This window comes from Paenibacillus sp. FSL H8-0261 (genome assembly GCF_045040645.1).
Lineage (GTDB): Bacteria > Bacillota > Bacilli > Paenibacillales > Paenibacillaceae > Paenibacillus_AQ.
In genome coordinates this window covers 2133841-2191511 of record NZ_CP150297.1, presented here as the reverse complement: position 1 = coordinate 2191511, position 57671 = coordinate 2133841, and the positions used below count along the sequence as shown (strand labels likewise).

Here is a 57671-nt window from a genome sequence, read left to right as displayed (position 1 = left end):
ATTCTTAATAGTATCTTTATTGAGGGAATCAATATCTTGCATGGAGCCCCCAATATAGAGTCCACCCTTTCCAGCCTTAAACATATTTACAGCATCTGTTTTACTGGTAGCAGCGAAATCTTGATTAATGTATCCGCCATCACGAGCTTTTTTGAAGAAGTCCATCGTGTCGAAATATTCATCGAATGTAAATTCAGGCGCTAATTTTCCATCCTTCTCTCCCCAGGTGTTCGGTGTTCCGAACCAAGAAGAGACAGTTTTGAAAGCTCCATAGGTCAACTCATTACGGTCAATAATACCTGTAGTATCTTTCTGTCCATTACCGTCTGGATCTTGTTCCGTGAAGGCCTTAGCCATTTCGAATAATTCATCTACATTTGCTGGTGCAGCAAGTCCTAATTTATCAGCCCAGTCTTTTCTGTAAATGATACCTTGACGTGCTAGAGGGCGGCCGATATATAAGGTGTACAGCTTGCCGTCCACTTTCGTGTTATTCAGAATTTCTGGTTTCAATTTACTCAAATTAGGAAACTCGCTTAATAGCGGACCTATTTCCCAGAATTGTCCGTCTTTTATCGCTTCTTTCATCTGAATGAAGGTTGTCTGATTCTTCAAGTACGTCACTTGCGGCAGTGAGCCGGTTGCAAAAGATGAATTAAGTTTTTCTTCATAAGTATCAGCCGGGAAAAATTGATAGGTCAGCTTCGTGTTGGTCAATTTTTCAAGTTCAAGCTTAATCGTATCAGGCGGGGTCTCTGGAATATTTAACGGAAGCATAATCTTAATTTCTGTTGGTCCTGCTTTCACTTCTTCTTTAGGTGCTTCTGTCTCAACCGGCTTAGCAGTGCTCTCACCACTTGCAGTTTCAGAACTTGCTTGATTGTTGTTGTTACCACCACATCCAGCTAACAATGTGCTGAACGCTAACAGTGCCGTCAACAACATGGTGAAGGATTTCTTCTTCATACCATTTTGACCTCCATAATTTGTATTGGTTACGAGTTCCACGTTACATCGTCGGCAAGGTTACGAAAACAATCATTTCCCCATAAAGGCCCGTTCTTAAAGGGATCTGAGCAAATGATTATGGTGATAACACAAAAAAATCCACCGCGTCATCCGCAGTGGATCAAACTAACCTATTTACTTTTCTATCCCAAGCTCAGCCTCACCATATTCCTTAATAATCTGATCTCCTCCGCTAGCTCTCCATTTCTCAACTTCCTTCTGGAATCCCTCAGCGGTTATATTGCCTAGTATGTAATTGTACGTAGCATCCACAATAATGGTAGACAGTTCCACATTTTTCTCATCATAGGTGGATGAGCTTAAAGACACGGTCGGATCGTCGACCAGAAAAGATTCATTATCTTTACTTAGCTGATCCGCAAGTGAGGTCAATTGCTCCTTCTGAGCCACCTCCATAATGTTCTTATTACTAATATCTGCAATCATCAAAGAATATAACGGATTTACTTCTTGCACCCGCAGTTCTGAGGTTTCCTCGGGAAGAATGATTTTTCCACCCTCAAGCTTATAATGGCGCCCTTCAAACCCATACATCATTATATTCGCTACATCTTTATCCATAGTTCGATCAAAGAATTCGAGTACCTCGCGGAGTTCATCCTCCGTAGCAATGGCTTTTTTGGAGAAGAGATAGAGTCCATTATAATTGGGTATCGACCACACCTTATATCCTACTGGCCCTTCGATCCGATTGATTAACGTAAGTTCTGCCTTTGGATTCAAATTCTGAGCTTCAATAGACAGCCGCTTTACATCTGTCATACTGCCAATAAATACACCAGCAATACCATTAATGAACTTATCACGTTGTACTTCTTTGCTCGTTAAGGCGAAATCCTGATTAATAATTTTCTCATCATATAATTTCTTCATGAAATTCATGGTGTTCATATACTCAGCGGTCACAAATTCAGGAACGAATTGATGATTCTCTAGTTTCCAATTATTCGGGGTGCCAAAATACGAACTTAATGTCTTGAATACCCCATACACAAGATCATTTCGATCGACTAATCCGAAGGTATCCTGTTTGCCATTCTGATCTGGATCGTTGTATGTAAATTGCCTCATAACCTCATACAGTTCATCCAGTGTTTGTGGATTATTTAAATGGAGATTGTCGAGCCAATCCTTACGAATAATGACCCCCTGTCTGGAAGAGGGGCGTTCCGTATATAGGCCATAGATCTTACTATCTACAGAAGTCTGCTTAAGAATAGCGGGGTTCAGTTGTTTAAGATTGGAGAACTCCTGAAGATAGGGGCCGATCTCCCAAAAGGCATCCGAACGAATAGCATTTTTCACCAGATTGTAGTCTGAGAATTTTACAAATGTGACCTTTCCGAGGGAATTGGTCGTAAGCGCCGTGTTCATCTTATCCGTGTATACCCCCTCTGGAACCCACCTTATATCGAGCTTCACACCTGTCAGTTTTTCGATCTCTGCCATAATCTCTTTCGAAGGCTGTTGTGGAAAATGAAGGGGTGCCAAAATTGAGATGCTAGGGGAAGATACTACTGGGCCGGCTTCGGCAGATTCCTTATCGTTGCAAGCGCTTAAAAAAGAGAAGACGAGCATGGTAAATAAGCAGAAATACAGCGTTGCCCTTTTACCCATAGATACTTTAGACATTTCTGTGGCCTCCTAGGTATTGTAAGGATTATCACTCTATATCTTGAAAATTTTACAATTTATAAGCATAATTAGAGCTAATGATTATCACAGAACGAGATGATTATTGTTATTTCATACCAAGTTACATACACTTAGATCAAGTGTCTACTTCTACATAAGTAAAGGTGCTGAGTCCCGTGAGACCATTAAGCTTTCTAAGTAAGCTAACGATGTTTGCCTTTGTTATTAGCACGCTGCCTGTGTTGTTCATCGGTTCTTTTTCATATTTCACATCTTCAAAAGAAATTCAAAAAAACGTTAACAACAGCAAAATGGAATTAATCTTACAAATCACCTCAAATGTAGAACATAAGTTAACAACTGTCAATCAAACATTAAACCAAGTGATCAATTCTAGTGTATTAAAAAAAGCACTAAACAACCCTTTAAATGAAACCGATTTCATTTTATACAATGATTTAAGAAACGAAATTCGCAATATGCAGTCCTTCGATACGAAGCTGGAAGATGTCATCTTATTAAATCAGCAGCAAAATTGGATGATCAAAAATTCTGGTGTTTATCGCTTAAATGAGTACAAGGACCATGCACAGCTCACCAACCTGATGAATATTGCCGAAGATACCTCGTGGATCCTGAACCCGTCCTCCATATTTTACAGTGAGGAAAGCATTAACGTCACAGGCTGTAACTACAGCATTAGTCTTATCAAGAAACTCCCAACCAATAAGCTGCAAAAATATGGGCTTGCCTTAGCTAATATTCCTGTCTGCAGTCTTCAGGATTTCATTAACTCGGATGTACAGCCACTCGATGATATTATCGTTCTGGATAAGACAGGTCGATTCCTGCTCCATCCGGACCGCAACTTGATCGGGAAACCAATGAAAGAAGGCGGATTTACAGAAGATTCTTTCATTACTAATCCATCTAAACTTTCAGGTCAGTTTAAGACCAGGATCCACAAGAAGGATTACTCCGTCACTTACATGCGCTCTCAGATGAATGGCTGGGTCTATCTTTCGGTTACATCCATGGAAAGTTTAACGAAAGAATCCAAAAAAATTAGCCTGTTTACGATATTCGTGTGTAGCTTTATGCTTCTATTGTCTATTCTCTTGGCATGGATCGGTTCAAGACGGATGTACACTCCCATTGAAAGACTACTCAATCAAATGGGCCAACGCAAACCGGACATTAAATCCAGACACACGAATGAATTTCAGATTATTGGAGAACAAGTTCATTCTTTATTCCAATCCAAATCACAGCTGGAAAAAGAAGTCCGTCAGCATATCCAACAAGTGCGTACCTTCTTCCTAATCAATGCTTTCCATGGCAACGTTAAGAAGCGCGATCTGCACGAAGAGCTGGAACAATTCGGCTACCATAAGCAGCTCGAAGAATGGAAGACGATGGCTGTGATTACGTTGTCGATTGATTTTGCCGATGATTCCAGCTATGAGAAAAAAGATCTTAATCTCTTATTATTCGCTGCCCACAATATAATCGAAGAGTTAGTCTGCCCTGAACAACGACTGGCACCAGTAATTATGGATCATGCAGTAGTCGTCTTATTGGGGAGTCCAGACAGTGATACCGAGTCTTTTCACAAGACATTATATTCATTAACGGAGAAGCTGCAGCAGGAAATAAACAACTACCTAAAGCTTCAGGTGAGCATTGGTCTGAGCCTTCCCTTCAACACCTTCGATAAATTATCCACGGCTTACAGAGAGGGACTCGAAGCACTGAAGCATCGGATCAAACTTGGTAAAGGTGTCATTATCCAGTATGAAAATATTAACTCTGGCAAGCACTATCTGAATTTGAACTACCCTACTCATAAAGAAAATGACTTACTGGACGCTATCAAATTAGCTGAAACAGATAAAGCAAAAGAACTCATTCATTTGCTCTTCAAATCTATCTTTGCTCATGAGCTTTCACCACAGGAATACCAGATCCCGTTGACGCGCTTACTCAATAATTTACTCATTATGATGCAGGAATCCGGTATTAGCTTAAATCAAATTTATCATGCTAATGGTTCCATATTTGAGGAGCTGCATGACCTCCATACTGTAACGGAGATTGAAGATTGGTTCTGGAGCATGGTCATTTATCCGATGATCAAGATTTTTAACAGCAGACAAAATGCGCAATACCACAACATCTCTGAGAAGATCATCGATTTGATACAACATGATTACGATACAGACCTTACTTTAGAAGAATGTGCTTCACGTCTGCATTATAATGCCAACTATATCAGCAGCGTCTTCCGTAAGGAGACTCAGTACTATTTCAGCGAATATTTAACGATGTACCGATTTAAAATGGCGAAAAAATGGCTGAAGGAAACTGATATGCCCATTAAAGATATTGCAGCCAAATTAAGATATAACAACTCTCAGAACTTCATTCGCTCTTTCCGTAAGCAGGAGGGCATGACACCCGGACAATACCGGGATCACAACGCTGGCACAAAACTTAAATCCACCTTTGACGAATCAATGTAAAAAGAGAGAACTGTTGTTCAGGTGGAATCAAAAAAAAGAGTCTCTCTTTTTTTCTAAAATATGTTAACGTGTGCATATAACCTTTTAAGGAGGAATTGGAACATAATGTTGAGCTTCCGTGTACATTCCAACCATGCAGAACAAACCGAGCTCTCTCTGGAAACCTCACTACTCACCCTTTATCCTCTTGCAACGCCTGGGAGACCGCCCAACACAAGCTGAGCTTCACGCCTACTCCTCAGAATCACAGATGACTTCTCTATCACCTCCAACTTTTATATGGACTACAGCAAATGATGCCAGCGTTCCTGTGGAGAATAAGGACGGCATGGTTTAAGGCTTGCTTAAGAACATCCTCATTGCCAGCAATGGCTTTCCCTTTCTGAGAAATGGCTAAGTAAACACCACTACATTCAAGGAGAAGATCCTATGACACCCACATTATTTATCGCGGGAGATTCCACTGCGGCTATCAAAGGCGCTGGAGAAAAACCTATGACTGGCTGGGGAGAATACCTGCAAGGTTATTTTGGGATTTCTGTTCGAATCGAGAATCGCGCCATTAATGGTCGCAGTACCAAATCCTTTATAACTGACGGCCGTTTGGAGGACATCCTTAAAGACTTCAAGGCCGGTGACTACCTCTTCATTCAATTTGGACATAACGATGAGAAAAAAGAAGATCCTTTGCGTTACACTGATCCCGACACTGAATATCGCCGCAACCTAATTCAATATATTGAAGCTGCTCGGCAGTTAGGCGGGACTCCGGTTCTACTAACCTCTGTAAGTCGCCGCCGCTTCAACTCCGATGGAGAGCTTGACCCGCTTGCTGTAGGCGCTTATCCCGAGGCTATGAAGCAGGTAGCTGAAGAAACGCACACACCGATGCTTGATATTTTCGCAGCTTCGCAAGTGCTCTATCGTTCGTTAGGTGTTGAAGAATCCAAAGAGTTATTCATGCATTTGCGTGAAAAAACACATCCGAATTACCCAAATGGAGTTATGGATGATACTCATTTCTCTGATCAAGGTGCTCAGCACATCGCCAGACTTGTGGTTCAGGCTATTGAACAATCTACTGCCTTACCATTAACAGACTTACAACAACTACTACAAGGAGTGATCACAGATGTCTCTAATTAAAGAAGTTATTACAGAGTACTATCGTATCCCTTTGCCGGAAATCATGGAGGACGCTAAACACGGACTGCACACTCACTTTGAAGTTCCCATTGTCAAAATTAGAACCGATGACGGTCGTGAAGGGGTAGGTTATACCTATACTGGCGGATTTGGCGGCAAAGCAATCTGCTCACTAATTGCGAATGAATTAACTCAGATTTTAATCGGTAAGGATGCTAGCTGTGTGGAAAGTATCTGGGAGCAGATGAACTGGGGAATACATTATGTTGCTCGCGGGGGTCTGGCTAGCTTCGCCATTGCAGCATGTGACATCGCTTTATGGGATTTACGTGCGAAGAAAGCAGATGAACCGCTTTACAAACTTCTGGGTGGCGCAAGCAATGAGGTCAAATGTTATGGCGGAGCGATTGATTTGAATTTCCCATTAGAAAAGCTCCTCCTCAACAATCAAAAATACCTAGATATGGGCCTCCAGGCTGTCAAAATTAAACTAGGCCAAAAAACATTAGCTGAAGATGTGGAACGAGTGGCTGCGGTGCGCCAATTAATCGGTCCAGATGTGGCCTTTATGGTCGATGCGAATATGAGCTGGAGTGTAGAAAAAGCGATTAAAGCCGCTCGTGAATTTTTGAAATACGATATCCTCTTCTTAGAAGAACCAACGATTCCGGAAGATTATGCCGGCTATGCGCGTATTGCAGAAGAATCAGGCATTGCTGTTGCAGGCGGAGAAAACCTTCGGACCTTAACTGAATTCCATCACATGCTGCAATATGGCCATGTGGATTTTCCTCAACCGGATGCTTCCAATATAGGCGGGATTACGGGCTGGTTAAAGGTGGCTCACTTAACACAAGCCTATAACCTTTCCGTCTCCACGCATGGAATGCAGGAATTACATGTTAGTTTGTTAGCCGCTATGCCCAACGCAGGATATCTGGAAATGCATAGTTTCCCTATCGATCAATACACCACTCGCCCGCTAGTGATTAACAAGGACAATGGCATGGCAATTGCGCCTGAAGTAACAGGCACTGGTGTTACCTTTGACTGGGACAAATTAGCACCTCACAAACAACAATACTAATAGGAGCGATCGATCATATGAGTATTCCCCTGCACCTAGGTGTTCGAGCACATGATTTCACACAAGTTCCATTGAAGGATTTAATTGAGAAGCTTCAGTTCTATAATTTCGCTCATATTCAGTTTGCACTTAAGAAATCTTTTCCTGACAGCACTCCGAGTCTGACTGCTATAAGCCCTGGAACAGCTAGTTATTACGGAAATGCCTTTAGACAGGCTGGTATTCAGATTGCGGTGCTTGGCTGTTACGTTAATATTGTAGACACCGATCCATACAAACGGGCACAAGCGTTAGCCGAGTTCAATACCCATCTTCGCTTGGCCAGAGATTTCGGTGCCAGTCTAGTAGGTACGGAAACCGGAAGTATGGGACTTGGGTATACCACAGATAATTTTACAGAAGAAGCTTTTCAACAGGTCGTTACTTCGGTAAAGCTAATGGTCGCAGAGGCCGAACGTTTTGGTGTGACGGTAGGAATCGAAGCAGGACTCCATCATCCGCTGTACACCGCATCCTTAACTCGCCGACTGCTGGATGAGATCCCTTCTAATAATCTTCAGGTCATATTAGATTGCGCTAATCTCATGTCACCTACAAATTACTTGCATCAGGAAGCTATTATTATGGAAGCTTTGAAGCTCTTAGGAAATCGAATTGCCATCATTCATTTAAAAGATTTTATCGTGCAAGATGGAGCCATCAAAATTGTTCCTGTAGGTCAGGGCTGGCTTGAGTTTGAGCCGATTCTCCGTTATATGAAATACGAGCGTCCGCATATTCAGGGCATTTTAGAGAGTACTCCTGAATCGCATCTAAGAGAAAGCATCGCTTTTTTACAGCAGATATATGAAGAAGTGTAAATATAAGATCACATACAAAAAAATCCACTGTACACCTCATTACCGTGTGCAGTGGATTTTTATATTCTGTTTAACATCCGTTTGACCTCCATGAAATAATGGGCTGTTATGATCAAGACATCAAGAGTACCTGGGAGGGGTTCTATGCGTCTTGCTTTATTTACAGACACATTTCTTCCGCAAACGAATGGTGTCTCACTTACGCTTCAGCGCTTAACCACTCATTTGAACCGGCGAGGTATCGAGCATCTGCTATTTTCGCCGAAATCTGCTCCTGAAGACAGTTATGCCGATCCCATACGTCCCATTACCAGTATCCCCTTTTTCTTATACCCGGAATGTAGACTCGCGCTGCCGAATATGTCCTCCATCCAGTCAGAGCTAAAAGCTTTTCGACCCGATCTGCTTCATTTGGCTACTCCATTCAATATTGGTCTATGCGGCCTTCGCTATGCGCGAAAGCTTGGCCTGCCTCATGTCGCCTCCTACCATACCCATTTTGATCGCTATCTTGAATATTATCGAATGAAAAAAATTGTTCCTCTTTATTGGAAGTACATGAAGTGGTTTCATCGGTCCTGCGATGCTACCTTCGCGCCCTCCAATGAAACACTCGATTCCCTACAAGCTCAAGGTTTTCAACGTTTGAAGCTTTGGTCTAGAGGCATCGACTGCAATCTCTACACTCCGAAAAAACGCAGCCATCAGGTCCGTGATCGTTACGGAATTACCGCACCGATATTACTTCTGTACGTGGGAAGGATTGCTCCTGAAAAAGATATCAACACCCTTGCTCTCGCCATGCAGCAATTGCCCGAGTCTATGCAAGCTCAGGTACATTGGTTAGTTGTTGGAGACGGTCCCTTATTATCAGAGATGCGGGCGCAGGCGCCGCAAAATGTCACGTTTACGGGCTACAAACACGGTGAAGAGCTTGCCCAATTGTATGCCTCAGCTGATCTATTCGTCTTCCCTTCCAGTACGGAAACCTTCGGTAATGTTGTCCTTGAAGCCATGGCCTCTGGACTGCCTGTCCTCGCCGTAAATGAGGGCGGGGTGAAGGATCTGGTTACACCCGGTCGCACAGGAATGATCGCCCCACCTCGTTCCCCGGATGCTTTTATTCGTGAGATTTGCGCATGTATAGAGCAACCCCAAAAGCTGACTGCTATGGGGTATGAGGGGCGACAGCTGGCACTCGGCCGCTCGTGGGAGTCCATTTTTGATGGACTCATTCGCGATTATGAAGAGATCCTTGAGAATAGACGCTTCGATCTTATACCGGCTTTACTACCATTAATATAATAATGACGATAGTGAGCACATGAACAGCTGCTTCTAACGGAGCGATCTTGTTCATAGCGGCGGTGTAGCCTACAGGGATTTCGTCGCCTTCACTCGCCATCACGAGCTGGGTCAGCTTTTTCAATCGAGGCTCAACAAATCCAATAATAATGACTTCTATCACGATAAAAAATAATAACGAAAGATTGATCCACAACACCGACAAGCCCATTTTATCAATGATCATTAACAAAATGCCTGTAACGATCAGGGTAATCCCACCCGTTTTAGGGAATCTGTTGATTGTCTTCATCATGCCAAATACAAAACGAAGCTGGCTGCCTGTCTTGGCAGAGCTTGTCAGTATTGGCAGCACAAAAGCTGGTCCAATTCCCACTATGGCCGCTATAACATGTATGACTACCACAATCTTAGAGATAATATCCGTCAATTCCATGATTACAATCCTCCCTATCATTCGTTGTTTAGATTCATATGACGATGATAGTGGAAATAGTCTTGCAGAATCCTTTAAATCTTAGATAATCTCAAAAAGCGCCTAGCCGGATATTACCGACGTAGGCGCTTTTTTAACTATTGCTTAATTATTTTACCGAGACTTTCATAACTGTACTTTCACTAACGCCTTGATCATTCATCAGTTCTACACGGTATTCATAAACACCCGGAGATCGATTCGTGATCGAAGAAGAAGCCGTTTGGGCATTCGGAGTATTTGCTGTTAAAGTCTGTGTATCGATCAGCACTCCATTCTCATACAAGCGATACATTTTGCCGTTCATCCCCCACCATAGATTCATGGTCACTTTATACTCTCCATCACCATCCCAGTTGTCATTAGATAACACTGGCTTACCTGGTGCAGCATCCTTCACGATAACCACATGAGCAGCAGACACCGTTGTGCCAAAAGAATTGGTCAGCTCAGCCGTATAGGTGTAGGTACCGTTTTCTTTTCCAGTAACACTAGTCACTGCGGTCTGTGCGGTTGGGGAGTCGTCACGTAAGGTTTGCGTGTCTATTAAGGTACCGTTCTCATATAGCTTGTAGATCGTACCATTATTGCCCCACCACATGTTCATTGTGATTTGGTAATCACCATCCAAGAGTCCTGTATCCTGCCCATTGTTATTGGATAGAACCGGTTGCCCCGGAATTCCTGTAGCCTTCTGAGGCCCGTTTACGACTATAATTACTTGTTCTGTCGTCGAGAGTCCAGCGTTATTCACAGCTGTTGCGATAAACGTATGCGATCCCGCAAGTCCTTTGAGTGGAATCTCATCTCCATAGACAACTTTTTTTCCATCAAAGGTGATATCCAGACTACGAATACCAGACTCAGGATCTTCTGCTACGACCTGTGCCTTCAAGATATCCGATTCACTCATTTGAGTAGAAGGTAAACCCGTTATTGCAGGTGGTGTAGTGTCCTCTGTTTCCACAGGCGAGCCTACATATTGAATTTTTGGTGCAGCTGGTTGTTCCATGCCTTCGCCAAGAAAAAATCCAGGATGCGGAGGTTGATTATAACCCACGTTCTGCCAAGCCACTCCCAGTCGGTAGATCGGATCATGCATCAAAGTGCGAATACGATAATCTGTCATATCCGTTGTTGTATAGATTCGTAATTCAGAACTGTCCGTTGCTCGCCAGATCACTTCTTCACGCCAATCCCCGAACAGATCCGCCTGCACGCTCGGATTCGCCTTGGTGCCATTATTAGAAGAGGCTCCAGTTGCCGTCAACAAATTAGCTGTTGTCTGGTTGGTGTAATCCCACTTATCCACTCGATTAGAATCCAGCAATTCACGTAAAAGATCACCGTCCCACCAAATGCCAAAATTCGTAGAAGAAGGCAGCTTATTCATGATTAGCTCTCCCTGTGCACTATATACGCCTGTAACAGGAATCTGCACCTCATTGGTAATCGTTGCAGCCCATACCTCTTCACCGGTATAACGCGGGTCAATATCTGCTGACATTCCGCGTCCAGTATCAATTCCCGTGAACACACCCCATAAGGTTTCCCCTGTAGCTGCATCGCGCATTTCAATACCATATTTCGAATCCGTATGCTCATGAACATCAAAGACTTCCAGTCCAGGTCTGGTAGGGTCAAGGTCTCCGAAATGGATTGCATCCCCATGACCAAGCTTTGTATTGTACAGTGGTAATCCATCATCATCGATCGCCATCGCGCCGAAGGTTATTTCGTCCTTGCCGTCACCATCTACATCTCCTACTGAAAGGTTATGGTTTCCTTGACCGGCATACTCTCCATATCCTTCATCGTTGGAATCGAAACGCCATACTTTTTCGAGCTTGCCACCACGATAATTGTAAGCTGCAAGCACGGTTCTAGTGTAATAACCACGGCTAAAAATCACGCTTGGCTGTTCACCATCTAAGTAAGCTACGGCGGCTAAAAAGCGGTCCACCCGATTACCATAGGCATCGCCCCAAGCGCCCACATCACCACGCGGCGGATCATAACTAACCGTATCCACTGCCCGGCCTGTTGCCCCTTCGAACACTGTTAAATACTCATTGCCGAGGAGCACATAACCCGAGCTATTGCGATAGTCTGCACTTGCATCACCGATCACGGTACCTTGACCATCAACCGTACCATCTGCTGTCTTCAGCATAATCTCAGCACGCCCGTCACTGTCCAAATCGTAAACCATGAATGGTGAATAATGCGCGCCCGCACGAATATTAGGCCCTAAATTAATCCGCCATAAACGTGTGCCATCTAGCTTATAAGCATCCATATAGACTAGTCCTGTATAACCTGCCTGAGAGTTATCTTTACTGTTCGAAGGCGACCATAACATAATGATTTCGTAGACCCCATCACCATCCACATCCCCTACACTTGCATCCCCTGCACTATACGTATAAGGCTGACCGTCTTTGGTGTAATCATCTGCTGGTTTTTGCAAGGGGATAGATAGGTATTGCTTCTGCCATACGCTGAATTCTTCCGAAGCCGCTTTTTCGACTCCATTGATTACTGATGTAATTCTATATTTGGCGTCAGCTGTACCGGAAGTGTCAAGATAGTTCGTGCTTTGAGTAATTAACGAATCATTTAGCTTCTCTTCCCCACGATACAGATTGAATCCAATCGATTCTGGATCCAGACCTAACATCCGCCAGCCGATATAAACACCCGCATCTGTCTTAACCGCTATAGGCGCACGATCCAGCGCCTCCATCTTCCGGTATAGCGTTGTCACCGCTGAGGTTTCCAGCGAAGCGGAAAGATCAGAGATACCGCCTGCATTTACCGAGGCAACTTTGTAATAGTAAGGAATTGTACTTAAAATGGTCGTGTCTGTGTATGAAGCTTCGAATGATTTGCCGATTAGAATGAACTCACCATCCGCGGATTTCGCACGATAAATGTTGAACATCCTTGCATCTGATACCTCATTCCACGTAAAGGTCACATCATTTTTGTTCGTAGATTGTACTGCTAGACCACTAGGTACGGCTGCTTTTGCTACAGCTGGATCAATCATAGACACCTTTAAGGCATTAGATGTTACGGATTCCAGTCCCGTGCTGTCCACCGAAGTTACCGTATAGATGTATTCCATACCGATATCCGCAGTGGTATCTGTGTAAAGCGGCTCTGTTGTATCGCCCAGCAGCTCTGAACTATTCGCAACCGTTGCCTGACGATACACTCGGTATTTCAGCGCACCATCCATACCATCCCAAGAAAGATTAGCTGTGATAGGCTCATTGTTTAAGTCCAGACTACCCAGTTTCAGATTCGTTGGGGCTAATAATAGCGGTGTGATTTCCAGTCCATTGAGATGAGCCGTTGTGCCACTAAAAACAAGATTCATCTGACCGTCTTTGACAGCGATCTGGTTATACAGCTTCTCAGCAATATTTTCCTTACCTGAAGAGACTGTTCCATAATCTTTGCCTTCAATCGCTACATTCGTCTTGGTAGAACCAATCCAATCTCCGGTATAGGTCTTAACGGAATAATAACCATTCGGTAAATCAACTTTAAATTCATACGAGCCTCCAAAATAGATCACGAAATCTCTACGAAGGGCATCAGTTGCACTACCGCGATCTCGATCACTCATACCTTCACTTGAGGACAAGCCATAACCACGTTCTGTTGTATAAAGTACATTACGATTCACTTCCGTATAACCGGCGGCAACGGGTGAGCCAACAGGTCCAAAATCATAACGATATTGAGCGGACTTCGTAGTCAGCTTAACTTCATCTGAAGGCTCAGACTCTCCTAACCCATTTACTGCAGTCACTCGAACGGAGTAGCTGTTACCTTCCGCCATTCCGCTTAATGTTAAAGTTGGAACAGTGGCAGTTCCCGCCAATGCGTAAGCAGTTTCAGCTTCGGACGCTAGCTTACGATAGATTTTATAAATATCAGCACCCTCTACTTTATCCCATTTCAGTACTGCACCTGCATTACTGATACTTCCCGCTACAAGACCTTGTGGCTTGGCAGGCACTGTTTCTGGCTGCTTAATGTCCTGTACAAAGCTGGAGAGCGGAATGTTTAATTGCTCTATTCCTTTGGCCAACAGACGAGCCATTTGAATCGCTCCGTACTCTTGAAAGTGAGTATCGTCTGCTGACCCATTCGGGAAAGCACCATATATCCCTGCATCGAGGTGAAGGAATACAGAGCGTGTAGCTGCAAAACCAATCGAATTGTAATAAGCGACACTTAGCGCGCTAAGATCAACCATTTCCACATGCAGCTCATTGGCTACCTCTTTCATCGCCTGCACATATTCAGGGAAACTCACATTAAATTTTTCCGTGGCAGCATTATAATCTCTGCGGCCCATCGGGGTCACCAGAATCGGAGTCGCTCCTCTTTGTCTGGCACCCTCGACATACGTTTTTAAATAATTTTTGTAATCTGCTGGAGAGGCATACCGATCAGGAACACTGATCGTTGCGTCATTGTGGCCAAATTGGATAAGGAAATAATCACCTGGCTGTATCTTTCGCAGTACTTCATCCAGCCGCCCCTCTACAATAAATGACTTAGAGCTGCGGCCTCCGATAGCGTGATTCTTAAACGTTACTTCCTCACTAAAGAAATCAGGAATCATTTGTCCCCAGCCAGCCTGTGGTATCCAGTAAGGATCGTAAGTCTGCACAGTGGAATCACCCGCAATATAAACTGTAGGCAATTCATTAGCAGGACGATCTGGCTGCTTAGTAATCACCAGTGCATTGATATTAGGCTTCATGCCAGAGAACACCAAGTTCATTTGTCCATCCACCAGAGCAATGTCAAAGCTCATTTCCAAATACTGACCAGCTGTTTTACTTGTCTGCTGAACTTTTTGAATGGATTCTACTTTGATGCCAATGTCCGTGTCTCCGGCGCTATCTCCAGCGATAAGTGACACAGTATAGTCACCATTCGGTAAATCTACATTAAAGGTAGTATCCTTAGGGACCACCAAATCCGATCGCAAAGGATCAGTGGTTCCCCGGTCTACACCAGTTACCTTTGATATATCCGTAAATCCATATTTAACCGCAGAGGAATAAGATACCCCTGCATCGACCTTAAGATAACCTTCCGCCGCAGCACCTGGGCCAAAATCAAAGGAATATACATTTTCTTCTGGCAATGTTACAGGTGGCATGTATACCATACTTTCAACTTTGTTAGATAACTGGGATTCTCCTTGGGCATTAGCAGCTTTTACCCCATAATATTGCCGTTTAGAGGTATCCACTGCTACATCCGTAAATGTCGCTGTCTCCGACTGGCCAATCTCCTGGAAGGATCCATCTGCTGAATCAGACCTTAAGATTGTATAACGGGTAGCTCCCGCCACGTTGTTCCAACTTAGCTGAACAGAACTCGCACCCACGCTGACAATCGAAAGGCCCGTTGGTGCTGCCGGAACCACTGCCCCCGGAATTTCATCTACCGTCACAGATGCACTCAAAGCAGACTCCTCACCGCTGCCTTTAACAGCAGACACATTATAAATGTAGCCACTGCCTTCATTTACGTCTGAATCCACGTAGCTGTTAGCAGTAACTTGAGCTACCGATTGAATAGTCCCGCTAGGAAGCTCTGTCCGATATATATTGTAATAGACTGCTTCTGTCACGCTGCTCCACCCGAGAGAGACCGCAGTGGGCGAGAGATTCGTAACCGCTAAGCCCTCAGGAGCCTGCAGTGGACCCGGCACGATTTGCTGAATCATAAGTCCATTTAAATACCCGCCAACCCCTGTACCCGTGATGCCAACGGTTAGTTGACCGTCTTGGACAGTCGTGCGGTAAGTGGCTTGATTTACAGCCTGCTTGCTGCTTATTGAACCAGCCGTAACATCTTCTAAGGTAATCGTAGTTTTAGTTGTACTTGTGCCTGCCAATAAATCTCCTGAGAATACAGTCACATCGTAATCCCCATTAGGAAGATCCACTAGAAAGGCGTAGGACAATCCCAGTACAAAATCATTAGTCAGTTCATCTCCGCCCGAGCGATTTCTTGAGGCAACCGCCTGATCTAAACCATATCCTAGCTCCTTCGTATACAACTTTGATTCATGCACAGCTGTATAACCACTCATTACAGGACTTGTTGCCGTTCCAAAATCATATCGCAAAGTTATTGGACCTGAATCCGCACTGGCTGGTTGCACTCCAAATGTTGTAGAGGGAAATAGAGATGAACAAATGAAGACCCACGACAATAACACAATAAGTATTTTATTCCCCATTTTATTTCTCTTCATCTTCCGTGCTTCACCCGCTTTCTTATGATTGAAAGAACTTAGTACGCATCTGGCCCTTTTGTAGTAAACGCTTACAATAAGCTTCATTGTCATTCGTTCTTCAAATATAAGTTCACTTCGTGCGCGTATCCCCTCCTCCTTGCTCAGACACTTTTCTCGATAATTATTTCCAGATGCACTCATATCCAACACGATACTACCACCTAAGTTTCACTATGAACATTTAAAAAACAGAGTTTATCATACACTAAACCGTTCAATTCACTCGCCTCTAGTTATAAAATCCTACGATTTTGTGACAAGCTGGGACATAAAACCCAGAATACACCTATACATTTTTAATTTCATATGAGTAAAATCATTTCAAAAAACAGCAAAAAGACCTCCTTGGTTTCCCAAGAAGGTCTTTGAGTTATGGTTAGATCTTACCGTTTAAGCTCCCACCTGGAGCAAATAATCGTTCGATATGCTTTTGAACCGCTGGATCCGGAATTAATGGTGGCGCTTGATGAGGTTTTACACGCGCATCAATAATCACGTTATCACATGACCAATGCTTATACTCCGTTGAACTGTTCACGCCATATATATCATGAGAAGGATTGCTGCGTGTGAACGTCGCCCATAGGAAATTCTCAATTCTATCACTTAAGAACTCGCTATCATCACACACAATAATCATCGGACAAGATGGGAGTGCTCCCTGTACTTGAATCGCTTCGCTAAGCTTATTCATTTCCTGCGCCGCTTCAGCGTAAGTAGTGAATTTAGAGCCTTGAAGCGCCACGAGACCCGGCATCACCATCTTTGCATGTCCAAATCCCTGTAGTTCTTCAAGTATGTCAGGAACCTCTGTACATAGCTCTCTTTTCTTCTCCCCAACCGCAGCGAAAATCACCTTACTTCCGCTGTTAAGTCCTGTACCGGAATAATCAAGAGTATCAATCGTTGTATTCGTATAGAAATGAATATCTCTGCGAAGATTAATTCGCTCTAAAATATACGTCAAGAAATCCTCAACATCATGTGTGCTGATAGGTTGTTTCTCTTCGGCTGTAATAAACAAGAATTTAGCTAAACTAAGCTGACCTGTGCCTAATATCCGATTCGCGATCGTAAGAATCTCCGCTGGCTGCTTCACTTGTTGATAAGGTGTATAACGTTCACTGCCAATCGCAAACAAAAGGGGATGAACACCTGCAGCATCTACTGCATGAACTTCTTTGACACCCGGGATTTCTTGTCGGATAGCTCCACCCGTCAACTCGTGAATTAACTCACCAAAAGCGGTATCCTCTTGTGGGGGTCTGCCGACAACCGTAAATGGAAAGATTGCATTCTTTTTAGCGTACACTTTATGTACTTTCATAACTGGAAAAGGATGCACCAAGCTGTAATAGCCTAAATGATCGCCAAAAGGTCCTTCCGGCTTCGTCTCACCAGGATGAATTTCCCCTGTGATCACAAAATCCGCATCATTACTAATGCAATATCCATCTACATAGCTATAGCTAAAATGACGTCCCGAAAGTAAACCGGCAACGATCATCTCACTCATACCCTCTGGCAAAGGCATTACAGCCGATAACGTATGCGCTGGAGGTCCGCCGATAAAACAGCTCACTTTAAGCGGTTCTCCTTTTCGATTAGCTCTTTCTTGATGCACGCCGATACCGCGGTGAATTTGATAGTGAATACCAACCTCTTTATTGAGTTCATAATCATTACCATTCAATTGAACACGGTACATCCCCAGATTGGAGTTCATAATGCCAGGCTTGTCTGGATCTTCGGAATACACTTGCGGCAATGTGACAAAAGCGCCACCATCCTCCGGCCAATGTGTGATCAGCGGAAGATCAGAAATACTGATTTCCTGAAAACCACTTGGTAGACCACCCGGCTTTTTAATAGGCAATGCTTTTCTCGCGGATAGTCCTGTCCCTACATATTTAAAAGGATTTTTGAGTGCTTTTACCGGATCGTTACGAAGTGCAATTACGTTATGTGTGGAGTTCCAAGTACGCCGAAAAATAAACTTACTGCGCTCTAGCGTTCCAAAAAGGTTAGATACGGCACGAAATTTCGAGCCTTTTACATTTTCAAATAATAATGCAGGGCCACCAGCTTCATAAACCTTCAAGTGAATGGCGGCCATCTCCAGATAAGGGTCCACTTCTTCACGAATACGAACCAAATGTCCATGCTTCTCTAAATCATTAACACACTCTTCTAAATTGCTATATTTCATTTCATTACTCCGATCTCTAGAAGGTTATTACAAGATTTCTTGGATGCTTTAATTATACCCTGTAACTTTTTAAAATAAAGCGATACCCTATGTAATAGAACATCCCGCCGTTATCTTGTATTCTCAGGTTTGGGTTCATCTCGCAAAATATTTCTGGCAGGAATCCCTACAGCTGAAGCATTATCCGGCACATCCTTAACCACAACAGACATAGCTCCGATATTAACATCGTTCCCCAACGTAATCGGGCCTAGTATCTTAGAACCTACTCCGATAAATGCTCTATCACCAATCACGGGTTCCCCTAAGTTATTTCTCCCCCCAATGGTCACTTGGTGAAAAATAGTAGCGTTGTTACCAATCACCGCTTTAGGACTAATGATAATGCCATTTAACCCATGTGGTAAATGAAGCGCATCACCAATTTGAGCCTCTGCATGAAGCTCTCCACTGGCAACAATTCGAACAAAAAGCACATCCATTATGCGATATAGGAGCCACAAAGGTTTGCGGATCAGGCCACTTTTCACCCGATAATACACCCAATTTCCAAAACGATAAGTAAACAAAGCCATAATCGTTTGTGGATTTTTTAGATTCGCCTTCCAGTCCGTTTTGAATGATTTCATCATTGTATCATCCTCCTATTGGGGCAAGATATGAACTATAATCTCGTGAAATGAAAGCATTAGTGTGGCAAGCATAAACGCCTTCGGCGTCCTTACAAGGACGGTAAGCGTTTAAGCGAGAAATAGAAGGATGATGTATAGCGTGAAACTTATACTTTCTTATATTTTGAAAAAATATTCTGGGAGGATCGCAGGATGGAGAGTCATTCGGGTGATTGTGCTTTCACCAGTGTATGTTAGATTCAGAGATTCATCAAGAAGTGGACAGTTCTCCCTATATAAACATCAACCGATTACAAGCCTTCCTAAACAACAACACGCGCCGAAGTATTATCGGCGCGCGCTGAATGCTATCTTTTCTATTAAATAAGATCCAGAACAATCACGTTCACAGAATGGGCAGCTAGATTTACAATTGCAGTGTCTTTATCAAACCTGATTTCCGTTTCAACTGGAGTAACCTTCTCATCATTTTTTCTGTTCACATTAGGTGTGTGAACTAGCGAAGCATCGCCCGTTAAAGTAATCCATTTACCGGTAGGAGCTACGTTTAAGCCTTTTAGATCAAGCTTCGTTGCTTTCTCTACACGATCCGCATTCACAAGCTTTACATAGAGATACTTATCATCTTTAGTAACGGAATTGTATACTTCTCTGTTATACGCTTCGAGCTTATAATCAAGCACTTTGCTTGTTGTCTTGCCATCTGTGTAAGAGCAAATCAAATGCTTGCCATCTGCTCCACCATAATTAACAGTGATGGTATATTCCGTATGATCCGCTAGCTCTTCATAGCAACTAGCTCTAAGGTTACCCGCTGCTGTACTAGAGGAATAATCGCCGAGTGTATAAGCCTCAATCCCTTGCTTGTACACCTTGACTCCTGTGGCATCGCCATTATAGCCAATCGCATATTCGATAACATCTTTATTTTCCGGTGAAATGTCTGTCAGACCTGCACCTACATAGAAGCCATCTTCGCCGGAAGCTTTTTCAAGAACGACCTCTACTTTATAATTAGTCCACGCGTCATTGAGAATATACAATCCATTCAGTCCGCTGTTCTGTGCCTTCAAGACTAGACCTTTGGAAGGATCAATCGTATATCCGGCAGAACCAGGAATGACTTTCCAAGCTTCATGCAGCGGCTGTGTAAAATCTTGCTCTAACATAACGCTGCCATCCGTATTCGAAGTAACCTTCACCCGCTTCACAACTACAGATGATTTTCCGGCAGCCACTTCAATTCCTCCGTGAGGAATGAGGTCTACCTTTTCCCCGTTGCGATATGTCGAGAACGATGTGCCAACCACTTTGGTGCCGAGATATTTAGCGTACAGCTGTTGAACATAGTAGTTCGGCGTGTACCATACAGTTTCATCATCAAACCAAATGCAATCTGGTGTCCATCTGTAGGTGCCATCTGTTAATACCTTATTGAACAAAGGTGCCGTTGCAGCTAGTCTAATCACATCAGAGTTATTCTCGAAGCTGGACATAATCGCTGCTTCAGCAATCGCTCCTGCCAAAGTATTTTTATCTGTCGAAGCATATTCACCCACAAAAACCTTCGAAGTTTCAGCCTCGTCCAAGCTGCCGTCTTCTTTATAAGCTCTGTAATAGTAATTGTAGCGATCCGCATTCTCTAACAAATACTCGTTGGAACGGTAGTAATGCTCGTCCGCAATCGTATCCATGTAGTTCTTTTGTTTCTCATACCAGGTAACCGTCTCTTCAATACTCGATGTTCCATCCGTGAAGCTGATCTGTTCCGAGCCCTGTAGATTTCCGCTTAGGAATTTCCAGCCTTGCTGATAGGCATCATCATCTGCTTGTGCTCCAACCGTAGAAAGAATGGTCAGTTCATGATCAGGGTAGTTTTTCACCATATATTCATCAATCGTTGTTTTAAAATACTCGAAGTTGGCAAAAAACTCTGTGCCCCAGTTTTCATTCCCCACACCCAAGTAACGCAGGTCAAACGCTGCTTCATGGCCCATCTTTTTACGCAAAGCGGCCCACTCGTTATTGTCAAAATCCATGCTAATCGCGAAATCAATCAGATCCGTAAAGTTCTTCACATAATAATCTCTTAACGCACCGCCAGCTGGATTCGCATAATCCGAACGAGCTTGACACAACACGCCGCAGGCCATAACCGGAAGTGGTGTTGCATTCAAATCTTCGGCTAATTGAAAATACTCCATATATCCAAGACCCATGGTCATCATATAGCCCCATACATTATAGTTCTCTTTGCGAAGCTCAATATCGTTGACAGACTCTTTCCAATCGTACACATTCTCCCAAATGTGAGAGCCTTCAGAAATACAGCCCCCCGGGAAACGTAAGAATGTAGGATGAAGATCAACAAGTGCATTCACTAAGTCTTTTCTTAATCTATAGTTCGAATTCCCCTTATAGTTAGCGTGAGCTGTAGCAGAACGTTCTTCTTCCCCAGCGCCCCAAACATCTTCCGGCATTAAGGAGACCATATCAATGGAAATCTCACCGTTAAAGGTTAACGCCAGCTGACCGAGTATAGTTTCAGATCCTGTTATTACATACTTAGAATCTACACCATATTTCTTCCAGTTACCGTCACCGTACACCTCAACTACCGTTGTATCGCTAATGGCTTTACCATCTTTGTCGAGCAATTGCAGGGTGATTGTTCCCGCTGCCTCAGCCTTCGCCCAAATCGTGAAGTTATACTTAGCATCCTTCTTAATAAACATTGAGCAGTGCTGATTGGAATCCGCAAAGCCTCTGTTATTGATCGTCGCGCCATCTGCCACTGTCACATAATGCGCATTCATATCTTTATCTTCGATTCCAAAGAAATCGTTCAAGCCGCCTGTATGATGAACAGTCATTTTGTCCGTGTCACCAGACCATGCATGCAGAGGTGTATAATTTCTTCCCGTTGAAGTCCCATGCACACCACATACATGCGAATAGCTGTCAAAAGCAAATGACTCAAAGGAACGATTCTGCACTAGCTCTGCATAAATTCCACCATCTGCCGCATTATTAATATCTTCATAGAATAGGCCATATAGAACTTCGCTAACATCCAAAATCTCATGGTTTCCATCGATCGTTAAGGTGTAGGGTGGCAAACCTTCTGGGAGCACAGACACGGTGAAACTCTTCTCTACTGTACTGTCACCTTTTTTCAAAACTGCTGTAAGCGTTACACCTTTAGCAGAATGGACGGTTTTATTTACAACTCCCGCATTAGAAATGATTGCTGAGTCACTGGATACCCAGGACACGTCAACTTTTCCACCCATGAGCGAAGCTGGTAATTCGATATCTTTGGTGATGATTGAACTAGTGAAGGTTAAATATTTATCTTTTGCGAGCTTAACGATCTCTTCATCTGTCAAAGACTCACACATAATCTCAATCACTTCGTCCTGCGTTAATCCCGCTTTATATACACGGAAGTCCGAAAGAGAGCCGCCAAAATCTACATCTGCAGCGTACTGGGACTTGCCGATCGTATTGTTACTATAATTCACTTGATCCTCAAATGTAGCAAACCACGTGCGTAGCCTAGCATATGTACCGCTAGAAGTCTGACTTATCATTCCATCCGCAACGATCTCACCATTGACATACATCACAGGTCCTGCACTGCTTAGTGTTCCACCTTTTGTTCCTGTGACCGCAAAGGCAACGTGCACCCATTCACCAGCAGCAAAGGATTTACCGGGATCTGCGACTAAATCTTCCCCCGCAAAACAAGTCCCCCTGAAATTACGCGTTAAAAAAATATAGGGTCCTGTCTCGCCTTTGCCGAAATCGAACAGTCTTTCCCATAAGCTCCCGCCAGTACTTACATGCATCCAAGTCGAGACAGTAAGGCCAGCTTGGTCGCTGACTTCTTTAAGAAGATCATCTGGCAAAGAAATATAGGATGTACCATGTTCTCCACCCACTAGTGAAACAACACTTCTACCCGCTACAGTCTGTATGGATGGCAGCTTAGTCCCTGAAGCGGTTCCATCGTTCCCATTCCCTGAGTAATCTTGACCCACATGATCGGGGTTATCAAACTTATAATGCGCTATCAAATTACCATTAATAGATTTATTACTGTTGTCATTGTTCATAGAAGATCACCTGTCATCTTTTGTATTAGAAATCATAAAAGCCTAACCAATCTACTGATTACTACGACAAAACCGCCCCATACGTGAATCATTTAACCTTTATACGAAACATAATAACACACTTTATAATCAATTAATATATTAACTAATTAATATTTTTGTGAAATAAAAGAAAACTTTTTTATAATTAAAAATTACCAAATAGACCCTTTTATTCATGATAAAATGAATTTGAATGTATGAAGGAGAGATGAAATATGAATAACCATGTAGGTTATGAAACAACAAAACGCGATTTATTTACAATTGAATGTAAAGATATCCTGTTACGAGAGTTTAGAGTGGAGGATTTAGACGAGTTTCACGCACTTACCACGCAGCCTGAAATCATAGAATTTCTGCCCGACTGGAATGTCCCTAAAGAACAACGGCTAGATTGGTTAATAAACTATGAAATAAAAGAAAACCAACAGTTTCTACAAGCGGTCTCAGCGGATGGAAATATCGGGGAGCTTCGTCTTCGTTTAGGCATTATTTTAAAAGAGACGAATGAGTTTATCGGTTGGTGCTGTACAGGAATGAAGGATGAATTACCCGCTCCGAACAGAGAAATCATGTATGCCATATCCAAGGATCATCAGGGCAAAGGGTATACCACACAAGCTGCCAAGGGGTTAATTAAGTATTTGTTTGAGCACACTTCTACCGATGTATTAAACGCTATTGCTCTGGTACACAATACACCCTCAAATAGAGTCATACAAAAATGTGACTTCGACTTAATGAATGAAATTACGATTGAAAATGAAAGCTATAATTATTACCAGCTTTCTAAGCGGTAATGGAATAAGAAATTCTCACGCAAAAAACCTCTGCATGGGAAATGGAGATACGATCCATTTACCTAAACAGAGGTTTTTTTGAGCTGACTCATGATTGCTGCTTCATACGAAGCATTTGCGCTAGAAGCTGTTCCACATCTTTTTCCGGGAATGCCGTCATTAGCGTGTCTTTAAAGGTTTCTTGTGCACGGATGAGCTTGGCCTCACCAATGGAGGTTAGGGAGGTATAAATACTTCTGCGATCACTGTCGCATGCTTTTCTCTCTAAAGCTCCGCAGCCCTTGGCTTCAAACCGGCTAACTAAACGTGAAACGGCACTTTGGCTTAAACCAACCATGGATTCAAGTTTCTGCAATTTCAGTTTTTTCTCTGGGGCTTCCGACAAGAATAATAACAAGTAGAACTCTTTTAAAGATAATCCATGATTCGCTTGCAAATTAACTTCTAATTCATTCGTCACATTCATTTGTATATGCGTTAACGTCAACCAATTCGCGATAAGGTCATTGTTAAGAATTTTGTCCATCTATCTCTTCATCTCCTGAGCGTATGACTATTCATGAATTTTTTCTTCTATATAATAGTACTACACTCCACATCCATTGTGCCAAGCTTAATCCAAAAAAGAGAAAAGACCGTTTCTCCAAGAAGTCGGTCTCTCCAAATGATTCCATTTAATTTCGTTATTCCTTAGCCTTTAATTCTAGGAAATCCAAAGGCATACTGCCGAGGAATACCAGGGTCTTGCTGAAGCTCAACCCCTGCCTCCAGCGTCCAATATGGATTTCTCAGCATCCCCCGACCAACTGCAACAAGATCTGCTTCCTCATTCCCAATGACTGCATTAGCAAGAGCAGGTTCATCCAATCTGCCTACAGCAATCACCGGTACATTCAAACCATATTTGATCTCTCTTGCCAAAGGAACTTGATACGCCGCATGTGTTCCTGGCTTGCCAGCAGCCGCGATAGGACCTTCACCACCTGCACTGATATGGAAAATATCTGCGCCAGCTTCTTTATAAGCTTTACCAAATGCCAAGCTTTCTTTAATGCCGTATCCGCCCTCTACATATTCTTGAGCTGAGATACGCATGATCAATGGCATTCCTTCAGGCATTTCACTTTTCGCTGCACGAATGATTTCAGTACCAAACAAGGTCAAATCTTGGCCATATTCATCTGTTCTTTGATTCGTTAGTGGTGAATGGAACTGATGAATAAGGTAACCGTGCGCACCATGAAGCTCGATAACATCAAACCCCGCTTGAATCGCACGCTTCACGCCTAACCGGAATTTTTCAACCATACCCTTCACTTCTTCAGTCGTTAAGGCACGTGGTGTTTTGGAGTCAGCATCAAATGGAACTTCAGAAGAGGATACAGGAACTGCTGCATCTTCAGCCTTACGACCAGCATGAGCAATTTGAATACCTACTTTTGCCCCATAAGCATGACAAGCATCAACAATTCTAGCCAATGCAGGTATTTGCTCATCGGACCAAATGCCAAGGTCAAAATCAGTAATTCGGCCATCAGGCTCTACATCGGTCATTTCAATAATAATTAATCCTGTTCCTCCAATGGCGCGGCTTACGTAATGATTATAATGCCAATCGGTAGCAATTCCGTCCTTGTTAGTCACTGAATACTGACACATTGGAGGCATAACCACGCGGTTCTTCAATTTCAAATCCTTCATTTCATAAGGGGTAAACAAGTTCTTCATGATATCTCTCCTCTTTATAAAAAACTAAATTTATTATGAACATTAAAAACATGTTTTAGCAGAAATTAATTAATGTATGCTCATGCATGTATATTATTATAGAATATCTATGGTGTCAACCATGAATGTCTCCTGCGGTTTAATAACTCCACGTATTGTTGAAATCTTTGTCGCAAGGTAATATATGGGTATCTATTTTCTTAGAAAGGATGAACTCACAAGTGGACAAAAAGCTTTTACAATCACACAGTATCTTTCCTACCCTGAATATTGAGCGCACCGCTGCTTATTACAATCAGTACTTAGGCTTTCAAGTTGTGCCCTATTTAGATACGGAAGAACCGCATGTTTGCCTCTATCGTGATGATACAGAAATTATCCTTACTCAATCCCAAGGACAAAGGGTTATTCCTAATCGAGAATTGTATGGCTATGGTTACGATGCCTATTTTATTACGAAACAGCAAGAGCAGTTGGAGAAAGAATTTGAAGCGGCTGGTGTTAACATTGTCCGAGCATTAGCAAACACCGACTATAATAACAAGGAATTTGTTATTGAAGATGTTGATGGGCGCTGGCTTGCTTTTGGGATTAAAGGATAAAAAAAACGGCCCTCGGCCGTTTTTCTTATTTTTAAAAGAGTCCAAAAATCTTCTTACAGCTATTTTTACGGGAAGGATTCAGAACATCGGTGACCCCAATCTTATTTAACTTATTAAGAAGTTCTTCCTCGCCATGCTTAACTTTATAATCTAACTCTTCTCCATAAAGCGGAATTAAAGTATAGAAGTGCACCACTTTCTCACTGTTCATTTCCAAATTAAAAAAACCAGCTGTATCTTCAACATCTGGCACCCACACAAACATCCCTTGAAATCCTGTATCCTCACTATAAGGCTTTACTGGATTACCGTTGACTAGCGTATGCCCCATATAGAGCCATGTATTATATTCATGTGGAAACCTAGCCGTTGTTTTTAGCGCACGAACTGGCCAATAATTTCTTTCGTCCTTAAAAGCCTCATCAGACAGCTTCCATGTAGGAGGAAGGCAAATCATTAATTCAGTAAATTGATATTCTTCTGCACCATCTGGAACCTGCATCGCAAATTCACTCATTCCTGATGTAATTAAAGTATAGTAATTCCGCTCAGGCGTCGGGTTAACAATTAGAATATCAATGGACAGAACATCTGAAATAACCTCTTTAAAAACATTATCAATAACCCCTATGTATTGTTCAATATGATTACATATTATCTGATGAGACTGAGCTGAATGCATTTATAATCCCCTCCCTTATATATGTTTATCGGTATAAACGAAGTGGATTTATTACTAGATTACAGAATTTCATCTCCACTGCCATTGATCACACAGAAATCACTATGATTATGACTAATGAATGTAGAATAAGCATTACCCTGATTCAATAGATGCTCCTGAAAAAAATTAGCGACAAGCTCATTTATCTGATTATGAATCCCACAAGTTCTATGATATAAAGTCTCGTCCTCCTCAAAAAGAGGCATATCACTAAAGGACATATGCGTTGCCTTTCGTATTTTCAAAAAAGACTTATATCCATTCCAATTCCGGAAAAGCTTCTCTTGTCCTTTGATGAAATCATTTGCTATTTTTTCCTGTAAAATAATGCTTAAGGATTCTAAAGTAGAAGCTTTTTGCCTTATTACAAGCAGGGGTACGGTATTCTTCACTTCATTCTCAATATATAAATGCATACTTGCATCTAATAAAACTGCGGCTTTAATTCTATCATCTTCCATAGTTAAATCTAATGCAGTAGCACCACCGATTGAATGTCCAACAATGCCAACCTTGTCCATATCCAAACTTTCCATTCTTGAATTCAGATTGGATAGGTGATCTAATACATACTTTATATCCTTTTTTCGAATAGAAATTAAGTGATGTAATTCGCTATAATCTGTAGCCTGTATTGTCCTCATGACCTCTGATTGATTCATAAATTCTCCACTTGGACTAACTGTAAACATGGCTTCATAAGCAGCACTGACGGTTACCACTATAAATTCTCGCTTTACCAGCGCTTGTATATTGTAAATATACATATCTCTATCTAAGCCTAGTGCAGGAGAGTAGATAATGACAGGATAGGATCGTTTAGATTTTTGTTGCAATGCTCCCTCGCTGATTGAGGTAGATAATCCATCTATGATATCCATATTCATTCCAATATCTTGTAGAATTTCTCTTGCTTGTTGTTCACAGGGCCGGAAAAGATCCATATATTTCATTTTAGATTCGTTGTTATCGAGCAAACCATCCGTATCCGAATAATAAATACTTATCACGATTTTTCTGGGCTCTGACTCTTCTTGGAACGTACCCTTGCGCGTGTAATCCGTTAATACTTCAACTTTTCGAAAAACTCCCATGGTTCCACTCCATTCTTCCTCGTTCACTATATTTTAATTTATTTTCCTATTTATTGAAATGAATTCTCCATAATGTCCATACTAATGTCGATTGCTATGAATGGAATCAAGTTGAATGAACGGTTATAATACCTAAGTGCAGGTGAATCTTTAAAAAACTCAGGGATGTGGAAACTTTAATGGTGAATAATTCAGCATATACACTTTATTTACGTGAGGATTGGAAGAAGCTAAGCGATTTCACCGCTATCCAATTATCAGAAGAAGAGCTTAGCGATATCCAAAGTATTAACGATAAAATTTCGATTGAGGATGTAAATGAGGTCTATCTTCCTCTGTCCCAATTGATACATTTGCAGCTTCAAGCCTCTCATACATTTAAAGATTCTATAAATCACTTTCTTAATAACGATCTTAAAAAGGGTCCATTTATCATAGGCATCGCCGGAAGTGTCGCTGTTGGCAAGAGTACAACCGCTAGACTTCTTCAGAAGCTCCTCTCTCAATTACCTTCTCATCCAAAAGTAGATTTAATTACGACTGACGGGTTCCTACTTCCCAATGCTGAGCTGGAAAAGCGTGGAATCATGAAGAAAAAGGGATTTCCTGAAAGCTATGACACACGTAGTTTAATTTCATTTTTAACTAAAGTGAAGTCTGGTATTTCGGGTGTTCAAAGCCCTGTATACTCGCATCTAACATATGATATCGTGCCAAATGAATGTATTGCGATCGAGAACCCGGACATCCTAATTGTTGAAGGATTAAATGTTCTTCAGACTAGTTTGACAATTAATCAAAGTATGCCAAACTATTTTGTATCTGATTTCTTTGATTTTTCAATTTATGTGGATGCTGATGTGAATAATATTGAGAAATGGTATATTGACCGGTTTATTAAGCTTAGAGATACCGCCTTTCAAGATGAGCAATCTTATTTTAAAAAATATGCACAGTTATCACTAGAAGAATCTATCGAGATCTCGAAAAGAATATGGAAAGAAATCAATTTTGAAAATTTGATACACAATATTTTGCCTACCAGAAATCGCGCAGATCTAATTCTATTTAAAAATAACAATCATCACATAGATCGTATTAAGCTGCGAAAATAAATAAGTGCTTTCATAAACCAAGCCTCTGATTTGCAGAGCTTGGTTTTTTTATGTGAAAAAAAATTGGGTGAATATCGTAGGTGTAATGCCTTTATCCTCTCGCCAGGGCAAACGTATACTGTGGTACATTCGTACACTAATGTAGAGAGAGGATAAATCAAATGATCGAAATTGCCTTGGCCTTTCAAGATAAGGATGGAAAATATGTAGAGCATGCCGGTGTCGTTTTAGCGTCAGTTTTTCATCATACAAGTTCCCCAATCCATGTTCATATTTTACATGATGCCTCTTTAACCGAAGTTAACAAGCGAAAGCTCGCCAGATTAACCACTAAACATCAGCATACGATTAGCTTTTATTCGATTACTTTACCCGAAGATATGCTCCAGGTTCTTGCCAATATTAAATCTATCGATATGTGGACACATGCAAGTATGTACCGATTGCTGCTTCCCGCGTTAATTCCTTCTGACAAAATTATTTATCTGGATTGTGATGTATTGGTAAACATAGACATCGCGGAGCTGTGGCAGGTCGAGCTGAATGAAAAATATTTAGGGGCGATTTGGGATCAGGGCATTATGGATGTTGCACCTATTGTGAGCGCCAAAGGGCTGAATCCCGAGATTTATTTTAATTCTGGAGTGATCGTATTTGCTTTGAATAATATCCGCCAGAATACGAACTGGTACCAAGAGATGCTGAACTTCTTGCGCACTTTCCCTGATGTCACCATGCCTGACCAGGATGTTTTAAATGCGGTTTTTGGAGCGAATTACCTCCCACTCGATATCCGTTTTAATTCATTTAACATGGCCATCCCAAATCATGACTATAATAATAAAATTGTCCATTTTGCCGGGGATGAGAAATGCTGGAATAAAGACTCCTCAGGATTTGCGCTATATCGCAAGTTCCTAAATTTAACCCCTTGGAGAGCTTTTAAAGCCAAATTAAAACGAAGAAGACGGAAGGTCAGCTATGTTAAGCGGCGGTTCATGCGAAAAAGTAATAGACGAATCATTTATAAACGTAGAATTAAAATTATTCGCACAAGAATCTCGCCCCTTTCGCTGTTTCAATTGAAATTAATTAGAACGATTAGGAGAAGAAAAGGGACAGTAATCAACACAAGAATTCAATATCAACGACGTATTAAACGTAAAAATACAGCCCCTATTAGATAGGGGCTGCAGAACTAATCAACTTAGATGTCTATCAGACTCGAATACGGCGTCTTTTTTTATGCCAGAACTTGATCCACACGCCCATATTATCATCCCGAAACAGACGGATTCCTACAAGTTTAAGAGGCGTCCAGATTTCATTGAAATAGTAATTGGGCATTTCACTCATCCTTTTATAATAATCTTCACTTTATTTGTTAATTTGTTTTAATAAGTTCAATAAGATGGTTATAGCTTCTCCTCTAGTGGCGTGATCCTGGGGAGCAAATTCATTATCGCCCTTCCCTTTCACAAGACCTGCTAACTTCAAGTAAGCTACACTGGATTTTGCCCATTCTGGAATGTCCTTGTCGTCTGCAAACCCGGTTGTGGCACTTGCTTCGTTAGATTTACCCAGAATCTTGGCAAGGATCACTGCCATTTCAGCCCTTGTAATTTCTGTATTTGGACGGAATGTGCCATCCTCATAGCCGTTAATAATACCTGCTTGTACCGCCTGTGCGACCGCTTCCTGAGCCCAAGCTCCAATCTTCGCTGCATCTGTAAAGGTTAGCTTAGTTCCAGTTTCTTGCGGTTTCAAAGCATTCATCAACATAAGAGCAAACTCTGCTCTCGTTAAGGTACCGTTAGGCTTGAATGTGCCATCAGAATAACCTTTGATAATTCCAAGGCTTAACGCTTCTTGAATGGAGCGCTGCGCCCAATGACCAGAAATATCACTTAGGTTATTCGCTGGTGTTGGTGTAGATCCCGGTGTCGTCGCCGGTGCCACAGTTGGCATTGGCGTCGCTACTGGCGTCAGTGTCGCTGTTGGTGCTAATGTTGGTGTCGGCAACCCGCCACCAGAACCTCCACTACCTCCACCAGATATAACTTCTTCTGCTGCACGGGTTACAGTAACCGTATATTCCTTCTTCGTGATCCCATCTTCCGCTGTAACGTTTACCGTCAATGTATTCTTTCCTACGGACAGGGACTTCGAACCTAGATCATCTGCTGAGATCGTAGCAGTTCCATCATTCTTGGTTGCTGATACTGTAGTACTCTTCACGTCGTTAGCTACATTGGCTGAGTAAGCCAGTGTACCACTTGTAAAGGTTGGACTCAGTGTCACTCCGCTTAAGGATAAGTCGCTTAACGTGGCATCCGAACTTGCCGCTCGGGTTACTTCAACAATGTACTCTTTCTTCGTAGAACCATCTTCCGCTGTAACGTTTACCGTAATTATGTTCTTTCCTACGGACAGAGATTTCGAACCAAGATCATCTGCTGAGATCGTAGCAGTTTCATCATTCGCGGCTGCTGATACTGTAGTACTCTTCACGTCGTTAGCTACATTGGCTGTGTAAGCCAGTGTACCACTTGTAAAGGTTGGACTCAGTGTTACTCCGCTTAAGGACAAGTCGCTTAACGTGGCATCCGAACTTGCCGCTCGGGTTACTTCAACAGTGTATTCTTTCTTCGTAGAACCATCTTCAGCTGTTACGGTTACCGTAATTATGTTTTTCCCTACGGACAGAGACTTCGAACCAAGATCATCTGCTGAGATCGTAGCAGCTTCATCATTCGTGGCTGCTGCCACGATGGTGCTCTTCACATCATTCGTTACACTGGATACGTAAGTTAAAGTATCCTCATCAAAGGTTGGACTCAGTGTCACTCCACTTAAGGACAAGTCGCTTAACGTGGCATCTGAACTCGCCGCCCGGGTTACTTCAACGGTGTACTTCTTCTTCGTAGAACCATCTTCCGCTATAACGTTTACCGTAATTATGTTCTTTCCTACGGACAGAGACTTTGATCCTAAATCACCTACTGAAACCGTTGCGGTTCCGTCATTCTTAGTTGCTCCAACGGTCGTGCTTGTCACATCATTTGCTACATTGGCTGTGTACGTCAATGTGCCACTAGCAAATGCTGGACTTAGTCTTACTCCGCTTAATGTCAAGTCACGGAGTGTGGCATCTGAACTTGCCGCTCGGGTTACCGTCACGGTATAGTCCTTCTTTGTTCCATCTTCTGCAGTGACGTGAACGGTGAATATATTCGATCCTACCGATAACGTCTTCGAGCCTAAATCACCTGCTGAAACCGTAGCGGTTCCGTCATTCTTAGTTGCTCCAACGGTCGTGCTTGTCACATCATTTGCTACATTAGCTGTGTACGTTAATGTTCCACTAGCAAATACTGGACTCAGCCATACTCCGCTTAACGTCAGCGCACGGAGTGTGGCATCTGAACTCTTCGCTCTTGTTACCTTAACGGTATAATCTTTCTTAGTAATACCATCCTCTGCGGTGACGTGGACAGTGAATGTATTCGCTCCTACCGATAGCAGCTTCAAACCTAGATCTGCTACGGGAACCATAGCGGCCCCACTATTCGTGCTTGCTCCAATAGTTGTACTAGTCACATTGTTTGCTACATTAGCAGTGTACGACAAAGTGCCACTAGCAAATACAGGACTGAGTGTCACTCCATTTAACGTCAGCGCACTCAAAGAGGCGTCTGAACTTGTCGCACGAGTTACCGTCACGGTATATTCCTTCTTCGTGACACCATCCTCAGCTGTAACATGAACAATAAAGGTATTTACTCCCACGGACAGCGACTTCGAACCTAAATCTGTCACTAGGATCACAGAATCCTTATTCCCTTTGGTTGTTGTGATTGTCGTATTCGTTACGCTATTAGCAACAGCTGCTGTATACGTCAATGTATCCTTAGAAAATGTCGGGCTGAGCGTCACATCGCTAAAGGTCAGTCCGCTTAGGGTCGCGTCTGCACTTTTTGGGTTTATTACATCTGATTCAACGGTCAGCTCTTGTACCTCAGACGAAGGTAGTTTAGCTGTTTCCGCTATACGAACTGAGATCGTATCGTTTTCATTAACAATGAGGTTATCAACACTCGTACCGGAAATCCCTTTATACGGGTTCTCGTTGATTTTATATTCCATCTTTTCCGAAACATCCCTTAGCTTTGTCGTGCCACCAATCGTTCCTGGTCCCAATAATCCAGTCGGTGCTGTTGCTGATTTGATATGTGCTAAATTGACTTTTAACTTTTGGTCGAAGGATGCCGGTTCTGAGGAAGTTGCCGCAAGACGAACAAAAATCGTATCGCCCGCATAGGCAGAAATATTATCCTCACTTGTATCGGTAATTTCCTCATACGAGCCCGAATTGACTCTATATTCCATATCACCACTTACATTAATTAGCTTCGTAGTTCCCGCAGTGGTTCCCACCGTTAAGCTGCCTAAAGTGGGTCCGGCCTTAATATCTGCTACACCTACTGTCAAAGTTTTGGAGCTTGTTATATCTCCTGCTACTCGGACATTAATTTGATCTCCCGCATCTACAACAATGTTATCCGCATCAATATTTGTTATTGGTATATAATCGCTATCGTTAAGCGAATATTCCATCCCGTTTGATACATGATTAATCTTTGTTGTCCAGCCTTTAGTCCCTGGAGATAAATCCGTAAATGCCCATAATTTAGGATACTGATCAGGGGTGATATACCATGTGGAATCGAAGTTCCAACCGCTAAAATTGGCCTTAGTATGCATCTCTGCAGTTGTCTTTCCTTCACCTTTTCCTGTATCCTCTTGCTGTGCTGTATCTTTGTCATAGAAGCTATTCGCTAATGATCCAAAATAGTAGTAATAACTACCTATCAAACCACCAACTTCAGTAGTCCCAGGTCCAGGCTTCACAGTTCCAGTCGCGTAGCTGTTGCTAATGTTTACAAAGTAAGAATAACCAATCAAGCCGCCAACGCCGTTTATTCCATAAATATTATTCACGGTTACCGATCCTGAAGCATAGCTATCACTTACCGTTCCTAAGAAAGCATACCCCACCAAGCCGCCTGCATAATAATATCCATTCACTGACCCAATCGCATAACTATTAGTAATGGATCCATTTGTGCTATATCCTACCATCCCTCCAATATATCCACTGCCATTTATAGATACTCCAGTAACGTAGCTATTATCGATGGTTCCATCATTAGCTCCAGCAATAGCACCAATAAAATTGCTACCTGTAATGTTGACATTTTCCAATCTCATACTTGTAACTTTACTTCCAGTATCTATAAATCCAAATAACCCCAGATAACTAGTGTAATTATTTTGAATAATCAGGTTCTTTATTTTATATCCATTGCCGTCTATACTTCCTTTAAATCTTTCACTATCATTTCCAATTGGCGTCCAGCTTGCATAACTTTTTAGATCGATGTCTGCTATAAGTTTGAAATAAGTACCACTTTCCATATGGTTTCTAACTTCACTCAGTTGATCGGCATTCTCAATCAGATAGGGCTCACTTTCTGTACCAGACCCATTACCCGTATACTTTTTGATCATCTGTTGACTTACAACCACATCTGGATAACCAAGCGCTGTCACTCTAATGTCATGACTGCCTTTTGTCATCAGTACACCGGCTTTTATCGTGAGCATACCGGCATCAACAGCGTATTGTGTCTCTTTACTTAATACTGCCCCTCCGTCTGACACCGCGTTGATCGCTTCACGCCACAGAGAATCGTCAGGAAACGTAATCGTTATATCTTTATCGGTGTAGTTGTTATCCGTATCCGCTGTTAGAAGAGGCGGGGTAAATTGAATATTTGCAATCTCAATAAGGTGACTATATGCGATATCCGAGCTATCCACGAATGCTCCCGCATCGATTTTCAGTACATTTGAATCCCCTACTAAAGTGTCTTTAAAATGAATTTCAAGCGTACTACTTGTATCTGTGTAGGTTACGTTTGTAACGGTATCCTCTACGTCAAGAGGTGCATAAGCGCCGCCGCTTGTTTTCTTCACTGTAATCTTTTCTCGCAAATCCTCTATTGTACCTGCCTGTCTAGCATACACATTAAATGTAACCGTTAACGTCTTGTTCTGCTCGCTAACGACTTTAGTCATTTCGCCGCTATCAAGCTGAAGGTCACGATAATAGCATTGTTTTCTAATTCCGCCTTCTGGGTCACCGCCCATTACATCATTTGAACATATCGTGCTATCGGTAATAATTTTCGAATAATACTTATAATTCCCCCCAGTAGCCCAATAACGGACTTCTTTCCTCCCTGGAACTATGCAAGTGTTATCCTCTCCCTCATCAGCACAATAGGTCCAGCCGGGGCTTCCATCAGGTCCTGTATTCCCATCTTGCGCAGAAACAACGCCTGTAAATAAAAAGGAGAACGATGAAAATATCATCAGCCCTACTAATAAACGAATCGTAAATCCTTTCAGCCATCTTTCAGTAGAACCAGATATTTTTGTTATTAACATAGCTATATTTACTCTCCTCCAATGTACCTAACAAACAGGTAAAAATAATTCCAAAGTGCTTTGTATGCATTAATTGATATTTCCTCACTTCCCTTTCAATTAAGTTTCTTGTTGCAAAATATCTTTGTATGTCGAATACTCAGCAATCACCTAACTATAAGACTAACTTTTCCAAAAAAAAACTCCCCAAAAGGGGAGGATAGTCTTACTTATAGGGGGGCTTCATACCTATTCTATAAATGAATTGAAATGTTGCAGCGCTTGTACACGATTGTTTATCCCAAGCTTTCTATACATATTTTTAATATGAAATTTCACGGTTTCACCTGTAACGTATAATCTATCGGCGATTTCTTTATTTGATAATCCACTCGCAATTAAATGTAGAACTTTCATTTCCTGCTCCGTTAGTATTTCTTTAAGGGTTAGCTTCTCCTCTATGGTGACATCCAAAGCCTTAAGCAGCTGCTTCACATAGGACAACGAAATCTTTGGATCGGGAATTAGACTGCCTATCTGTACCTTCAGATAAGTAGATAGCAGTTCCTGCATCTTAGGTCCTTCATCCAAAAAGCTGCGGATATAGCCTTCTGGCTCTGCTAGATGTAAAGCGGTCCCCAAGTGTAGATAAGCTGCCTCAGTTTGGCCGATGGATTGATACGTCATACTTTGCGCAATACATACCTTAATTTGATCTCGGAGACGATCTTCCTTAAATAACACTTCATTCAATCGATCCAACACATACAAGGCTTCATCTGATCGCTCGCATGCTGCCAGCACTTTTGCCAAAGCTAAATACTCCGCGATTCGATTCATAGGAATTTCATCTGTATGTGTCAACCCACATTTCCTTAGCCATGCCAGAGCTGTTTGAATCGAACCCTGCTGTAGAGATAAGCAAGCTTGCTCTGCTTCAACACCTAACATAAACAAATCATAGTCAGGAGAGTCAATTTGCAGTTTCAACTGTGTAAGCAGCTGTGATGCTCGGTTTGGATCTCCTTTGGCTTGCTGAATTCGTGAAGCACTAGTGTAATTGTGAATCAAAATCCGAGCGAAAGGCTGCATGTCCTTACGTTCAAGGACTTTACTTGCATACCGTTCAGCTTCGTCCAATCGATTCCATTCATAGAGCAATTTGCTATAAGAAGCATACAAATAACCAACAAAAGGATACTCCTGTTTGTTCTCCCAAACTGTAATCCATTTTAATAGGAAAGCTTCTGCTGCGTGAAGATCATTAATAAGCGCCAAGTGATCATCAAACACATCATTCCCTTGATATCGATTACGCCCCATTGTTTGAAACAAACTACCTTCTGGCACGAATTGCTCTACAAGCTCAAAGTATCCCGAGGTTCGCTCAAGGTCTTTTTGCAGATAGGTGGTAACTGAACAGAAAAAGTAGAGATTACCCATGACCTGATTCCACTGGATATCATCCATTTCCCCCTGCAACGCTAGAAAACGAATCTCAGCCTGTTCAACTCTCTTAAAGGCAACCTTCCATTCACCAACTCCCAGCAATACAGAAATATAAAACAATTCAATCATAGGCTTCTCTGCAAAAGAGTTCTCCGGCAAAGCAGACACCCAGCGAATCAAAACGACGCTTTTCGATTGCACTAACGTATGAAGATTCTTCTCGATTAAACGAACAGCATCTGCGAACCGGTTTCCTTCTATATAATGCTCCACTGCTTCTTCGTCAAAGCCATGCTCCTCCAGCCAATTTGCCGCTCGAGTATGTACTTGTATCCACTTTTCCGGATCTGTTCTGAACAATATTTGTTGCAGAAAGTCAGAAAGTAAATGATGATACCTGTACCAATTCCTGTGATCGTCCAAGGGGATAACGAATAAATTCAAATGGACTAATCTCTCCAATTGCTCTTGGCAGTTCATTTGACCAGTTACAGCTTGACATAAGGAATAATTCATCCGGTTTAAAATAGAGGTTTCCAGTAAAAAAGTGCTTATGGAATCCGGAAGATGATGAAATACTTCTTCTAGCAAATAGTCTGATATATGCTGCTGTTGACCTCTAATTTGATGAATCGTCGCATTTATATTATCACTTTGTTTCAGACTAATCGCTGCTAGCTGTAAACCGCTAATCCAGCCTTCGGTCTGATGGAATAGCTCTGTCACTTGTTCTTTTGATAAGGCTAAATCGGTCGTATCCTGAAAGAACTCTATTCCCTCATCCAATTGAAATCGTAAATCCTGCATGTGGATCCGATGTAATTCACCTTTTGCCAAAAGTCTAGTAGTAGGTATCGTCAGAGCGGTTCGACTTGCAATATAGAGATGTATATGAGGAGGTAAATGCTCAAGAAAATAAGTCATGGAATGATGTATCGTGGGCGTCTCAATGACATGATAATCATCAAGAACGATAACCAGTTCGTTAAATACATGATTTAACTCATTCAAGAGTACTGCTATTGCAGGCTCCAAAGTCATTGAAGGCCCATCATCAAACAAAGGTTCAACTGCTAGTCCAAAATCGGGAACGCATTCCGTTATAGAAGCTCTAACACAACTCCAAAACTGGGCCCAATCATTATCGTGCTTATCTAAGGACACCCAAGCCACAGGCATATTGCATTGTCTAACCCATTCGCTTAACGCTGTGGTTTTCCCGTAACCGGCTTGTGCAGAAACAAGCGTCAACTTGGTGTCCATTCCTTCATTAAGTTTACTTATCAGCCTTGGACGAGAGACCAATGAATTACGCACACGAGGAATATGAAGTTTTGTAGCTACAATCAATGATAATCCCTCCGAATATGTATGATGCTAAGATGAAATACAACTATAAATCTATTTAGAAACCATTTTTTAGGAGTCAAGGTTATAAATCACATTATATCAGATAGAAAAATATTAAAATATGAAATGGTGCCTTCAGATAAATATATCTATGTTCTACAAAAAAATAAAAAACGGCATCTCTGCCGTTTTTCTTGAACATGATCGTATAATAAATCCTTTTAGTTCACTTTAGTAAAAAACCATTTCTGAGCATCGCTTCCATTATCCGTCCACTGCTGAACCGCTGCACCGTCTGCCGTTGAGGCTCCGTTTACATCCATGGCTAATCCACTCACTTTAGAAATTAGTTTGTAGTATCCACCCCCTACATCTACAATGCTCCACCGCTGAGCGTTGGTACCATTGTCATCCCACTGCTGCAACTGTACACCACTGACGGTTGATGAGTTTGGCACATCCAATACTTTTCCACTATGCACTGCTGTCAGCTTATAGTAGCCGTCTCCCGTACTTTCCACCTTGAATTTCTGATTATTGGCTGTGTAATTGGTCCATTGCTGCATCTTTGCCCCACTTGCTGTGGACACATCCACTACGTCCAGAACCTTGCCACTAGCCTTGTCGGCTAAAGTATAAATCCCACCACTAACGATGTTTGAGGTAGGCGCGGATTGATACACCCGTACATAATCAACCAGCATTTGCGCCGGGAAAGCAGTTGAAGCGTTTGGACTTCCAGGCCAATTCCCACCAACAGCAAGGTTTAGCAGGATAAAGAAGGGTTTTTGGAACTCCTCCGTATTTCCCGTTCCATTCTCGATATAAAAAGCATTAAATTGGTTGCCATCTACAAACCACTTGATATAATTCGCATCCCATTCAACGCTGTACACATGGTATTGAGAGAAATCCAGATTTCCGGATACCTGCCCATACTCGGCATGCCCATTGGCATCCCAGTGTACCGTCCCATTAACAAAAGCATTATTGTTCACACGTTCCATAATGTCTGTTTCACCGGATTTAGGCCAACCTACTGTATCAATATTTGATCCAAGCATCCAAAATGCCGGCCAGAGTCCTTGACCCGAAGGCACCTTAACTCTAGCTTCGATTTTCCCATAGGTAAAACTTTTGAGTCCTTGTGTTTTGATCCGTGCAGAGGTGTAATTCATTCCACCGTAGGATTCTTTTTGCGCTGTAATAACCAGATTTCCACCCGTAACTTGCAGGTTCTGCGAACGACTAGTATAGTACTGAAGTTCATTGTTACCCCAGCCACCGCTCCCTGTGCCGATTTCGGCGGACCAGTTACCAGTATTCAGAGAATTCCCGTCAAATTCATCACTCCATACCAGATTCCAGTTCGAGGCTGCACTTGAATTACCTGTAGGCACTAGAGCAATCATGAGTGTAAACAGCAGAAATAGACTTAGCATTTTTCCTTTTCTCAACATCATCGTCTCCTCCTAATAAATGAAAAAATTATAGGACACAGGAATGCTTAAGACGATATCTGCCCAGGGTCAGCCCAATGGAATCACCTCTTTGATCTTATTAATTTCATTGCACGGCGCGCTCGTACATCTGAAACCGGTTTCGTTTTTGGATAAAACAAAACACTATCCCCAAAACCAGCTATTACAGCCAGAGTCAGGTTAACGCATCACTTCATTTGCAGTGTACGTCTTCTCTATCCGTAATATGCCAAGATTTCAACCTTACTTATGTACTTTAATCCCATAGCCACTTCCTAGTTTACCTCCTGCAATTAAAAAGGCTTTTGCACGCCGTTGCAGTTGGGTGTTCTCTTCGTACTCTTGAGGGGTCATACTTAGTTTACTAAATATTCTTTCTTCTGCTTCCTTGGAACTTTTATCGACTTCATAAATGTAGAACCGACTTTGAAACTGAATAATGTTCGATTCTGGATTCAAAATCTCACTTAATTCCGGATCAAGCAGCCATGAATGACAAATAAACACTGGAGTTATACCTCTAAAAAAAACTCTGGCTAACTGAAAGGATTCCTCGACACTTTGAACGGATAAAGGCTCTCCCGCTGGAATGTGCACATTAAGCACGATTTGATTGGTAAAGATTTTACAACCATCAACAACTAAATCGCGGTCCATCGCAAAAGGTTGAAATTGCATTCTTCCCAAACGAAATAAACGAAGCTGAACATGCTCTTGCAGCCAGTTATATTCTTCAATACCATATTCACCGTAATCACGTAGACATTGCATGCACCAGATCTGAATATCTGAGAATGTATCATAATAGATCTCATCCTCAATGTTACGAATACGATACTCTTCATAAGCATCTACTGCGAATCTCACAAATAAATATAATAGTTGCTTTCGATAGCCCTCCGATGCTTTCACAGATTCAAAAAAAGAAAATCTGTCAAAATAAAAATGTTGTTTATAAACTAGATATTCATCCTCTTTCATCTGAAACTCATAAACCTGCTGTCTAGCCGCTGGATCAAGCTTTATCCCTTCACACAATGCTCTGATGTTCACTAGAAAACCTCCTAAAAGACTACGTTAAATCATAGCCTTAAATATACATTCTCACGTGCTGGAATGCTAAATTCATAACTATAGAATCCATATCGTGTTGTGCATAATATAGAATCAAGTGCTTCTGTTGTCAACGGAATCGTTGACCGCACTCCTCATGACTTTGCAGCAATAGCTCTCCGATGGCGGCTGTGGTACCAAAAGTCCCATCGATTTGGAAGATTCCGCGAAATAATCAATGATAGTATCCACCATATACGGATGCCCATCAAAAAGATTAGAATTTCAAAAGCGCTTCTAAAGTGAATTGACTCTACGGATTGTAAGAACTCATAAAATAAAACAAAGAAACGGCATTTCTGCCGTTTCTTTGTTTTATGGATGGCCAGGGCTCGGAGCCTGTTTTACTCCAATCCATGTTCCTTACGGATGTTATACATGCCTTGTACAAGCAGCTCGGAAGGATCCCGATTCAATTGCAAGTGCGTTAACAATAAATGCAGTGGGAACGCACAAACGTTATTCCCATCGCTTATCGCTGGAAATCCAGCCTCGAAAACCGGACCTAGTTTTTCATTCCAAGCTAGTCCAACATGTACATCTTCTGGCGCAAATTCTTCAGTTATTTCTTTAATACATTGCGGAACTAATACATTGTCTATGATCGCTTTAGCTTCTTCTTCACTTGAAGGCGGTTTTGGAAGCGTTTTGCCGCCCTCAATCTTCATCAGATCAACAAAGAATGAAGCCATCCATGCTGCAGGATCCTTACCCGATTGGAATCTTGCAATCAATTCACGCAGAAAAAAGCCACAAGAATAGACATGGTCTAACTCAGACTTTACGTGAAAAACAAAAACCGGGCCGTAGGCCTCCATATTCAACACTTGTCCTTCAACGTCTTGAAAGTGCACTCTCAAAGCTACGAGACCGTTATGATGAACAGCCATCACTAGCTTATTCATATCCTCCTCAGACATTTCTGGATCATTGGTTATTTCCTCGTTCTCGTTTAATGTTTCTTCGTTCTCATTTGTTATCTCATTGGTCATTTTAAATTCCCTCCCGCTCCTATCATACCATCTAGTGAATTGAACTGACACTTTAATAATAGACAAATTCCTACCAGTTGAGGAGAAAATAAATAAACGGCATCTCTGCCGTTTATTTATGGGTCAACTCTTACTTAAGTCACATCCATTATTTTCTTCACTACTATACTGGTTAATTGTTTGATATCCCCAGGATCTAACTTGTAAGCAGAAGTAGCTTTTCGTGTCGGTTTAGGATTCGTCGATATTAAGTCAGCGATATACAGATCTATAAATACAACGGGATCAGCCCCAGTTCTTTTCCTGAGTTCGCCTGGTACCTTCGTGTTGGGTCCGTCCGCTCCGCCACTGATTGAAATAAAACCATACTTGTTCGGGTTTGTTTTCAAATGCTTTAAATAGGGTCGGAGTGGTGTGGCCACTTGCCCCATCCAGATCGGCCCGAAAAAGAGGATCAAATCATACTTCACTAATACATTAGGTGATGGCTGTACCAACGGTATCCTGCTGAAAATCATATCCATTGTAATGGAACTCATTGTCCGCGGCTTGGATTCAGAAATCTGAAAATATTCAGATGACAGTTCTTTAGCCACACTGCCAGCTAATGCATCATTGTTGCCTGTGAATGAATACGATATGACTGCAATGTTCATCTTAGCCCTCCTGAAACGAATTATTTCGTCTTTGCTTGCTCCAGTGCATTTTCTAGTGCCTTAAGATGTGCTTTAGAGGTAAGCGTTGCCCCACTAATAACGTCTACCTGAAGGGATTGTGATTCAATCACATGTCTAAACAAATCACCAATGCTTATCCCCCCCTTCATTTTCAGCGGATTTCCATTTTTATCTAAAGCGCCTTTGAATATTTTAATATCTAAAATTTGACCCTCAGATATTGATGCCTGAACCTTGGTATCTCTGGAATGATCCTTTGTGCCGATATATTCTCCCACATAGGTTCCATCACGCAGCTTTTGGAAATCAATGACGTTGATAGTAAGCTTTTGAACTTCACGCCTCCCTGGAGCGCTTAAGAGAATCCCTCCCCATACGATGACTACAATCACGACGAAGATGATCAGTATAACCATCCACATTGAGATCTTCCTTTTACTTCTTACAACAATGTTCATTCGCATGCCCCTCTTCTCAGTTTTTGAATGAATATTATTATATTCATTCACTTTAAGAGATAAAAAAACTGCCTCATTCGTTCTATTTGGGGCAGTCTGTAAGACCCTTCATGATTAGTTCCATCATATGGTCCAGTAGTTGTGGAAAGAACTCCAGTCCTATTTCTTCCTTGTGGGTTTCCACATTGATCATGGCGGCGAAGACCATCATAATCATTTTGCTGTCCATATCGCTTCGCATCTTGCCTTCGGTTTGCCATTGCTGCACAATTTCATGGAAGCTGTCATATAAGAAATCGTTCACCTGAATGCCGGTTTCTTCTCGATAAAGCTGTTCGATTTTCCCAAAAACACTTTTGTTGTACCATTCCTTTAGAATGGGGTTGGATATTATGCCTTCCACATTGAGTGCCATCATCTGCCGAATTACAATCACAGGGCTTTGGGTCATGTCAAGGGATTCCATACAGTTTTTTTTGAGTTTCGCATTTTCTTCAAGAAAGATATCCATAAAAAGCTTTTCCTTAGAAGGATAATAATTGTAAAAAGTTCCTATAGCTATTCCAGCTTTTTTTGTAATGTCCGAGACATTCGTATCCTTAAAACCTTTATTGCTAAATATCTCTTTCCCACAATCATAAATCTTTGTTTTTTTATCTTCCACTTTCCGCATCTCCATGAATGAATAATTATTTTTTCATTCATATCATAATGTCAAAAGTTGGATGTGTCAATGCAAAACTTATTTGTTATCTTTTCGTTCATTGAGCGACAATAAAATAAAAAAACGGCATCTCTGCCGTTTTCCCGATAGTTACAGAAACTTATAGTTTCATGAGATCCTCTTAATCCATCAGGTACAGATCCCCGAAGGCATTAACATCCTTCGAAGAACCTATGCCACTATTGTATTCCAGCCAGCCTCTACGCCCCTCGCCGTCATTATCATTGACCAGCAGCGAAAACTTAAGCTTCATTCCTTGCTTCACCTGCGTAATGTCATGGCTCAGTTCACGCCAGGGTATGGCTAATTCGTAGCTGGTTGTTGAATCTGAACGACTCACCGCATACTTTAGCTCTAGGGCATCATTTATATTGAATCCCATTGGGGTTAGCCAGCGCCACTTGAGTAAATTCCCTGCATTTCCCCGAGCCACACCTAGTTCATGATACTCCGAGGGTACCGTTCCGTCTAAGTTTGCAATACCAATCCCAATCTGAATGCTGTCCCCACTCCAAATGGCATCGCCTGATGCCGACTGTTCATGCTTGTCATCTATAACTTCTACCCCTAGATAAAGGTTATCCTCGTCCCAAGCTAAGAAACCGGTCGCACTGATATCCTGCTTACCTCGCCAATTGATTTTGATATCCTTCACATCAAAGCGAGCCAGATCACTCCAATCTGTTAGGTTACCATCAATTTCAACGGGCTTACTGAGTTTTGGCAACAACAGCGCGTTAAAGGAATCTAACGTCGTCTGCAATAGATTACCTATGTCATTATAAGATTTAAGCGTCCGTTGTCCTCTAGCAAGCTCAGGAATCTCTAACCGCACACTCTTTCCTAATTCCAGATTCTCCACAGTGGCGTTGTAGGTCCCCTGAGTAGAACGTTCTGTATCATAATCGGCTTCCACAGAACCATTGAAATTGTTCGTAGACTGATTAGTAACATCCATATGAGTTTTTATTTCCTTAGCAGCTTCATCATAAAATGTCTCATATTTCACCATCAGCGGGTCGATTACGTTAACATTGACAGCGAAGCTCATTGCCGTTTTAGGATCTTCGCCTCGTGAGACAAACAGTGTATCGTTTCCTCGCACCAAGCCTTCCGGAACCTGTATCCGAAGTCTGTCTTCTTCCTCCTGCTCACGAAGTATCCAGCCCTCAGGCAAATCGATGTTCATCGACTCCTTCGCAGGAATGCGATAGGCCCCAGGCAGCTTAATATCAAAGGCATCGCCGGAAGCAATCGAAATCCCGGAATTCTCTGGCAGCTCTGCAAGATCAGAACTATTCATGACATTCCATAGAAAATGTGTTGTCGTCTCCATAATTTCATCGATGTATTTATCATTCTTGTAGTCATGTCCGACACCTTCCATGGTGAGTAGATTATGATACACCCCCTTCTCTTTCAGCTGTTCGGCCAATTCAACACTTTGCTGGTACGGCACCAGTTTGTCTATCGTTCCATGAATGATGAGGACCGGCGGCAGCTTGCTGTCCGCACTTTTCGTCAGATCACCGCCATAAATATCAACAATAGAAAATACAGATTTAATGATGGAAGGATCCTGTGATACATATTGATTGACAAAGTTTATGGCTAGATGTCCCCCCGCCGAATCACCACCGATAACAATACGGCTTGCATCCATCCCGTAAATCTCTGCGTTATCGTTGATCCATTTAATCACATCGGTTATATCTTCATAAGCGTCATTAAGTGTGCGGCTGAAATTAGTAAATGGATCTTTTTTCAGCCTATAATCAACGGACAATACAGCATATCCTCGCTTCGCCAATCCCGTAGAAAAGTCTGCTGCATCGTTCTTATTCCCTTCTGTATAACCACCACCGTGAATGAAAATAAATACAGGCCTCTTCTCGTTATTATCGCCAGACGGCTCGTACAGATCGAGTTTCAGCGGTTCTAGAGCATCTGTCTCATTCTTCTTGCTCGCATACAAAATATCTCCTTTCACTGTAACCTTATAAGCGGGAGTCAAGTACTGAACCGAAATTTGTCCGTTATTGACAGTAACTTTAGCCGCTGATGTACTACTGTCAGTAGTAATCACGTTAGTCACTTCTTTTCCTTCCTTTTCTAAAGCGCTCTTATTCTCTTGGTTATGCAGTAACAACCAGGAACCTAGAACGATTACTAGGATCGTAAGAACGTAAATAAGCCTACGCTTCATTATGACAACCTCCCAGAATGATTTTAGATTTGAAAAGTAATATAATTCCAATATCATCATTCTAGAATTCAAGGCATCGTTTAACAATTATGTATTCCTTCGTGAATTAGGTTTAATATTACGAACTTTTAGTGAACAAGAAAGCGTATAATTAAGTAGAATCGGCTTTGTCATAGAAATAGATAGAGGAGGACATTACAATCATGAAGTTGAGAATGAATTGGGTAACGCTTAGGGTGCGCGATCTGGAGGCTTCCCTTGATTTTTATAACCGGATTCTGGGGCTTCCCATTGACCGCAGATTTGAGAGTAGAGGAAAACAAATTGTTATGTTAGGCACGGTGGATCAGCCCAAAATCGAGCTTATTCAGGGTAGTGATCCGGCACTGAAGCCGGAATGCGGCGTTTCTGTTGGTTTCGAAGTGGAATCGCTCGACGATGCCATAGCGTATTTGAAAAGCCAAGGCATCCCCGTCGCACGCGGACCGATCACACCAAATCCCCATCTGCGATTCTTATATATACTGGACCCGGACGGCTTCGAGGTACAATTAGCGGAGCATAGCTAGGCTAGCACTCTTCAAGCAAAAAAAAGGAAGTGTCCCAAAAGCCATGAAATGGCTGCGGTGACACTTCCTTTCTTTTGATTATATCTGCTAATTTGTTATGGGTTGAAGGCTACTACTCATTCTGTTATCTTACGAGCTACCAGCGCCAAGTCTTTCAAATCAATCACACCATCTTTATTGATATCGGCACGTTTAGCCTCAGCCCAATCCGGACTGCTGGTATCCTTGCCATAATTAGCAGCGACAATCGCTAAGTCACCGATGGACACTTTGCCATCTTTATTGATGTCACCAGTCATACCAGGCTCCGGCTCTTCTGCTGTTATCTTGAGCTTATGGCTCGACGTAACAGTTTCGCTCTCCTTGCCTTCCGCATCTGCTACGATCACTTTTTCAATCTGAATAGTACTCTCTGTAGCTTCCGCTACTGTTTTAGTACCGAAATCCAAGGATAACAGCTGCAGATTGCCAGTCACAGCATTTCCCGCACCTTCACTCACCACCAGGAGTCGTAGTTTTCCAGGCGTGTGATTAGCAGTTTCAAGCACCTGGATTCCACTACGCAAGGAAGTAGCAGCCTTGAATTCCAATAGCTTAGGATCATAGTTCATGGTTATATCCATCGCATATACAGCATCTGTTACACTTTTTACCCCAAACGCCAGTTGAAAGTCATTACCTCCAGCTACAGTGTCTACCCCAGACAGAACAGAAGTCATCTTACCCGATGGATCAACCTCACCATTCCCGTCTTTTTTAACGGTAATGATCTCGTGGATTTTGGGTTTAGTTGAACCCTCCCACTGAATCTTCACTTCAAACACATTACTATACTTGGAGGTATCAAATGTATTATAAGATGAGGACAGGTTACCTACCTTATGCCATCCACTCGCATCTCGCACGGACACCGCAGCGTTTGAATTATCCGATGGATTTTGCAAAACTATCACTTCTTTTACCTTTGTATCCTTCGACAACTTATAATTTAAGGAACCCGTATTCCCAGTACCCGGCATATAGAAGGTGGATAGCTTTTGATCAACGGACAGAGACGCTTCATTCCCTATAACTCCAGCAGGTTCAGCCTGAATAGCCGGATTGGCAGATCCCGGTCTTTCAATTCCTTCATTAACCAAAATTTCATTGAGCGCGAGCCATGCATCTTGTGTTTCTGTTGAAATTAATCTTACATATCGGGCTTGCTTGCCACCGTCAACTTGAACTCGCTTATAACGGTAAGGCACCTCGTGCTCTGGGAAATTCAAACTCCGATCATTTGGATTAGTAAACGTATGGATCGTATCCCATGTCTCTCCGTCTAGCGACAGCTGTAAATCTCCTTTACGGAAGAAATCTCCTTCACCGTCTCCAATCACGACAGCTACATTCTGGACATTCACCACACCGCCCATGTCGATCTGAATATACTTCCCTTTCGATTGAATCGAACCGAACCAAACCTTGTTCTCTAAAGAAGCATTGTACACGTTGTTGATAGAACCTTCATAAATGCTTCCGTAATTATGAGTAATCATTGGTGGAGAGAATTTGTTCAGCTTGATCATGAGCCTTGTCAAATCTACAGTGATATTCTCAGTTCCCTTGTTTATGATCCGGAAATAGGTAGCACTAGCAAACGCCCCATTCCCCTCATTAATCTGTTCCCATTCCACACCGTTCTTTGAGGATTCTAACCGAACTTCTCCGTTAGAAGCTTCAAGCGCAACTTGCGTGATCTCTTCAATGGATTTCAAATTAATCCCAACATATTGGGATGGCTTTAATGTGATTCCATTCATATTCGATAATTGCACAGAATTATCTGCTACCATAACAGGAGTATCCTTCAACTCTGTCACATCGGTGTAAATGGCTACCTTATCTTTACCTGCATTTACGGAAAACTCGCGAACTGCCGTCCATAAATCAGGCTTACCTCCAGGTATTCCAGCATGAGTCAATCGATATCGAACCATCCTTGCCTCCACATTGAGCCCGGAAGCAGAAATTTTATACCCGGAACGCTCTTCTCCGATTGTAGTCCATTCTTGACCGTTCACGGAATACTCAAGAATCCCCCTTTGGAATATATCGTGATCCGCATCATTTCTACCTTGTGTGATCGCAATTTCTTCCACTTTAATGGTTTTTCCAAAATCAACACCATACCAGTCTCCATTCTGTTGAAGCGTCTGAATATAGACGTTCGTTGCTAAATCTCCGTCTACCATCAGGTTTAATCCTGAAGGAGAACCATATGAGCTTACAGCTAGAGGTTTAACATATTCCGGGTCCACCAAAGTATAAATCTGAGCATCCAGTTTATTAATGAGCTGCTCAGCAAAAGGAACCATCCGCTTTGCTCCTGCCTCGACCGTCACATCTGGAGAATTAAGCTTCTCAATTTTGAATGTTTTGGATAAGCTTAATGCGCTTGTGGCCTTAGCCAGTGCTTCCCATGCCTGATCAACATTCTCTTTCTGGATTGCTATCGCAGAGAGAACTGCCGATTTATCGGCAAGAACGACATTTTGCAAGCTATTTAGCCATGGATCAATTTCTTCTTCCATATTTTCATTCGTGTTATTTACTCTAAACGACGCGATGGCATCCAATACTAGATCAAATTCTTGAATCAATGTATTCCCCATCGTTTCTATCGGCTGACCACTTGAGTATTGACTTAAGAATTGCGCTAGTTCAGCTTTGATATTTTCCGACTCACCTACCACAAGTCCATGACCGCTAGGCGATGGGTCACTCATATGATAGGCAATCGTATTAAGCTCAGAAGCAACTTCAGGGGCAATATGCTTAAATGAATCGAGCCAGCTCTCCTCTTGATCAAAATCATCTACATTCCAAGTGTAATCCGCAACCGCGAAGATACCGATCTTAGATAATTCCGCATGCTTCATAGGATTTGACACTACACCTGAAATATTATGTGTACCTGGAATGAGCACTTCTGCTTTACCGAGCAGCAGTCTTGCATCCTTATAGTCATTCACTGGCCAGTTTAACCACATATATGGGTCTCTTCCATGTGCATCTTTGGGCCACTGCATATCTGCTGCATTAACAGAGGCAACAACGCCGTTTCCGGTCCACATTATATCTACATTCTCTGGCACATTTCTCAAGGCTTCAAGATAGGGTCTGCCAGTCGTTCCTGTCCAGCTTTTATTATAATATGGAGGACAATAAATTAATGATTTGACGTCTTTCTTGGACGTTACCCAATTCGCAACATCCGTAATAAGCTTAACATGTTTATCCTTATCCACTAATGATTGTGATGTGCTGATATCATCCATAAATAGTCCAAATTGACGTACGCCTACACTGTACAATTGTTCAAGCTTTGCAAGTAAGGTTTGAAGTTCTGCATCATAATTGTTCCAATTGATCATATTGAACCCTGGATGAATTGCCCATACAAACTGCGTCTTGGATTCATGTCCGACATCCACCAGTTCTTTGATCTTGGCAAGCTCAGCTGCAGGATAGGGTGTTCTCCATTGCGCGTTATGGTACTTGTCATCTTTAGGTGCAAAAATATAAGAGTTCATCTTCAGCTCTCCACCGAAACGCATCAAGCTCATTCGATCTTCATGTGACCAAGGCGTGCCGTAAAAGCCTTCGATAAATCCTCGTGAGCGAGTATCAGAGAAATCTTCGATGGTGAGATTACGAACCTGCAGATCAGGAATTTGATCAAAAATCATCTTCAGCGATGCCAGGCCATAATAAGCCGCATCCGTATTTTTACCTAATATCGCAATAACACCTTTATTCTGTTGCTTGGTGCTAACGTTAAGAACATAAGCGTCCAGCTCATTGAAGTGATCCGCCTCATAGGGAATATTCTGAGTGAAGTAGTTGTCTACATAGCCTGATGAATTTCTAGTTCCCAAAAAGATATTTGTTTTCCCTGCTACTACAGCTCCTGACTCAGTGACCTGAAGTGATTTGGAATCCAGTATCCTTTGAAGCAGCTTTCTTGTCGGCTGGTCAATCGAATCTTCAATAACAACGTTTACATTTTGTGTAATGGTTAAGGTTGTCTCTTCTTCGGTTTGTTGCTGCGGTAATGGATAGATTTCATAGGATTCCGTTAATTTTGCATCTTTTTGTGGAAGATCAGAAGCTACATCCGCTGCAGCTGCAAAACTGGAGAACAAGCCGGCCACCATCATAAGTGTAATGAAGATACTGAGAATCTTCTTCGGCATTTCCTTAACCCTCCTATAATTAACCTTTCAACGCACCTGCTGTTAACCCACCCGTAATTTGACGTTGATACAACACATACATCACAATGACGGGAATCATAGAAATGGAAAGACCCGCAAACAATGGCCCCCATTCCGTTCTGTACTGCATTTCCCCTTGCATAATGGCTATTCCGACAGGAATGGTGTATTTCGCTGGATCGTTGATCAATACCGTGGCCATGATGTACTCATTCCACACGGTTAAAGCATTCATAATTCCTACTGTGATTAATCCTGGCTTCGATAATGGCAACATGATCTTGAAGAAAACGCCGTATAGTGAAGATCCATCAATTGTTGCGGCTTCTTCAAGCTCACGGGGAAGTGCCTTGAAAAATCCAACCAGAAAGAAGATACCGAATGGAAGGATGCCAATCGTTCCGACAGAATAAACAAGCGTGAGCCCTACTAAGGAGTTGGACAAATTCATATCTCCGAGAAGAAAGAACAATGGTATCAATCCGAGTGTGGTTGGAATCATCATTGAAGCAACGTATACAAAATAAAACAGGCCTCTAGATTTAAAGGTAAACCGAGCTAATATATATGCTGTTGTAGCAGCCATAATAAGCGATAACAGTGTACTAGCCACGGTTACTATAATGGAGTTCAGGAAGTAGTCGCCAAAGTTTGCTCTGCTCCACACATTTGTATAGTTTTCAAAACGAAAAATAGATGGGAAATCCCACGGTTTCCCGAGCATAACCTGCTGATTATCCTTTAAGGATGTCAGGAATGTCCAAAGAACAGGATATAAGACTACCAAGCTCCACAAGATGAGGAAAAATCGAACTGCAATTTTTGATATCAGCAGAAGTGGTTTTTTGGCGGGATTATCGTTCAAAGTATTTTCCTCCTTACATTTCAATGGACTCTCGGTGAAGAATGCGCTGCAAAATTAGAGTAGTGATTAAAGATAACAGTAAGATTAGCACCCCGATGGTTGCCCCGTAGCTTAAATGGAACTGTTTGAAGCCCATCTGATACAAATAATAACCGAGCACTTGTGTCTGATTATCCGGGCCACCATCCGTCATCAGCTTAACGATAATAAAGGAGCCGTTCAGTGTTGTGATTACGATGTGAATGATAGAGGTTTTGAATTGCTCCCAAATCAGGGGTAAAGTAATTCGAGTAAACTGTTGCCATTGCCCCGCACCGTCAATACTGGCTGCTTCATATAGCGAGGAAGGAATACCTAGAATAGAAGCGATAATGAGCAGCATATAGAATCCGATACCAGCCCATACACTAGGAGGAAGAAGTGACCACATTGCGAGGTTTGAATCACCTAACCAGTTCGTTTCCACTGGTTTTCCTGTAAATAACGAGATGAATGCATTCAGGAATCCAAGACGGGGATTGTATATAAAACTCCACAATACACCGATAACGGCTACGGAAATGATATTCGGAAAGAAAAACACCACTCGGTAAAAACCGTATTCTTTCAATTTCAAACGGGTCAATGATACTGCGAAAAACGTTGCAAATAACATGATTAAGATGACCTTCCAAAAAATCAAGAAATAATCATTCGAAATGGCTTTTGGTATGATCTCATCCGAGAATAATTGTCTATAATTATCAATACCGATAAAATTCATCGATTCGGAACCGCCTGACCAATCGAAGAAGCTTAAGTACAAGCCTCGAAACAACGGATAAATAGTGAATAAACAAAAGATAGCAAACGTAGGCAGCAAGAAACTCGCAATAAACAAATTACGTTTCCACAATTTATTTTTCTTCATGAGCGTAAGCCATCCTCCCCTTAAATTTGAAAGAACAATCAGAGGCACCTATGTCCTCTGATTGTTTAGAAAGAAGAGTCATGAACTTACTTCCGGATTTTGGCTGCCGCCTTCTCCATACGGTCCATCCATTCTTCTGGTGTAATAGAACCTTGCAGCAATGCAATGGTTGCATCATTCTCAGCCTGCTCAATGTCCGCGGCCAATTTAAATACAGGAGCAACGATCGTGTCACTACCGTTGAAATATTTCATTGCCGTTTTAACAACATCACTTGCGCCTGAAGATTCCAGATCTGCCTTGACGTTCATCAAAGCGCCAGTCAGCTCAGCCCAACGAACTGCGGCTTGTTTAGTAAAGATAAATTCAATAAATGCTTTTGCTGCATCTGGATTTTTAGCCTTCTTTGCAATTGCAATGTTACTAGTGTAAGGAATAGCCACAAATTTACCGCCTGGCTTCTGCATAACGGAAGGAACGAATCCAAATTTGAAGCCCTCTGGAACATCTTTTTTCATTTCATTTTCGAGCCACAAGCCATTAGGAATCATTGCATCTTTATGTTGCAAGAAGAGCATTTGGGAGTCTGTATGACTCATACCGAACGATGCGTTATCGAAATACCCTTTGTCCCTCATATCAACGATCTTTTTCAAGGTATTCGCTACAGCATCATTTTTGAAAGAACCTTCTTTAGCAGCTTCTTGATCCTTTAAGATCTGCGGATTGTCCCCATTCTCAGATACAAAACCTGTATTTAAGAGACCTCCCACGATGTAGTATGGGTATTTACCGGTATGAATGTACGGATATACGCCATCCGCTTTGATTTTTTCACTTGTGGCGAGGAAGCTATCCCAATCTTTCGGAACATCCCATCCCTTTTCAGTAAACAGGGTTTCATCATAGAAGGTTCCCCATGATCCGAATACGAGTGGAATCGTATAGTTTTTGCCACTGTAGTCTTGTGGAGGTGCGATCAAGTTGCTCGTAAGCTGCTCGCCGTCCACATTTTTCGCATCTTTAACCCAATCTGTAATATCCATCAATTGGTCGTCGAGCACCATTTGCGTTTCGTTCGAGCCTGCTCCATCGATGTATACAACATCTGGTGGATTACCTTGGATCCAGCGGGGCTTCATTTGCTCGTTGATTTGTGAACCTGCGGATTCCTTAATGTTGACATCTGGGTACTTCTTCTTGAATTCACCAATGACTTCTTTCCACCAACCGTCTCCATAACCACCGACAAAGTATTGGATTTCGAGGTCTCCCGTTACTTTCGGCTCTTCAGGCTTGGGCTCGTCTGTCTTCGCTGGCTCAGTCTGCGTCGCAGCTGTTGTTTTCTCGGGAGCTGGAGCTTCAGCCCCATTTGTCCCCCCGCCACATCCTGCCAGAGACAATACAATGGACATCATAACTAGACTTAATGCCGCTTTCTTTTTACCCTTGCTTTTCATTGGCTATCCCCCTCGAATAAACTTGCTCGACTTCTCTAAGCACTTGATTTTACAATTCTGACTGTAATTCCATTAACACTTTTCCATTATATAGGCTATAAAAACGTAACCACATGATCTCTTTTGATGTGGAGTTGATACTTTTTGTCCTATAGAACCTTTTTTGTTTACAAAAGAAGGACACCTGAGTAAAAACTCAGGTGTCCTTCTCTCAATTCAATATTTTTTGAGCAATTGCTGCTAAATCCATAATGTCGATCTTTCCGTCATTATTAAGATCTGCACGCTTAGCCGTCTGCCAATCTACACTGTTCTGATCTTTACCATAGTGCGAAGCTGCAATCGCCAAGTCACCGATGCTCACTTTACCATCCTCATTTAAGTCTCCGGATTTTATCGGCGGCTGCTCATCTGCCTTAATCTCGACTTCGATATTTGAAAGATCGGCTTCTGTCTCCAGTCCATTCGCGTCACCAAATACAGCACTGCTTACCTTTATGCTCGCTAACTCAGACTTCGTCACTGGCTTTGCTTTGAAGTTTAGTTCAAGCACCTTGGCATCACCGGTTAGACCAGTTCCCGTACTAGCCGTGATTAGGCGAATGGTTCCGATTGGATCATTCTTTGATTCTAACACCTGTATCCCATCGTTCATCGATTCGCCCGAGATGTACTCTAGAAGATTCTCGTCGTACTTCAATCGAATGTCTTGCGCATAGGTCGCATCCGTGACATTGCTAACGCCCATGTCAACTGTAAAGGTCAGACCTTGATTTATCGACTTAGGTCCACTTAAAGTTATCGCAGTAGGTTCATTCCGTTCAACAGGAACATATTCGAAAGCATCAATCATCGCAATGGTATTCGAAGAGGCGTTGTTCTTCGCCCCTTTCACGACAATCTTAATTGTATGTTCCCCTTTGGAGAGATCGGATTGTTGGAATAATACCTGCTGCTTCATCGTCGATGGACCATATCCATCAACACCTTCAGCGACTAGCCCTCCATCGAGATACACATCGAAATGTCCGTGGTTTGCCTGCAAAGCGCTGATAAATTTAATCGATGTTCCTGTAAACGTGAACGACGCTGAAGCCCCTTGCTGATTACTATAGCTTTCTGTGCCCTTGTAATCGCCTGCGTCACTGTAAGGACTCCACGTTCCGGTATATACAATCGACGGATCTTTATCATCTACTTTTATTGGAAGCACTGGTGGCTTTACACTGGATACAATCTTATATTGCTGTCCTTTCACTGTTGGGAATTCAATCAAGTTCCCATTCACCGTGAAGTTGATGGATTCCCCGCTTCCTGCGCGAACGACCTTGAATTTATTGGATTGGACAAATCCATGGTATTTAACAGAAGCCTTATTACCCTGCTTAGAAGTAAGCAAGGCTTCTTTCAAGATCGTACCTTCCCAGCGCATATCCACTTCAAATCCGCCTCTTGCCACAAGTCCTTTAACGTTTCCGGTAGCCCATGCATCTGGTAAAGCAGCTAATAAATCGATACTTCCAGTTTGGCTTTGTAGAAGCATTTCTGCGATTCCTGAAGTTGCTCCGAAGTTACCGTCAATTTGGAACGGTGGATGTGTATCGAACAAATTGTCGAGCGTGCTGCCTCTAAGCTGCTCACCTAACAGTTTATGTGCACGGTTACCATCAAGCAGACGTGCCCATAAATTGATCTTATTCGCTTTACTCCACCCCGTTCCACCATCGCCACGAGAATTCAAGGTGACTCTTGCTGCTGCAAATAACTCCGGATTATTCACTTCATTAATAAGCGTACCTGGATACAAGCCGATCAGATGCGAGATATGGCGGTGCTGATCTGTTGGACTATCGATATCATTCTTCCACTCCTGCACCTGCCCCCAGCTTCCGACCTGCGGCATCCATAGCTTGCTTCGTTTCTCCATGACCTCGTTACGCAGCTGTTCATCCACACCCAATATTTCACTAGCCTTGATGAACTGTGTGAACAACTCCCAGACTAATTCCTGATCATAAGACACACCGTCGGATATATCCCCTTGCTCTGGAGAGTAGGAAGGAGATGATACTAGACTTCCGTCTGAATCTTCGACCAGGTATTTAATCCAGAATTGTGTTGTTTCCTTGATAATGTCATACACTTGGCCTCTTAAAAGATCTTTATCTCCACTAAAAGCATAGTGATCCCACACCTGCTGCACCATGAAGGCGTTAGCAGCCGGTGACCAGCCCCAATAAAAATCAGAGCCTGGCGCAGTATAACCAAATGGGTTGTTGACGGTATGAATCGCCCAGCCTTCCCCTTCAATTCCATGATGTCTTTGGGCTGTTTCCCTACCCGGCTCGCGCAGGGAATCAATATAATCAATGTACGGAATATCGGTTTCCGCTAAGTTAACAACCTCGGAAGGCCAATAATTCATCTGCACATTGATATTCGTATGATAGTCACTGTTCCATGGTGGATTATTTACTTGATTCCATACCCCTTGTAGGTTAGCAGGCAGTGAGCCTTCCCTGGAGGATGCGATAAGCAAATAACGGCCATATTGGAAAAATAATGCCTCCAAGCTTCTTTTCTCTCCGTCACTAGCATTCGTTTTATAACCATTCAAAAGCTCATTCGTAGGAAGATTTGTAGTAACCCCACCAAGATCAAGTGAGACTCTATCGAACAGTTCCTTATAATCTGTCAAATGGGATGCACGCAACTGATTGAATGATTTAGCGGATGCTGCGTTTAGGTTCGCTTCTACAATTTCTTTTGGCGTCTTGTCACTCTTATACGTAGGAAAATTATTGGCATAATCTGTTGCAGCGGTCATCAGGATCGTGACAACACTCGCACCGTTTACGGTAAGTTTCCCATCCTTCGCTGTTACAGTTCCTCCTTCATGCTGTACTTGAAGCTGCGCTTCGTATGCCATCTTATTACTGGGTACCTTTCCACTTAGCGTTAGTTTATTTCCTTCACCCTTAACGGTATTAGAGGGCTGAGCACCAGTAAGGCGAACATCAAAGGTCATCGGCTGATTCTCTTCCGTTGTCAGTCTCATGACCATGACCTTATCCGGATAACTGATGAAATACTCCCGCTTGTATTTTACATTGCCCGAAGTATAGGACACTCTTGCCATGGCATCATTAAGATTCAATTCACGCCGATAATCAGAGTACGTCTGAGCACCGCTGTTCCCCGAT

Annotated in this window: 35 protein-coding genes (2 of these 35 only partly in view); 10 read left to right on the top strand and 25 right to left on the bottom strand. The window is 42.3% G+C overall.

Annotated elements, in window-relative coordinates; translation table 11 throughout:
• Both MHI27_RS09370 and MHI27_RS09365 read right to left on the bottom strand, forming a co-directional pair.
• Positions 1–966: the 5' portion of an extracellular solute-binding protein gene (locus MHI27_RS09370; protein WP_042186645.1), read on the bottom strand. It extends 597 nt beyond the left edge of the window; 966 of the gene's 1563 nt are visible here — the first part of the coding sequence; the start codon lies at positions 964–966; its stop codon lies beyond the left edge, outside the window.
• A 177-nt stretch (positions 967–1143) separates the two neighbouring features.
• Positions 1144–2661, bottom strand: a complete 1518-nt coding sequence (locus tag MHI27_RS09365; RefSeq protein ID WP_405176103.1) for an extracellular solute-binding protein — start codon at positions 2659–2661, stop codon at positions 1144–1146.
• 179 nt (positions 2662–2840) lie between these two features.
• Here MHI27_RS09365 and MHI27_RS09360 point away from each other — a divergent pair, with 179 nt between their 5' ends.
• The 5 genes from MHI27_RS09360 (at position 2841) to MHI27_RS09340 (ending at position 9584) form a co-directional block, all read left to right on the top strand.
• Positions 2841–5186, top strand: coding sequence for a helix-turn-helix domain-containing protein (locus tag MHI27_RS09360; protein ID WP_042186641.1), 2346 nt, complete (start codon positions 2841–2843; stop codon positions 5184–5186).
• Positions 5187–5615: 429 nt separating this feature from the next.
• Positions 5616–6332, top strand: coding sequence for a rhamnogalacturonan acetylesterase (locus MHI27_RS09355; RefSeq protein ID WP_405176102.1), 717 nt, complete (start codon positions 5616–5618; stop codon positions 6330–6332).
• A complete protein-coding gene (locus MHI27_RS09350) occupies positions 6319–7419 on the top strand; it encodes a mandelate racemase/muconate lactonizing enzyme family protein (RefSeq protein ID WP_405176101.1) in 1101 nt (366 codons plus the stop codon). Before MHI27_RS09355 ends, MHI27_RS09350 begins: the two co-directional genes overlap by 14 nt.
• 17 nt (positions 7420–7436) lie before the next feature.
• A complete protein-coding gene (locus MHI27_RS09345) occupies positions 7437–8279 on the top strand; it encodes a sugar phosphate isomerase/epimerase family protein (RefSeq protein ID WP_405176100.1) in 843 nt (280 codons plus the stop codon).
• 144 nt (positions 8280–8423) lie between these two features.
• On the top strand, positions 8424–9584 hold the full coding sequence (locus MHI27_RS09340; protein ID WP_405176099.1) for a glycosyltransferase family 4 protein: 1161 nt from the start codon (positions 8424–8426) through the stop codon (positions 9582–9584).
• Here MHI27_RS09340 and MHI27_RS09335 read toward each other — a convergent pair.
• From MHI27_RS09335 to MHI27_RS09315, 5 genes are all read right to left on the bottom strand, one after another.
• On the bottom strand, positions 9556–10020 hold the full coding sequence (locus MHI27_RS09335) for a DUF2269 family protein (protein WP_341147647.1): 465 nt from the start codon (positions 10018–10020) through the stop codon (positions 9556–9558). The two genes, MHI27_RS09340 and MHI27_RS09335, sit on opposite strands and share 29 nt — an antisense overlap.
• Before the next feature lie 148 nt (positions 10021–10168).
• Positions 10169–16357 carry a fibronectin type III domain-containing protein gene (locus MHI27_RS09330; protein ID WP_405176098.1) on the bottom strand — a complete coding sequence of 2063 codons (6189 nt, stop codon included), beginning with the start codon at positions 16355–16357 and terminating at the stop codon, positions 10169–10171.
• Between the two features lie 418 nt (positions 16358–16775).
• Positions 16776–18608: a UbiD family decarboxylase gene (locus MHI27_RS09325; protein WP_405176097.1), complete on the bottom strand. Its 1833-nt coding sequence runs from the start codon at positions 18606–18608 to the stop codon at positions 16776–16778.
• A 110-nt stretch (positions 18609–18718) separates the two neighbouring features.
• The gene (locus MHI27_RS09320) at positions 18719–19240 is read right to left on the bottom strand and encodes a serine O-acetyltransferase (protein ID WP_149644713.1); all 522 of its coding nucleotides are present in this window, start codon (positions 19238–19240) and stop codon (positions 18719–18721) included.
• Between the two features lie 359 nt (positions 19241–19599).
• Entirely contained in the window at positions 19600–23358 is a 3759-nt protein-coding gene (locus MHI27_RS09315; protein ID WP_405176096.1) for an alpha-L-arabinofuranosidase C-terminal domain-containing protein, read from the bottom strand.
• Positions 23359–23615: 257 nt separating this feature from the next.
• Here MHI27_RS09315 and MHI27_RS09310 point away from each other — a divergent pair, with 257 nt between their 5' ends.
• Complete coding sequence (locus tag MHI27_RS09310; RefSeq protein WP_405176095.1) at positions 23616–24200, top strand: GNAT family N-acetyltransferase; 585 nt, start codon at positions 23616–23618, stop codon at positions 24198–24200.
• A gap of 88 nt (positions 24201–24288) precedes the next feature.
• Here MHI27_RS09310 and MHI27_RS09305 read toward each other — a convergent pair whose 3' ends face one another.
• Positions 24289–24726, bottom strand: coding sequence for a MarR family winged helix-turn-helix transcriptional regulator (locus tag MHI27_RS09305; protein WP_081383065.1), 438 nt, complete (start codon positions 24724–24726; stop codon positions 24289–24291).
• A gap of 164 nt (positions 24727–24890) precedes the next feature.
• Positions 24891–25928, bottom strand: a complete 1038-nt coding sequence (locus MHI27_RS09300) for an NADH:flavin oxidoreductase/NADH oxidase (protein ID WP_405176094.1) — start codon at positions 25926–25928, stop codon at positions 24891–24893.
• A 221-nt stretch (positions 25929–26149) separates the two neighbouring features.
• Between MHI27_RS09300 and MHI27_RS09295 the strand changes: the two genes are divergently transcribed.
• The gene (locus MHI27_RS09295) at positions 26150–26530 is read left to right on the top strand and encodes a VOC family protein (protein ID WP_341053525.1); all 381 of its coding nucleotides are present in this window, start codon (positions 26150–26152) and stop codon (positions 26528–26530) included.
• Positions 26531–26561: 31 nt separating this feature from the next.
• On the opposite strand, the gene MHI27_RS09290 is transcribed toward MHI27_RS09295, so the two are convergent.
• Both MHI27_RS09290 and MHI27_RS09285 read right to left on the bottom strand, forming a co-directional pair.
• Entirely contained in the window at positions 26562–27212 is a 651-nt protein-coding gene (locus MHI27_RS09290) for a suppressor of fused domain protein (RefSeq protein ID WP_076300815.1), read from the bottom strand.
• A 59-nt stretch (positions 27213–27271) separates the two neighbouring features.
• The gene (locus MHI27_RS09285) at positions 27272–28348 is read right to left on the bottom strand and encodes an alpha/beta hydrolase family protein (protein ID WP_405176093.1); all 1077 of its coding nucleotides are present in this window, start codon (positions 28346–28348) and stop codon (positions 27272–27274) included.
• A 179-nt stretch (positions 28349–28527) separates the two neighbouring features.
• Here MHI27_RS09285 and coaA point away from each other — a divergent pair, with 179 nt between their 5' ends.
• Together coaA and MHI27_RS09275 are read left to right on the top strand one after the other, a co-directional pair.
• Positions 28528–29463 carry a type I pantothenate kinase gene (gene coaA, locus MHI27_RS09280; protein WP_405176092.1) on the top strand — a complete coding sequence of 312 codons (936 nt, stop codon included), beginning with the start codon at positions 28528–28530 and terminating at the stop codon, positions 29461–29463.
• Between the two features lie 161 nt (positions 29464–29624).
• A complete protein-coding gene (locus MHI27_RS09275; RefSeq protein ID WP_405176091.1) occupies positions 29625–30650 on the top strand; it encodes a glycosyltransferase family 8 protein in 1026 nt (341 codons plus the stop codon).
• Between the two features lie 190 nt (positions 30651–30840).
• Here the strand turns inward: MHI27_RS09275 and MHI27_RS09270 are convergent, their stop codons facing one another.
• From MHI27_RS09270 to MHI27_RS09230, 9 genes are all read right to left on the bottom strand, one after another.
• Positions 30841–35976, bottom strand: coding sequence for a cadherin-like beta sandwich domain-containing protein (locus tag MHI27_RS09270; RefSeq protein WP_405176090.1), 5136 nt, complete (start codon positions 35974–35976; stop codon positions 30841–30843).
• A 228-nt stretch (positions 35977–36204) separates the two neighbouring features.
• Positions 36205–38754: a LuxR C-terminal-related transcriptional regulator gene (locus MHI27_RS09265; protein ID WP_405176089.1), complete on the bottom strand. Its 2550-nt coding sequence runs from the start codon at positions 38752–38754 to the stop codon at positions 36205–36207.
• A 221-nt stretch (positions 38755–38975) separates the two neighbouring features.
• Entirely contained in the window at positions 38976–40217 is a 1242-nt protein-coding gene (locus MHI27_RS09260; protein ID WP_405176088.1) for an RICIN domain-containing protein, read from the bottom strand.
• 261 nt (positions 40218–40478) lie between these two features.
• Positions 40479–41288 (bottom strand): acyltransferase domain-containing protein, encoded by an 810-nt coding sequence (locus MHI27_RS09255; protein WP_405176087.1) that lies wholly within the window; start codon positions 41286–41288, stop codon positions 40479–40481.
• A 404-nt stretch (positions 41289–41692) separates the two neighbouring features.
• The gene (locus MHI27_RS09250; protein WP_042186601.1) at positions 41693–42340 is read right to left on the bottom strand and encodes a hypothetical protein; all 648 of its coding nucleotides are present in this window, start codon (positions 42338–42340) and stop codon (positions 41693–41695) included.
• 134 nt (positions 42341–42474) lie between these two features.
• Positions 42475–42996, bottom strand: coding sequence for a flavodoxin family protein (locus MHI27_RS09245; protein ID WP_405176086.1), 522 nt, complete (start codon positions 42994–42996; stop codon positions 42475–42477).
• A gap of 20 nt (positions 42997–43016) precedes the next feature.
• Positions 43017–43439, bottom strand: a complete 423-nt coding sequence (locus MHI27_RS09240; RefSeq protein WP_218640832.1) for an FMN-binding protein — start codon at positions 43437–43439, stop codon at positions 43017–43019.
• A 118-nt stretch (positions 43440–43557) separates the two neighbouring features.
• Positions 43558–44139, bottom strand: a complete 582-nt coding sequence (locus MHI27_RS09235; protein ID WP_076283286.1) for a TetR/AcrR family transcriptional regulator — start codon at positions 44137–44139, stop codon at positions 43558–43560.
• A 181-nt stretch (positions 44140–44320) separates the two neighbouring features.
• Positions 44321–46405, bottom strand: a complete 2085-nt coding sequence (locus MHI27_RS09230) for an alpha/beta hydrolase fold domain-containing protein (protein WP_405176085.1) — start codon at positions 46403–46405, stop codon at positions 44321–44323.
• A 203-nt stretch (positions 46406–46608) separates the two neighbouring features.
• Here MHI27_RS09230 and MHI27_RS09225 point away from each other — a divergent pair, with 203 nt between their 5' ends.
• Positions 46609–46974, top strand: coding sequence for a VOC family protein (locus MHI27_RS09225; RefSeq protein WP_076283288.1), 366 nt, complete (start codon positions 46609–46611; stop codon positions 46972–46974).
• A gap of 116 nt (positions 46975–47090) precedes the next feature.
• Here MHI27_RS09225 and MHI27_RS09220 read toward each other — a convergent pair whose 3' ends face one another.
• The 5 genes from MHI27_RS09220 to MHI27_RS09200 form a co-directional block, all read right to left on the bottom strand.
• On the bottom strand, positions 47091–51212 hold the full coding sequence (locus MHI27_RS09220) for a beta-N-acetylglucosaminidase domain-containing protein (RefSeq protein ID WP_405176084.1): 4122 nt from the start codon (positions 51210–51212) through the stop codon (positions 47091–47093).
• A gap of 19 nt (positions 51213–51231) precedes the next feature.
• The gene (locus tag MHI27_RS09215) at positions 51232–52098 is read right to left on the bottom strand and encodes a carbohydrate ABC transporter permease (RefSeq protein WP_042186596.1); all 867 of its coding nucleotides are present in this window, start codon (positions 52096–52098) and stop codon (positions 51232–51234) included.
• A gap of 13 nt (positions 52099–52111) precedes the next feature.
• Positions 52112–53008: a sugar ABC transporter permease gene (locus MHI27_RS09210; protein WP_341053512.1), complete on the bottom strand. Its 897-nt coding sequence runs from the start codon at positions 53006–53008 to the stop codon at positions 52112–52114.
• An 86-nt stretch (positions 53009–53094) separates the two neighbouring features.
• The gene (locus MHI27_RS09205) at positions 53095–54468 is read right to left on the bottom strand and encodes an extracellular solute-binding protein (protein ID WP_405176083.1); all 1374 of its coding nucleotides are present in this window, start codon (positions 54466–54468) and stop codon (positions 53095–53097) included.
• Positions 54469–54679: 211 nt separating this feature from the next.
• Positions 54680–57671: the 3' portion of a glycosyl hydrolase family 95 catalytic domain-containing protein gene (locus MHI27_RS09200; RefSeq protein ID WP_405176082.1), read on the bottom strand. Its footprint extends 920 nt past the window's final position; only the last 2992 of its 3912 coding nucleotides appear in the window; the start codon falls outside the window, past its right edge; its stop codon occupies positions 54680–54682.

Excerpts from the sequence above, each read along its gene's own strand:
- MHI27_RS09365 (WP_405176103.1), bottom strand. The coding sequence starts at position 2,661 with ATGTCTAAAGTATCTATGGGTAAAAGGGCAACGCTGTATTTCTGCTTA.
- MHI27_RS09355 (WP_405176102.1), top strand. The coding sequence starts at position 5,616 with ATGACACCCACATTATTTATCGCGGGAGATTCCACTGCGGCTATCAAA.
- MHI27_RS09350 (WP_405176101.1), top strand. The coding sequence starts at position 6,319 with ATGTCTCTAATTAAAGAAGTTATTACAGAGTACTATCGTATCCCTTTG.
- MHI27_RS09345 (WP_405176100.1), top strand. The coding sequence starts at position 7,437 with ATGAGTATTCCCCTGCACCTAGGTGTTCGAGCACATGATTTCACACAA.
- MHI27_RS09340 (WP_405176099.1), top strand. The coding sequence starts at position 8,424 with ATGCGTCTTGCTTTATTTACAGACACATTTCTTCCGCAAACGAATGGT.
- MHI27_RS09335 (WP_341147647.1), bottom strand. The coding sequence starts at position 10,020 with ATGGAATTGACGGATATTATCTCTAAGATTGTGGTAGTCATACATGTT.
- MHI27_RS09330 (WP_405176098.1), bottom strand. The coding sequence starts at position 16,357 with ATGAAGAGAAATAAAATGGGGAATAAAATACTTATTGTGTTATTGTCG.
- MHI27_RS09325 (WP_405176097.1), bottom strand. The coding sequence starts at position 18,608 with ATGAAATATAGCAATTTAGAAGAGTGTGTTAATGATTTAGAGAAGCAT.
- MHI27_RS09320 (WP_149644713.1), bottom strand. The coding sequence starts at position 19,240 with ATGATGAAATCATTCAAAACGGACTGGAAGGCGAATCTAAAAAATCCA.
- MHI27_RS09315 (WP_405176096.1), bottom strand. The coding sequence starts at position 23,358 with ATGAACAATGACAACAGTAATAAATCTATTAATGGTAATTTGATAGCG.
- MHI27_RS09310 (WP_405176095.1), top strand. The coding sequence starts at position 23,616 with ATGAATAACCATGTAGGTTATGAAACAACAAAACGCGATTTATTTACA.
- MHI27_RS09305 (WP_081383065.1), bottom strand. The coding sequence starts at position 24,726 with ATGGACAAAATTCTTAACAATGACCTTATCGCGAATTGGTTGACGTTA.
- MHI27_RS09300 (WP_405176094.1), bottom strand. The coding sequence starts at position 25,928 with ATGAAGAACTTGTTTACCCCTTATGAAATGAAGGATTTGAAATTGAAG.
- MHI27_RS09290 (WP_076300815.1), bottom strand. The coding sequence starts at position 27,212 with ATGCATTCAGCTCAGTCTCATCAGATAATATGTAATCATATTGAACAA.
- MHI27_RS09285 (WP_405176093.1), bottom strand. The coding sequence starts at position 28,348 with ATGGGAGTTTTTCGAAAAGTTGAAGTATTAACGGATTACACGCGCAAG.
- coaA (WP_405176092.1), top strand. The coding sequence starts at position 28,528 with ATGGTGAATAATTCAGCATATACACTTTATTTACGTGAGGATTGGAAG.
- MHI27_RS09275 (WP_405176091.1), top strand. The coding sequence starts at position 29,625 with ATGATCGAAATTGCCTTGGCCTTTCAAGATAAGGATGGAAAATATGTA.
- MHI27_RS09270 (WP_405176090.1), bottom strand. The coding sequence starts at position 35,976 with ATGTTAATAACAAAAATATCTGGTTCTACTGAAAGATGGCTGAAAGGA.
- MHI27_RS09260 (WP_405176088.1), bottom strand. The coding sequence starts at position 40,217 with ATGATGTTGAGAAAAGGAAAAATGCTAAGTCTATTTCTGCTGTTTACA.
- MHI27_RS09250 (WP_042186601.1), bottom strand. The coding sequence starts at position 42,340 with ATGACCAATGAGATAACAAATGAGAACGAAGAAACATTAAACGAGAAC.
- MHI27_RS09245 (WP_405176086.1), bottom strand. The coding sequence starts at position 42,996 with ATGAACATTGCAGTCATATCGTATTCATTCACAGGCAACAATGATGCA.
- MHI27_RS09240 (WP_218640832.1), bottom strand. The coding sequence starts at position 43,439 with ATGTGGATGGTTATACTGATCATCTTCGTCGTGATTGTAGTCATCGTA.
- MHI27_RS09230 (WP_405176085.1), bottom strand. The coding sequence starts at position 46,405 with ATGAAGCGTAGGCTTATTTACGTTCTTACGATCCTAGTAATCGTTCTA.
- MHI27_RS09225 (WP_076283288.1), top strand. The coding sequence starts at position 46,609 with ATGAAGTTGAGAATGAATTGGGTAACGCTTAGGGTGCGCGATCTGGAG.
- MHI27_RS09220 (WP_405176084.1), bottom strand. The coding sequence starts at position 51,212 with ATGCCGAAGAAGATTCTCAGTATCTTCATTACACTTATGATGGTGGCC.
- MHI27_RS09210 (WP_341053512.1), bottom strand. The coding sequence starts at position 53,008 with ATGAAGAAAAATAAATTGTGGAAACGTAATTTGTTTATTGCGAGTTTC.
- MHI27_RS09205 (WP_405176083.1), bottom strand. The coding sequence starts at position 54,468 with ATGAAAAGCAAGGGTAAAAAGAAAGCGGCATTAAGTCTAGTTATGATG.